A 57,671-nucleotide genomic window follows, 5' to 3' on the forward strand; every position below is an offset into this window, starting at 1 on the left:
GGTCGGGTTGCAGACCTCAGTCCGAACTGGGACCGGCTTTCTTGATTAGAATGACCTTACGGGCATCCGACTTTCTGTACCGGCCATTGTAACACGTGTGTAGCCCCGGACGTAAGGGCCGTGCTGATTTGACGTCATCCCCACCTTCCTCACACCTTACGGTGGCAGTGTCTCCAGAGTGCCCAGCTTGACCTGATGGCAACTGAAGAGAAGGGTTGCGCTCGTTATGGCACTTAAGCCGACACCTCACGGCACGAGCTGACGACAACCATGCAGCACCTTCACAGATGTCCCGAAGGAAGTCACTATCTCTAGATCCGTCATCTGCAATTCAAGCCCGGGTAAGGTTCCTCGCGTATCATCGAATTAAACCACATGTTCCTCCGCTTGTGCGGGCCCCCGTCAATTCCTTTGAGTTTCACCGTTGCCGGCGTACTCCCCAGGTGGGATGCTTAACGCTTTCGCTTAGCCACTCACCCCGAAGGGCAAACAGCGGGCATCCATCGTTTACCGTGCGGACTACCAGGGTATCTAATCCTGTTCGATACCCGCACTTTCGAGCTTTAGCGTCAGTAACACTACAGCGAGCTGCCTTCGCAATTGGAGTTCTTCGTGATATCTAAGCATTTCACCGCTACACCACGAATTCCGCCCGCTTCCTGTGCACTCAAGTCTGACAGTTCGCGCTGCAGTGCCCAGGTTGAGCCCGGACATTTCACAACACGCTTACCAAACGGCCTGCGCTCCCTTTAAACCCAATAAATCCGGATAACGCCCGGACCTTCCGTATTACCGCGGCTGCTGGCACGGAATTAGCCGGTCCTTATTCGTAGGGTACATGCAAATAACCACACGTGGCTAACTTTATTCCCCTAAAAAAGCAGTTTACAACCCATAGGGCCGTCTTCCTGCACGCTACTTGGCTGGTTCAGACTTCCGTCCATTGACCAATATTCCTCACTGCTGCCTCCCGTAGGAGTTTGGACCGTGTCTCAGTTCCAATGTGGGGGACCTTCCTCTCAGAACCCCTACTGATCGTCGGCTAGGTGGGCCGTTACCCCGCCTACTACCTAATCAGACGCATCCCCATCCATAAGCGATAAATCTTTATTCCATCTCAGATGTCTTTAATGGAAACCATAGGGCATTAATCTTACTTTCGCAAGGCTATTCCCTACTTATGGGCAGGTTGGATACGCGATACTCACCCGTGCGCCGGTCGTCATCAAAGAAAGCAAGCTTTCTTCATGTTACCCCTCGACTTGCATGTGTTAAGCCTGTAGCTAGCGTTCATCCTGAGCCAGGATCAAACTCTCCATTGTAAAATATCTTTGAATATCTAATTGAATAGATTATTTGTCTCTGTTTCAAGGATGCTTATCCTTTTATTGAAGTCGGTTTAAAGCCTGGACAAAAACTAAACTTGACGGTTCGTTTTTGTTACCCATTCACACATATCTATAATATGTGAACGCTTCTTGTACTACTTCTCTGTCTATGTAATCTTTTCAAAGAACTCTTTCTTTTAAGCCTCGTAACCAACGTTATTTGGCTGCTCCCGTTTGTTTGAAAGCGAGTGCAAAGGTATACAAAATATCCATAACCTCCAAATGTTTTCAAGAAAAAATTGCAAAAAACTAATATTTTGCGCGTTCTTTGACAATGAAAGCTTGCTCCCGTGGACGTACACATTATAATATAATATAAGGATAAAGGATTAAAGATTAAAATAATATATAAGGATTAAAAAAAAATAAGTATGGCCCTACTTCCGTCACCATCGGCAATAACATGACGAGTATTGGCAGACAGTCTTTCGAAGATTGTAGTGTCTCACCCATATTACCGACCTCAGTCAGACGCCAAATCATCTTTCGGTATGGTGCTTCTCTTCTCCGCTCACATATAGATGAACAAGTAAGTTCCACATTAGCCTAAGACAAGCTATATAACGTGGGATTTGACAGTTCAAAAGTACTATAAATAATGTATTCGCCAAGAATTTCTCTAAAAAATTGCTATTTACGCTGCTATTTAACAAAAGGCGGTGGTAACAATCATTTTCTTGGCAAAAGGTTTGCTTAATCCCAATAATCTATCTATATTTGCAGCAACAGAATCCGCCACGCTTCCCTTAAGACCAGCGAACCAGGGCGGGTCTTTTGCTTTTATGACCACATTGAGATTATATACCAAGCAAGCGTTATCCATCGCTGACCAGATTGCTCTTTTAAAAAACAGAGGGCTTCAGATAGCTGACGAGTCTAAGGCAACAAAGTTCCTTGGCGAGGTCAGTTATTTTCGTTTACGACATGTACAACAAAAGAACCGATTTGAATTTTACGGACAAGAACCCTCATGAGACTTGCGTATTTGAAATTGCGATGTAAGAATGCCTCAAATACGTGAATTTTGAAGAATTTTTATATCTTCCTGAATATCAGCATGTTACACATTTAGCGTTTCTTCGGTTCAAGAAATGGGCGCCAAAACCCCAGCTCCTAGGGGTCGAAAGCTTAGGGTTGACGCGATAAGGTCATAGAGTTTAGCGAACAAAGTCTTAGGTTTCGCCCCCCAGGAGCTGGGGTTTTGGCGGGAGAGAAAATCGAGGGGAAGAAAAAAGACCAAACAGGCTGATCAAAAGTTGAATATTTTGAGCTAGATGACGATTTTTGAAAACACTGTTTTTTGATAAATTATTTGACAGTCAAACCATTACAAGCAGGAAAAAATCAACACTGAGAGTCACATCAACATCGGACAAAATCCATATTGACCAGCCTGGCAAAGACGGAATGTCGTTTCACATACCGACAAAAGAATAATCATAATCTTAAATATCTTACTGCAAAAATAGTCGCACTATTCGACTGTTTTTGCAGTACGAAGGTAATATGTTTTTCTGAACTGAGCAAATAAATAACTGATTTTGTGTTGTTTTTCCTATATGTACCTAATAAACTAGAATTTAGGTATAAGGAAACCTATCCTACAAAAAATGCGCACACTCAACAGGTGTGTGCATTTTTTGAAAAGAATAAATCTAAAATATATTTAAAACCAATTTTATCTTGCGTATTAGTCCCAATTATTATGTAATTTCGCACCCGATTATGGAAAATTCGGATGCAAACTTAATGATAAAAATGCGACGAGTAGGCAAATTTGTTATTGCTTACCAATTCGTTGAGCGAGATGGTGAAAAATGGAAAGTAAAAAACATCGGCTATCCGCTACGCTATAATCGCAAGGGTGAAATCTACAATAACGATCGTCTCATCGGTCATTTCTTCGATCATAAAGTTGCAGACATGAGAGGCAACATTATCGCCTATTGGTCAGATAACGGACAGATTCGCAACGCTTCAGGTACCCTTCTTGCAGTCTACCGAGGTGGTAAAGTATATTTACCAGAAGGTGTACCTGAAGATGAGAAATAAATTCGCACCCTCACAGGAGAACTATGATGCGATTATTTTGTACGATAAATCACACTTCCACTTGCTTGATGAGTAGCCAGTACCAACACTTCAGCGATTTGAACATGCTCAGGAGCGCAAGCTGCATAATAACACACATCCGCAATATCTTCACCCGTTAAAGGCTTAATTCCATCATACACCGCATTCGCACGTTCCACATCACCATGAAATCTAACCTTAGAGAAATTTGTTTCAACCAATCCTGGTTTTATATTTGTTACACGCACTGCAGTATTAGCCAAATCGATACGAAGACCATCAGTAAGCGCTTTTACAGCAGCTTTGGTAGCGCAATAAACATTGCCCCCTGCATAAGCGGCATCACCAGCCACACTACCGATATTAATAACATGCCCATGATTACGCTCCACCATACCAGGCACAACAAGACGAGTCATAGTAAGCAAACCTTTAATATTGGTATCAATCATCTCATCCCAATCCTCAAAGGATCCTTTATATTCAGGTTCCAAACCGCGAGCCATACCTGCATTATTAATTAATACATCAATATCACGCCATTCCTGAGGAAGATAATTATACGCTTTTTTAGAGGCCTCACGATTCTGAACATCAAAAGCTAAACCTAGCACTTCTGCACCCAAATCCTCCAAATCTCGCTTCACTATTTCAAGTTTGTCAGCACTACGTGCTGTAATAATCAAGTTATATCCTCCTTCAGCAAATTTAAAAGCACAAGCACGTCCGATACCCGACGTGGCACCCGTGATAAGAGCAATCTTCTTCATGTTCCTACTATTCTCGTTATTATGTTATTATATTCCAAATCTAGTTTGTTAAGATTCTCCACAAAGGTACACCTTTTCTATGAGATGACCAAGAACAACCTTCAGAAAACCGACCAAGGGAGCTTTACGATTAAAAATGAAAAGTAGGACCTTCAAAAAAATCATCATCCAACTTGATTACCATTGCAGCAGGATTACTAAATAATATACCTGTCAAGGTAGTTGTATGACGAATCGCAATTGCAAAATCAGAACAACTGACAGTACACATATCTGCACCAGAATTAGAATCCTTACAACTAACAGCAAGAGAACCCTCCTTATAATAGACATCAGAAGACTGCGGCAGAGTCTGAATATCTCCCGTAAACACTTCCATGTTATCTGGATCAATAAAAGTCTGAATCTTCAAATGATTTCCACCTTCGTTAAAAATCATCCCTTTTGCCTGAATAGAAGTAGGAGCCGTCTCAATCCCTTGTCCTCTGTACAAGTCAAATTTTGTACTCCGCTGTCTCACATTGATGGTAATATCCACCGGCTGCTCATACACCTGCGTTTCTAAACAAATAGAAGCAACAACCGGAACTAAGGTTACCTCGTCATGAATTTCACCTTCTTTAGAAGAAGAAACACGAAAATCCTTAACGGCATAATACGTTTTCTGACTTAACTTATCAAAAGAAATACATCCTTTATCATCTAAAATACCTGCCGTATAAGTCCCCAGCAGCGCCACCCGATGATTATGTCCCTTCGACATATACAAGGTAATCTCATTCATATTACTTTGATTGAAAGTTGCCTCCGACTCCACGTTACCATCTTTATCAAACACCACAGCATACAAATAATTACAATTTGCCGATGCATCGACAGAAGCCCTCGTCACTTTCCAGCTACATTTGGCCTGGTCACCGACAAAAGGCGTAATTCGCAGAGCGACCATTCCTTCATGAGTCTCATGATTTTCAGTCACATCAGAATCATTATCATCAATATCATCCAACACCATCTTCTCACATGAAGATAAAATAAAGCAAAAAAATACTCCAAATAAAAACCAATATTGTTTAAACGCTTGCATGTTGTAAAAATTTAATACTACACATGCAAAATTATAAACAATTTTCAACACATCAAAACGAAAAAGTATAAATAAGTTAAAATCTGTATATTTTTATTTAATTCTTCTTCGTATGATAGCATAATCATGGACTATCATACAAAAAGGTTGATTATTTTTTATTCATCGGGCGAATACAAAAAAGGGAAGCAATCTGCTTCCCTTTTCTCAATTTTATTTCAACAATGCCGCTATTACCGCAGCTAGTGAAACAACACTCATACTAATACCAAAAATCTGTGCAAATTTCCAACCCTGTCGCTCAGGTTTAGACGGCACAACAATTTCGCATCCCGGTTCAATCTTATCATTGCGTTCACCAATCTTACCATTTTGGTAAACAATAAACGACTTTTTCGCTTTCGCCAAGTTACCATATCCACCAGCCTGCTGAATATAGTAACTCATACCCTTACCTGGCATATAAGCCACAGAGTTAGGATACATCACATCGCCAGAAACACGAACAGTAGGATTATATTGAGGGATAAACAAGCGATCACCCTCACGTAAGACAATATTATCAGCACAAGTACTATCCTGCAAGGCCTTCTCTAAGTCTATACCGACATAATAGCGGTCTTCAGTCATCATCCCACTAGCTTTAATAGAATCCTTACGAGACAAATAGTTCTCTGCAACGCGAGCTACTGCTTTCTCACGCATTTTCTCTTCCTCATTCATGACACGCTGAATACGAGCACCATGAACATAAGCGTCCTTAGTAACTCCACCAGCAGCCTTTACGAGCTCACTCAATTTCATAGCTTTGGTCGTCATGGTATACTGCCCCGGGAATTGAGCCTCACCATCAATCGTTACATGACGCTGGGTTTCAAAGCCCGGACTTCTCCGAACATACACCTCATCATAAGGTTCCAAGAAGAAATTCGCCTGACGATCAATAATCAAACCATTTTTGAGTGTGAAAGAATATGTCTTAGCCAACAATTTAGAAGACTGAAGAGCTGTAGGATCCAATATTCTACGACTAACATCTATCTTCACGGTAGAAGCAGCATCGGTCAAGCCACCAGCCTGAACAATGAAATCCTCAATAGTCTGATGCTCAGCATATTCGTAAGTACCTGGGAACTGTACCTCACCATGTATGGTCAAAGTACGTGCCTTGGTCTTGTCTGCTTCTGTAGGAATGAAAAGCACATCCTCATTCTTCAAAGCCATATCCGGTTCATCACCGTTCATTATAGCCTCCAAATCAAGAGCTATCACAGTCTTGGTACGATCCTCTTTCAGACGATGAATAACAGCATGCTTAGCATATGCATCCTCAGTCAATCCCTGAGCAGACTTCACCAATGAGCGAACACTGTTAATCTCATCACCCAACTGATACAAACCTGGACGGAAGACAGCACCCTTGACCTCAACCATATTTTCATAACGATCAAGAATCTGATCAACAGAAATGGCATCACCATCCATCACGCGGAAGCTATTCATGTCGAATTCATCAACATTGAAAACCTGTTTCTGTTCACCATTTGCACGAAGGATACGAACCTGCTTCTTATAAGCATCATTAGCCCAACCGCCAGCATATTTCAGAATAGTAGCAACACTCTCATTCTTACGCATCTCATAAGTCATCGGGCGCTTCACGCTACCACTAATATCTACCAAACAATCATATGGCGATACGATAATCACATCATTATCTTTCAACTGTACATTACCAGCCAGTCTACCGTTTAAAATAAACTCATAGACATCAACTATCGAAATCTGGTGCCCATTACGCATCACCTTAATATTACGCAGCGTACCAAGGTTATTGATACCACCAGCCATATATAGGGCATGAAAGACAGTAGCATAAGCACTCAAGACATAGGTTCCCGGAACCTTTACTTCACCCATCACATTCACATGAATGCTTCGAGTCTGACTTACACTTGCCTTCACCGTACTACTTTGGAAACGGCTACCCAGCGTCTTGCTCAACTTAGCATTAGCTCCAGCTACAGTCAACCCGCTCAAAAGAATCGGACCATAGCCAGGAACCGTAACCGTACCTTCATTAGATATAGTATAAGTATTCTCACTCTGACTACCACCATAAATATCAATCACCACCTGATCACCAGGTCCCAATACATAATTAGCCGGTGTAGCGATATTCATCGTTGGTTCAAAGCTCAACAGTTTATTATTGAAGACATCCCGACCGAATACCTTCTTGCCAGTAGCGTCAGTCTCAGCCTTTTGGATAGCCGCTTCCACCTCAGCATCACGAACCATCTTTCGATAAGTAATCTGCGACTCATTCGTCAGATTAGCATTACCACTCACCTTACCAGCCGTCAAATCCTGGCCACCCGTTTTACCATTCTTTTGACTCAGTCTATCACCATACTTATCCACAGCCATATCAGCAGTACCCGACAAGCCCCTCTTCGCAATATCCGAAGAATACGCCTGTCGAAGTCGACGAATCTGGTCAATAGTAACTCCCTTCTGAATCAACTGAGCCGTAATCTGTCCTTGCGATTTACCCGAAGCAGCAGCCGACTTGATATATTCAGCCACCTTTTCATCACTCATCTGCGCCGAAGCAGAAAGAGCAAGGCAAAAAACCGTCATTAAACAGAATAAAAATTTCTTCATAAGATATCTATCTAATAGAATCAATTACCATTTCATGAACAACTCTAGTTCAATCCTAACAAAGGTTTGATTTGATCCTCTTTATACAGCGCAATACCCGTTGCCAAGAGTATGCCAACCAACAGGAAGACAGCACAAGTTTTTGCTCTTGAAGGTCCAGCCTTTTTCACCGGAACAGTAGCCGACTGCAACGTTGTGAAAGCCGGAGTAAACTCCTGTACTTTTGCCTGCGCAGCTTCCACAGCCTGATCAAGAGAAGTTAAACTATTATATTTCAACTGCATATCATTCTCCAAATCCTCAAGTTTAGAGCGAACACTCTCTAAAACAATATCCTGGTTAGCATCACTATACGCAATATATTTCTGTCGAACATCAATATACTTACGTTTAGCTTCCTTATAGAGTTTCGTCTGATAAGCCAAGTCACGACGAGCTTTAGCAGTACGATAATCCGTGATGAAGCGTTGCAGACGACCTCGCACACTATCCGCCATACAAGCTGCGATATAAGCATCCTGATCGGTTACCGTAATCGTAATCACACCCGTCTTGGGATCCACATCACAAACCACATTCTCATCAATAGCCTTAGCTATTTTATCCTGCTTTTTGGTCAATTCAAAAGGATTAACAGGCTCCACCTTAATCGTATCCATAGGACCGCCGAACAATTCACCTATCCAACCACGCTTCTGATACTTCAATAAATAGTTGTAATAAGGCATATTATCATTTTTATCCTTATGATGCACATTCACCTCGAAGAGTTTGGTCTTAAAGTCAACAGAGTTAATCAAATCAGGATACAAGTCAGGCAAAATAGCATCCATATCCTGGGCACTAGAAGAACTTCGACCACTAACACCAAAGCGCTTAGCCAAAGAAGCCAAGCCACCCATGCTAGAAGCACCACCCGTACTCGCCTCAGGCGCCAACATCACAGTACTGGTATAATAATTCACCTGATTAAGAGCATAAGCTACACCCAACACACAAAAAATAGGTACAATAATCAGATAAAGTCTTATCTGCTTTTTCAGTGCAGCGAAAATCGCACCGAAATCAATACTACTTTCTTCCTCTTCCTCGTAAGGATTTATATTTCTATTATTATCTTCGTTCATGATTTTGTTCAATTACTTGGTTAATGCTACAATAACAGTGGCGAGAGAGGCAAGACTTGTACCCATACCAACAAGGGCACTGAAATCGATGCCTTTACGATCAGGTCGACTAGGTACGATTACCTCACATCCCGGTTCTATCTTACCCTTACCTTTCACACTTACATGACCATTCTGATAAACGACGAAAGTCTTACCCTTCTTGGCACGGTTGCCATAGCCACCAGCCTGATTAATATAGTAAGCAGTCTTTTTACCTGGTACATAAGAAACCGTATTAGGGAACATTACGTCACCCGAAATATGTACTGTAGGGTTATATTCTGGGATAAACAACTTATCACCAGCACGAAGAATTAAATCCTCAGGACAACCAGGCTTAGCCAAAGCCTTTTCAAGATCAATACCTACATAATAAGTATCACCCAGCACTACATTGTCAACAATTATCGAATCGTGCTTCGTATTCTGATGAGCCATAGCCTTAAGAATAGACTTCATACGCAATTTTTCATCCTCACTCATTTTACGTTCGATACGGGCACCCTTCACATACGCATAAGAAGAGACACCACCTGAAGTTTTAACAAGATCGCTCAAACGCATATCTTTTCGAACCATCGCGTACTCACCAGGGAAAAGAGCCTCACCAGTAATCGTTACATTACGTTGCGCCTCAAACCCCGGACTTCTACGTACATACACCTGATCATAAGGCTGCAAGAAGAATCCAGGCTCTGGATTAATCAACAACCCATTCTGCAAAGTAAAAGTATAAGTCTTAGCGATTTCATTACCAGCTTGAGTAGCACTAGGATTTAAGATACGACGACTCACATCTACCTTAGCCGTAGAAGCAGCATCAGTAAGGCCACCTGCCTGAACGATGAAATCCTCGATAGTCTGATTTTCAGCATATTCATAAGTACCCGGGAATTGCACCTCACCACTGATTGTCAAGGTACGCGCCTTAGTCTTATCTGCCTCTGTAGGGATAAAGATAACATCCTCATTCTTCAATTGAACATCAGGTGCACGACCGTCCAAGATATCCTTGATATTTACAGCAATAACACGCTTAGTACGATCATCCTTCAAACGATGGATAACAGCATGCTCAGGATAAGCATCCTCCGTTAAGCCCTGAGCCATTTTTACCAAAGAACGGATAGAAGTAACCTCCTTACCCAACTCATAAAGACCAGGACGGAACACAGCACCTTTCACCTCTACCATATTACTATAACGATCGAGCATATCATCAACCTTCAAGGCATCACCATCCATCACCTTAAAAGACTTCAGTTCATTCTGACTAATATTAAACACCGTCTTCTCGTCACCATTAGCACGAAGCAAACGAATCTGGCCCTTATAAGCATCATTTGCAAAGCCACCAGCATAGTTCAGAATAGTAGCAACATTATCATTCTTACGCATCTCGTAAGTCATAGGACGCTTTACTGCACCAGCAATATCAACAAGACTCTCATAAGGTCCGACGATAATCACATCGTTATCATGCAGACGTACATTACCAGCCAGGCGACCATTCATGATATATTCATAAACATCGACCACGCTAACCTGACGACCATTACGGAACACCTTAATATTACGAAGAGTACCGATATTATTGATACCACCAGCCTGATATAAGGCATGGAACACAGTAGCATACGCACTCAAAGTATAAGTACCAGGCACGGTGACCTCACCCATCACATTGACGCGGATACTACGGGTACTGCTCACACTCGTACTCATATTACTGCTACGATAACGCTTACCCAGCGTCTTACGCAAACGACTATTAGCCTGAGCAACCGTTAAACCACTCAAGCGGATAGGGCCATAACCTGGAACAGTTACCGTACCTTCATTAGAAATCTGATAAGTATTTTCTTTCTGGCTACCACCATAAATATTTATAACCACTGCGTCACCAGGACCAAGCACATAATTAGCAGGGGTAGCGATATTCATATTCGGTTCAAAACTCAGCAACTTACTATTAAAAATATCATGACCGAAAATTTTACGAGACTTACCTTTGTTCTGGGCAACACTCCGCTTGATGTCTTGATCAATAGCCCTTTCTTCCTGCTGAGCTTTATCCTGCAGTTCTACACTATTTCCCGCTTTGCCTGTGGTAAGCTCTTGTTTCGTCATACCATTGTCCTTTTTCAGCGCAGCATTTCCTTTATCAAGTTTAGCTCCCGCTTGAACCTGGGCATAACCCCCAAGTGTCATCATGGCTAGCATGAAACCGAATAAAATTCTTTTCATTACTTAAAGTTTATATATTTTCTTATTCACAAATTTGAATGCAAAGATAATGCTTTTTCAGCATAATTCATACTTTTTTCATCAAAAAAGACACTTAAAACTTGCGTTTCCTAATTTTTATAATTAAATTTGCATATGAAAAGAAAGTTAGGACCATGAATCAAATTAAGAAAGAATCCGAGGAAAACGAATATGTAAGATTTTCAGTATTATTAGGTGATTTTTTTATATTAAACGTATTATTCCTTTTTACTGTTATTTTTTGTAACTCCTGGATACCACATTATTTTTTATTTGCTACCAAAATAACATTTGTAGTAATGAACTTTTCGATGTTCATTGCTGAGTTTTTCTATAAATCTATTATTCAGCGTCGTCTGATTAAATATTCTGAGGTTTTCCTTAATGTTTCGCGATTAGTAGGTTTACAGATGGTACTTTTCTGTTTCATCATTAAACTGTTGTCATGGGAGGTAGGCTATTTTTCTTTCTACATGTCCTTTACAGTAACACTTTTCATCCTAATTATACTTTCGCGCGCTGCAGAACATAGATTCCTATCCTATCTTCGCTCTATTGGTCGTAATACGCGCTCTGTACTCTTCGTGGGACATGATAAATCACTCCTTAATCTATATAACGATTTCTCATCTACAATATCATCGGGTTACCGCATCAAAGGATACTATGCCGATAAAGAGATGGAGGGAGCACCAGACAAGCTGAAATACCTGGGCAGCATAGATGATCTCAACAAGAAACTTGATAAATGGGACAGTGATCCACTACATGAACTCAATATAGACGAACTCTATTGCAGTATATCACATAACGATTCGGAAGAAATAAACCGCATAGCACGTTCGTGTGATAAAAACGTAGTACGCTTCTTCTATGTACCCCGTGCTTTCGAAGACTATCAATTAAACCTGAAAGCCTGCATGCTAGGCGATCACTTAGTATATAGGAACCGAATAGAACCTCTGAGACGCCCAATAAACCGTATTATTAAACGTAGCTTTGATATTGCTGTATCTTTGGGTGTGTGCATCTTTTTGGTTCCCCTTACTCTTATTATCGGCCTCATCATCAAGATACAAAGTCCTGGTCCAATCTTCTTCCGTCAGGGCAGAACAGGTATAGATGGTAAAACCTTCTATTGCTATAAGTTCCGCTCTATGCACGTCAATAAAGATGCGGATAAGATACAAGCAACCAAAAACGACCCTCGTAAATTTGCTTTCGGCAACTTTATCCGCAAGACCAACTTGGATGAATTTCCACAATTCTTCAATGTTCTCAAGGGTGATATGAGTATAGTCGGCCCTCGCCCACACATGCTTACCCACACAGAGATGTATGGCAAGCTGATTGATAAGTATATGGTCCGCCATTTCTGTAAACCAGGCATTACCGGTTGGGCACAGGTTACCGGTTATCGTGGAGAGACGAAAGAACTCTGGCAGATGGAAGGCCGCATAAAACGGGACATTTGGTATATTGAGAACTGGAGTATATGGCTTGACCTAAAAATTATATGGATGACCGCCAAGAGTATTATCATTCCAGACAAACATGCCTATTAAACAGCATCAAAGGCACAACCCAAAAGACGAAATTCTTATCAAATAAAAGCCCATAGCTATTCCTAACAGAATTATAGCCATGGGCTTTTTTGCGTAATCATATTATCTACCACCTACAGATGCACTGTATATTCTCTCCAGGAATTGCAATGCCCCTCTGTATCCAATATGCGAACGGTTAATAACCAGTGTTTCAGAAGAAGGAGTGGCCACTTCAAAGAACAGAGCCCCCTTCTTATCGGCAAGAGTAAGCTCCCATGAAGAACCGAGGATTAATGGTTTACCAGAAGTAAATTCCACACTTTCTATTTTCTTCTCTACCAAATAGCCGTCTTCCTCAAATTCGACGTCAATGCTTACTCCCTCAGAAATGTTATTCTTGAAATATTCAGTTATCGCTGGTCGATATTTCTCCGGTGTATTATCCGTAATAATCACTTTTTTCGGTATCAAACCGATTTGGTCGGCAAGAAACTTGGAATAAGCCAACGCATAAGCAGCATCTGCCGTTACCACAAACTCGCTCGGCATACCATACCAATACTCTGCAAAAAACTCAGAGAAATGCTCCAAATAATAATAATAAATATCAGCTTCCTGACGGATGAACTGCTCCGATTGCGCCTTGTCAATACCCGCATATTCCACTACTTGACGGATGAACTTCGCTGTAGCTTCTTCACCTACAGGAATTTCAGGAATATGCAAGTATGGCTGATTATATTTCTTCTGCAAATGCTCTGCATTTTTGATACCGACCCATGGAGATACAACAAGATTAAACTGTGCTTGCGGTATTCTCTTCCAAGCCTCAACACCAGGGTTCTCAGCACCAAAGAGAACATTGACTTCAAATCCTGCACCACGTAATATGCGAGCAAGTTCCTGATAATCACCACGCCAGTTATGGTTATAGTATGGCGTTTCAAACCAAAGATTGATAAGTCCCTTTTTCTTTTCCCCCTGGTAGTCGCCCACAAACTGGTCGATGATCGCATCTACCACCACTTCATGTCCATACAGATTATTACCCTTAAAGCCAGCAGTGTTAGCATATACGATAGGATAACCTGCTCGTTGATAATTACTTACAAGATCGGGCACATTATCACCGATAAGCTCACCTACACACCCCGTAAGCACCACAAAGAGATCACCCTCATAGATTTTAAGGGTAGATTTGATGAGTGCATCCAAAGTCTTAATGCCACCAAATACGACATCGTTCTCTGTAGAATTAGCACTTGGCATATTACCACCACCAGCAGCAATACTACCCTGAAACCCATTTTCGAAAGTCAACATAGCCGTTGTCTTCAACTGACATCCCGGACTACAATTCGCTATCGGAACAGCCCCTTTAATGGCCACCACGGTATTCGTCGCGCCAACCGCACAAGCATATCTTACATCGGATATTACCGAAGGTTTCTTCTTTTTTATATCGCTCATTACCTGATCATTTTTGATGTATTCGAAAATATAGATATTTTAGCCTGAAATCTTTACTCTTAACAAGATATACATGCCCCTCTAAAACTTAACCTCTTCTAGTTTCTTCTCAATATCCACAAAGACAGATTTGTCTTTCGTGAGAATGAAAGGATCATCCTGATTGAACCACCAATCATTATATGGCAAGCGTACATGACGCTGAAGCGTCTTATTAAACTTAGTACGAGCTAATACACCTTTGAGAATTTCACCCACACGCAAGATGCCATCATACCCTACAGGGATATGCTCATCACCCAAAGCAAAAGTAGGCACACCAAGATGTCCTGCCACAGAAGCCAATCCTGGGTGACGAATAATTAAGAAATCCGTTTTAGCACGCTTCAGCAGTTGCGGCAACTGGAAAGCACGTGTCTTACTGACCGTATAGTGAGGAATATCGCCATACGTTTCTACTAGTTCCTTCAATGTATCCTGATTCTTACCAGCACCATCATAAATCGGGTCATGGTGGAAAACAAGAGCCGCCTCATTTTTGATACCCAGCTCCGCCAAAACACTTATCAAGCCATGAGCATAAGCCGACCCCGTAAGCACCATACCATACTTACCCTTGAAATACTCACGATACGCTTCTAACTGCGGAGCGATACGCTGATGCTCACTTTCTATAAAAGCCTCAGCCTCTTTCTCCTTACCAACCACTTTGGCAATCGCTCTCAGCCAGGCATCAGTACCCTTAATACCATAAGGTTGCGGAGCATCAATCTGTGGCACACCAAACTGATCTTCAAGCGCCGCACCCATATAGCCACCAAGTGTTTCACAGAACGTCGTGGTAGCAACAGCCTCAGAAGCCTGTCGAATCTCCTCATATGAAGCACAGTCGAGCAGATAATTAACGCGAAGTCCCAGAGGTTTCAATAGATCCGTAAACCAGTCTGTACCCCATAAGGCAACAATATTAATCAAGTCCTTTTGCTTTTTAGTAGGATGTCTCTCCACGATCTGTCTCAGCACACCATGAAAGGCAACATCGAAACCAGTACTCCAATGCTTACTTCGGAAGCCCTCACAATGCAAAGGAATCACAGGAACCCCCACCTCAGGCTCTAACTCCTCAGCCACACTGTCGATATCTTCGCCCGTAATAGCAGTAGCACAAGCCATAGAAATGAAAATGGCCTTAGGATTATAGCGCTCCTTGGCTATACGGATAGCCTGACGGAGTTTGGCACTACCACCAAAAACCATATCCTTCTCCTGAAGATTAGTACTCATATTGAGCGTGTTTTGCTGAGGTTTACCACGACGAGCAAGTCCCACATGCATAGAGAGGTTAAACTTCGCATTCTCACTACTACAGCCAATAGGTGCATGGTCTATCAAGACACAATCCGTAAGATTACCTATCTGGCATTGTACAATAGCATTAGAGCACATCGTCGTCTGATTCAAAGGACTTTGCAATTCACAAAGCCGACACCCCTGTCCTGCCCCAGCACAACCACCATGTTTCTTTACGCTTCGCTCATCGTAAGCCGATTGCTCTATCAACTCTTTCGCAGAGCCGTCCCATCCGATAATCGTACCGAGTCGCAACTCACGATTTTTGACGGTGGTCATATCCAGATTTATTCTATTTGCCATAATCTTGTACCCCATACATTATATACGATAATCGTCATCAGCATTATCCAGCAAGCCATATTCAAGAAGAATCTCCTCGAGACGTTCCTGAGTCATAGGCGTAGGAATAACAAACTTATCATTGTCAATAATCGCCTTAGCCAACTGTCGATATTCATCAGCCTGATCAGAATCCGGTTTATACTCTATCACCGTTTTCTTATTGATTTCAGCTCGTTGGACAATATTATTACGTGGAACGAAATGAATCAACTGAGTACCCAGTTCATGAGCGAAGGCACGAAGCAAATCCAACTCACGATCCACATTTCTTGAGTTACAAATGATACCACCCAAACGAACACCACCAGTACGGGCATAACGCTGGATACCTTTTGCGATATTATTGGCAGCATACAGAGCCATCATCTCACCCGAAGCAACAATATAAATTTCCTTCGCCTTACCCTCACGAATAGGCATTGCAAAACCGCCACAGACCACGTCACCCAAGACATCATAGAAGACATAATCCAAATCATCAGTATAAGCACCTAAGTTTTCCAACATATTAATTGAGGTGATGATACCACGACCAGCACACCCCACTCCAGGCTCAGGACCACCCGACTCCACACAACGTGTACCGCCGAAGCCCGTACGCATAATTCTGTCTAATGAGATGTCCTCACCTTCGTCACGAATGGTATCCAAAACCGTCTTTTGAGCTAAACCGCCCAATAACAAACGGGTAGAATCCGCTTTTGGGTCGCACCCCACAACCATAACTTTTTTACCGTGTTCAACCAATCCTGCTGTAAGATTCTGAGTCGTGGTTGATTTACCGATACCTCCTTTTCCGTAAATTGCAATTTGTCTTAATTCTGCCATTTTAAAGATAATGCTTTTGCAGCCACAAGCGTGGCTATGAAACAACTAAGGTGGTTATCAAAAATTTCCACCCTTAAAATAAATTTTGTATTTCGTTATACGACTGTACTTTTTCTAAAGCCTCAAAAAGATCTCCCGGCAAAGCCATCGCCGTAATGCCCTTTTGCCTCATCAAAGAAATCGCTCCCACACCTATTCGCGAAGCGATAATATACTGGCAATCCTGAAAGAGATTAATTCTCGCCTCCATTTCAGAAGAAGAATGACTTCCACCCAGACATACCGGCTCTACCGAACGCTTTTCCAGGTAATCCCACTCCCCATCAAAAAACTGGTATATGTAAAACTCTGTAGCTCTGCCAAAATGAACATCCACGGTATACCCGTAATCCGTCGAAGCAGCAGCAACACGAAATGCGTTATATTGATGCTCGTTATCCATGTGAGAAAGTTTCTGATACAACAAAGTCCTCTGAATAAACCTCCTTGGAGAAATCATTCACCCCGGGAACACCTACCGCATCGGCACGACAGCGATTACAGTGGCGGAACACATCCATGTATTTCTCAGCTTGCTTTCTCGCCTCCTCTATCTGGAAACAGAAAGGAGCCTTCTCATCCTTGAGTTCATACGTCGGTATCAAAGGGATGATATTATAAATCGAAGCACCCAGCGAAGAAACCGTCTTAGCTATCTGTTCGATGTGATGCCCATTGATTTTAGGCACCAATACCGTATTCACCTTCACAGTGATACCACTCTCCGCCACCTTTCGAATACCATTGAGTTGGTTTTCGATCAAGATCTTAGCCCCCTCCAGTGCATCATACTTTTTGCCATGATACACGACAAACTTATTCAGTTTGGCTTCTATCTCAGGGTCTACAGCATTCACCGTAACCGTCAAAGAGTCTATCTTCGCCTCTATCACTTCATCAGCCTTCTCAGCAAGCAATAATCCGTTAGTACTCATACATTTAAGCAAATGAGGAAACTCCTTATCAATTAAACGGAATGTCTGCAGAGCCGTATCTGTAGCCAAAGTATCACCCGGTCCAGCGATACCAGCCACCTTAATAGCAGGACATATCTTTAATGCCTTTTTAAGAATAGCGATACTCTCCTCAGGAGTGATAACCTTAGCGGTTACACCAGGTCGCTGCTCCGTATCATTCAAGACACGGCTGCAAAATCGACAACCGATGTTACAAGCTGGGCTAACCGGCAGATGAATTCTTCCGAGATTACCAGGTTTCTCAGCAAAGCAAGGGTGATTATTTCGTAATTTCTCTTGAATTTCAGTCATAATTCTATATAGAATTTCACTTATAAATCTTTTTGGATAGACATATATTTATCTTACCGAGAACATTTTTGCTCTCGGTAGACAAGGAAATCGCTCAAAAAAATAGGATTAGTTATTAGAGAATAAAGCTGTAGACAAGTATCTGTCACCAGAATCAGGCAGCAACACGACGATGTTCTTACCTTCATTCTCTGGGCGAGCTGCCAGAATCGACGCAGCCTTTAAAGCTGCACCAGAAGAGATTCCAACAAGAATACCTTCGCTAACCGCAAACTTTTTACCTTCAGCAAAAGCATCTTCGTTTTCGATAGCAATCACTTCGTCATAGATTTTTGTATTCAGTGTATCAGGAATGAATCCGGCTCCGATACCCTGTATCTTATGAGGTCCTGCAATACCTTTGGTCAATACCGGAGACGTAGCAGGCTCTACAGCAACAATCTTCACATTAGCGTTCTTCGACTTCAGATATTCGCCGACACCCGAAAGTGTACCACCAGTGCCGACACCTGCAACAAAGATATCAACATTGCCATCCGTCTGCTCCCAAATCTCAGGACCCGTAGTCTTACGATGAATTTCAGGATTAGCAGGATTAACAAACTGTCCAAGAATCACCGACCCCGGAATACTCCTATTGAGTTCATCAGCCTTAGCAATAGCCCCCTTCATACCCTTGGCACCTTCTGTCAAGACAATCTCAGCACCATAAGCCTTTAACAGATTTCTGCGCTCAACGCTCATCGTATCAGGCAGAGTAAGAATAGCCTTATACCCCTTAGCAGAAGCCACAGCGGCTAAACCGATACCCGTATTACCAGAAGTTGGCTCTATGATAGTAGCGCCAGGCTTCAATAGCCCTTTATTCTCAGCATCCTCTATCATAGCAAGAGCGATACGATCCTTAACCGAACCGGCAGGATTGAGATATTCCAATTTAGCCAAGAGTGTTGCCTGATTAACCCCATCCTTTTTTGAATAATTGTTGAGTTTTAGAAGTGGTGTATTACCAATCAACTCGAGAGAACTTTCAATAATCTTTGCCATAATTATTCCTCCTGTTAGCTATTATATAATTTAATGTTTTTCAATCGAAAGACTACTACTTCAAGTAATCTTATCAAACAATATGTTTTTCTGTGTGCAAAATTAAAGTAAGTCGAGCACATAGGAAATACCATTTATTAGGCATTTTTTATTACTATTGTATGGTATATTGAGTATAAATGTCTGGAAATCAGCAAAATATTTGCTTTAGTGTAACCATACATAAGTTAACAGGCTATCTTAGGTTTACTGTATATCCCCAACAGTGGGAAAGTTATTATTCACTTATGAAAGGTTTAGAAGAATCTGTTTATGATTACAGAGGAAGAAGCATTACGCCATTTTAAGGCTGCCAAGCGAACCAATAAAAATGCTGTAGCAGCTCTTGAAGAGAAAATGAAGCAGGCCTATGAAGAGCGTACAGGTCATAAGGCTGATTACGTAACGACATTATATTGCCAGATACAATCGGAGTAAATACTTGAATGCTGTAGTCTAAAAATAAAAGTCAAAGTGCGATATATTTCAAAACCTTTTCGTATCTTTGCTCAAAAATATAAGAAGGTATGAATTCAGCAGTAGCAACTAAGAAAACAGTCGGGAAAAGCTATCATTCACTTACGAAAGGTTTAGACACTCGTAAGAAAATTATAGCAAATACAATGTCTGTAGACGAATACTTCGATGAACTGATAGATAAGGTTCAAGAGGATTATGAAAATCTATGAAGTACGAATCAGTCATGATGCTCGTTTAGACATGGCAGAATTGCGCAAGTTCCTTAAGACTATGATGACAAAGGAAGGAGCAATACACTATGCTAACAGTATGCGTGAGGAAATAAAGATGTTAGCTCTTTATGCTGACCTCTATGGTAGGTCAACATCCATGACATTACGACAAATACACCCCGAAGCGCGTCGAATGTTATCCCACAATCGTCGCTGGATTTATGTCTATCATATAGAGGAAGATTTTGTAATAGTTGATCGTATTCTTCCTGCTAAGATGAATAAAGGCTAAAAATATCTTCTTTTATTTTTTATAAGTCGATAGATATTCTATAGACAATATACCTACAGAACGCTGTATATGCCCAATGGCTGTTGAGTACTGTAAATTGTTTTTTGGCAATCATAAGGGTGCAGTGGTATCTGTAATATATTCTTCGTTGAAACTTGCAAGCTTGCAAGAGTATCAGTACTGGGGTACTTCAAGATATTCTTTAATGAAGTACGTACTGAAAGAACAGATAATGAAAATTTGTTGCCAGGCACAATCGGAATAAATGCTTGATTGGCCTAGTTAAAAATAAAAATCAAATATTAATTTTTTAGCAAAATATCCGTTATGCAGTGCAATCACTGCCTTTTAGGCATGAATGTATCTGGGCACGGTCGTTTTTTGACTGTTTACTAGTGAACTTTAAAATTCACTCTAATTTCAATATAGAATAACTAAAGCAACATATAACAAGGGACTCAATTTATTGCACAAAATAGATTATGCCCTTATATACATATGAATCAATCAAATATATCAGATATGCACGATTGCTATGGTTGTGGAGTATGCTCTAAATCATGCCCTGTGCATATCATTGACATAAAATTGAATAGGAAAGGTTTTTATGAACCTTATATTACAGATCCAGACAGATGCACTCATTGTGGTCTATGTCGGGATGTTTGCGCTTTTATTAAGGATGATTTAGCTGTATGTAACAAACCATTAGCAAGCTATGCCGTCTGGAGTAAGGATCATCGGGTACAGCGTAAGTGCTCATCCGGTGGTGCAGGTTTGGAAATAGCTCTTTATCTATTAAAGCAGGGCTATAAGACAATTGGAGTACGCTATAATGCAGAGAAAGGAAGAGCAGAACATTTTGTAGCTTCCACTATTGAAGAATTGGTACAGACAGCTGGTAGTAAATATATCCAGAGTTATCCAGTAGATGGCTGGAGAGGTGTTGACCGTAAGAATAAATATCTCGTTACTGGTTCACCTTGTCAGATAGATTCTTTCCGTACCTATATGAAGCGAATGCGTTTGCCGGAGGAGAACTTTATCCTACTTGATTTCTTTTGTCACGGCGTACCATCGATGAATGCCTGGAAGAAATATGTTGACTTCGTAGAAAAGAAGACTGGAAAGATTACTTATGCTTCTTGGCGTAACAAATTTACTGGCTGGCATGACAGTTGGGCAATGGGCATCGACGGAAAAGTACATGGTGAGAAGATTGATTGGCATGACAGTTATAATATGTTAATCAAGGAAAAAAAAAGTTACTATCAGTCTCAAATGTCCAAAGGAGACAAGTTTTATGCGCTCTTCCTAGATGACTGTTGCTTAGGTGACCAGTGCTATCATCACTGCAAATACAAATATGACCACTCTTCAGCGGACATTCGCATCTGCGATCTTTGGGGTAAGACCTATCAGGATAATCAAGATGGTGTAAGCGGAGCAGTAGCCTTCACAGAAAAAGGAAAGGACGTTTTGCAGCGTATAAATTGCCAGCTAACCGAGCAACCTTTTGACGTAGTAGCAGAAGGACAGATGAAAGTTTGTCCACCCTATAAGTTTTGGTATAAGAAGATTGAGGACTCTCTGTCTGATCCTTCTAAAGATATAGATGATGCGATAGATATCATCAACAAGCAAAGACAAAAAGCAAGATGGAATAATCGTTTCCGTCATCCTTTTCGAACCAGCTATCATATGATAAAGAAGCTACTGCTCGTTTTATTTCATCAGTAAATCATCCTTGAAAAATATAATAAATGATTTATAGTTCAATGTAGAAATTTAAGGATTTAAATATTTTTGTAATAAATGTAGTATAATAGTGGCTTGTGTACAAGAAAATAATAAAAGGCTAGCAAAAAATACTTTACTTCTTTACTTTCGTATGTTGCTTACGATGTGTATTAGTATCTATACGTCGCGAGTTGTCCTGCAAGTATTAGGAGAAGTAAATTATGGTATTTACAATGTAGTCGGTGGCTTTGTCTCCATGTTTACAGTTATTAGTGGAGCTATGTCGACTGCTTCTCAGCGCTTTCTCTCTTTCGAAATTGGCAAAGGCAGTAGTGGGAAAGTACACGAGGTTTTTTCTACAGCGATAATAATACATATTGGGCTAGGACTGATTATATTATTATTAGGGGAAACTGTAGGAATATGGTTTATCAATAATTATCTTAATCTTCCACATGAACGCTATTATGCTGCCAATTGGGTATTTCAGTTCTCGCTCCTGACGTTTATTATCAGTGTAATCAGTGTTCCGTATAATGCAGTCTTGATAGCTTATGAGCGAATGAAGGCTTTTGCGTATGTTAGCATATTCGAAGTGACGTTGAAACTTCTTATCGTATATTTCATAGCTATTGCACCATTTGATAAGCTGATATTCTACTCCATCCTCATGGCTTCTACATCTCTGATATTAAGTATTGTTTATGGAGTATACGTTAACAGAAATCTCAAACAATGCCATTTCAATTGGGTTTGGGATAAAAGCAAGGGTATGGAAATGGGATCTTTCGTCAGTTGGAACCTTATAGGATCATTGGCTGGAGTCTTAAAAGAGCAAGGTATCAATGTTGTATTGAATATGTTTTTCGGAGCCGCTATCAATGCAGCTCGTGGTGTAGCATATCAGGTACTTAATGCTGTTGGTGGTTTCGTCAACAACTTCCAGGTAGCTATGAATCCACAGATTGTAAAGCACTATTCTGCAGGAGAAAAATATGAAATGTTCAGATTGGTATTTCGTGGTAGTAAATTTTCCTTTCTTATCATGCTCATGTTTGTACTGCCACTGACTTTGGAAGCTCCTTATATCTTGAAAATATGGCTAGTAAATGTTCCTGCCTACACGGGCATCTTCCTTCGACTAGTTTTGCTTACATCGTTAGTTGACAGTCTCTCAGGTACGCTAATTACATCTATGCATGCTTCTGGTAAAGTGAAAGATTATCAAATTGTGGTGGGTGGATTATCTTTGCTGACATTGCCGTTGGTTTATGTTGCCTTAAAATTGGGCGCTCCACCTTATGCCGCTATGTTTATCGGGCTGTGCATGGCTGTTGCCCTCCATGTAGCTAGAATATTGATGCTAAAAGCAAGTATTCATTTCCCGGTGATGGACTATTTTAGGAAGATTACTCTCCGTGTATTTTTCCTTGGCTTGCTGTCAGCAGTTGTTCCTACTGCTTTATATTTCTTTCTGTCAGTCAACTTCATTAATTTCCTAGTAGTCTGCATAGTCTCTGTTATCTCTGTAATCACGATTAGTTACCGTTTGGGACTATCTATGTATGAACGCCAAAAGGTAAAAGAGAAAGTCGCTTCAATAGTAAATAAATTTATCCACAAATAGTATTGAATAGGATTATGCTATTAGTATGATACGGGAGGAGTGTTGATAGTCCTCGTGTTCTATAAGTTGCCTCTACCATAAAGCTGGGGCATAAACTTTCTCAGAGTTGATACTACGAACCGTATACATTCTTTTGCCAATAATTGACTTATCTTGGTATTGATACTTTTATCTTTATTGAATTATAAAATATGGACTATGCTTCATTATTACTACAAAAGGGAAAATCTTATATATGTTACAAATACGAAATAAGGCGGAACTGCAAGTTTCATGACCAACAATAGCCTTTTTCATCTGCGATTGCCATTATGGATTCCTACAATTGATCTGCATAATATCAGTCGCTTAAAATATCCCTTGCGTTCAATATACCATATTGACTTAAACGACAAAATATATTTATGAAGATAAAGACAATCACATGTCATAACGTGTACAATTATGGCGCATCTCTACAAGCCTATGCCCTACAGCATTATCTAGAAAGTCTGGGAAATGAAGTAGAGATTATAGACTTTATGCCATGGTTCCTTAAAAGACGATATAATCTATGGGAGGCAAATTGTGGAAAGTTCGGAAAGTTGTGTAAAATATTCCCTCCTGTACGTCTCTTTGCACCCATCAGAAATAGGCTGAGATATAAGACATGGGGGCGAAAAGCTAAATTTGATGCTTTTACACAGAGTTATCTCCATCTAACAACACGTTACAACACTTCTATAGAACTGCAAAATAATCCTCCACAAGCAAACTTATATATAGCAGGAAGTGATCAGATATGGAATACAGAACTACCAAATGGAAAGGAACCAGCCTACTTTTTGGATTTTGGTACCGCTAAAAAGATTTCATATGCTGCCAGCTTTGGTATTAACGAGATTGATAAAGAAGATCAGCCTTTTGTAAAGCATGAACTAGGAAATTTCGATTATATCACTGTTCGTGAGAAGACCGGACTTGAAATCCTTAAGTTTTTTGGATTTAATGATGCTGTACAAGTGGTAGATCCAGTATTCTTACTCAATGCTAAGCAATGGATGTATTTAGGATCTAAAGCTATAGACTATAAGCTTCCAAAGAACAAATATATCTTGGTATATGATTTCTATGGTGATGAGCGCATAGCAGAATTTTCTGCTAAAATCAAAGCGAAAACAGGTTATGAAATTGTAAGTCTGAATGACTATAGTCCTCGCACCTATGTAGACTACAATATAAATGATGCAGGACCGCTTGAGTTCATATCTTTAATGGAAAATGCTGGAATTGTAGTGAGCAGCAGCTTTCATGGAAGTGTTTTCAGTCTTATCTTCCACAAGCAGTTTTATGTTTATTCATTGAAAGGTTCAGGCAGTTCATCTCGTATGGCTGATCTTATGTATTCTTTAGGTATTTCCGAACACTATAACGCATCAGAACTGCAAGCTGATATTGATTATTGTATAGTAGATAGAAAATTACTTAATATGATAACAAATTCGAAGATTTTTTTGCAGAATTGTATAAAGAAGTAGTTGATAGTCTTTAAATATATTTTCTTTGTTAGCAAAAGGCACATGGATCCATTTCCTCTATGAATACAATTTCATATTTTATAAGGGAGAAAGCTAATGCCCCATGCACAGATATCCATATAAGTACCTCTGATGGCGCATCAATATGAAACGTGAGGATTATTATCATATGCTTGACCAAGAAGAACGTAAAGGTCATTTGAAGTCAACCAAAGCTACTGGTATTTCAATTAGCTATAGTGATGAAGTATGTGAAATGTCAATCCTGCTGAAAGAAAAAAGAAAGAAACTTCGGCGGATTAAAAAGCAAGTAAAAAAAATAGCCTCATCTGATTCCTGTTTTGAAGTAGAGCAGGAGATAAAGGACTTTCAGGAAAAAATTCTTTTGAAGAAGCATGAGGAGATTGATGCTATAGTAAAAAAGTTAGAGCATGGTTATATCAATATTCAGCTGGAGAAAACTCAGGCAAAAGGAAAAGTAGTTCTTACCTGCAAAGATCTCCCTTCATTTCTAACATGCAAAATAGTATCCATAGAGCTTAGGCGACAATATCATGTATATCCCGAGGATAGAAACAGCATAGTTGACGCATTGGCTGTCCATCTTAAAAGCAAAATACATTTTGGGGTTCTTCGTACAGATATAATCAATTTCTTTGAATCTATTCCTCAAGTTCTTCTTTTAGATAAATTAGAGAAAGACAATAAATTATCCAAATTTGCTATCAAGTGTATTAAGCGTACCTTCTATGGTTAAATAGCAGAAGGGTCATTGTAATCATATGAAACATCTATTCAAGCTAAGTAAGGGAAGATCATTGTTTCTTTATAATGCACATCAAATCTGTTTCAGGAAAAAGACTACCTTTACAACCAATTATAAGGACTCTTTATTTTATGAATTGGAGAACTACGTTAAAAAAGAGAAGTTGGATTTTATTAGAGAATAGTATTAGTTAATATAAATAGAGTATTACGATTATGATCAATATATTATTAAGTACAGATGACAACTATGTGATGCCAACAGGCGTCCTTATGACGTCTATCTGCGAGAATACGAAGTCTGAAGTTACATTCTATATTATGACGAATGCAGACTTTAAAGATGAAAGTAGATCATCGCTGAAGCGTAATATAGCAAAATACAATCAGAATATAGTATTTATTCCTGTTCAGCCAAGTGCAACAAAGGACTTTCCTTTTGGCAGACCAGATCAGCCAACCCATGTTTCTGTAGCTACATATTATCGTCTGTTGATTACCAATCTTCTCCCAAAAAATGTAGATAAGATTATCTACCTGGATGGTGATATGATAGTAATGGATGACATAGCTGATTATTTCAATGAAGATGTTGATGGCTATGCTGTTGGTGCTGTTATCGATCAGGATATGGACGAAAATGTCAAAGATGAACGACTTGAATATCCAAAACAAGATGGATATTTCAACGCTGGATCGCTGTTAATCAATTTGAAGTATTGGCGAGAACATCATGCCTATGAAGAATTTATCAAAGTCATGCATGAAAAATCGAACATTATCATCTTTCATGACCAGGATGTTCTTAATTATGTTTTCCACGATAAGAAAAAATGGTTAAGTCCTAGATACAATATTCAGACTGAATTCTTGGTCGCAAAAAAAGTAGCACGATATGGGAAAGAATTAATTAAAGCTATAAAAAATCCATTGGCTATTCATTTCTGTATGCGAGGCTCAAAGCCATGGATGATACGATGTGATAATCCATTTACAGAGGTGTGGCGTAAATATAAGAGTATATCTGTTTGGGCAAATTCGCCATTGCAAAATAATGTTAGTGGTAATCTCAAAAATAGAATAAGGATGTTCTTAGTAAAATATCATTTATGGAAGGAAACATATTATTTGACGATTCCCAAGATAGAAGAACTGTAATTGCAGAGTATATATGTGCTTGAAAAAAATACAAATCCTTGTCATTCTATTACAACAATGACGTATCCGTAAGACGAAGACGTCTGCTGTTTGTCCAGCTTAAAGAACTCATAGAAAAGACGGAGTCTCTATGCTTACAATAATCGGACTTCGAAATTCCGGCGTAACGGACATGTGATTTGGCTAGTGCAGATTGTAAAGCATAAGTTCCACAGAAATCCTTATAGTGGTAATGTATTTCTCTTTATGGGCAAGAATTGAAAGAAAGTGAAGATGGTTCATTTTGAGAAACATGCCTACTATTTCCATGAGAAGAAGTTCACTAACGGGTATACCTTGATGATGACGTGGCTGGTGTAGAGTACTTGAATTGCCTCGCTTATATAAGAGCCAAGTTTGTTACGTCTTACAGTATTGGTAAAGTCATGGATGCCAAGGCTTTTATAAGACTGATAGGTGATCTCTAAAAACTGGAACGAGAATACAAACGAATAGGCTTGACTCTAGAAGATATAAAGGGAAGACAAAATGACAAGCAGACTCGCAGAATAATACAGATAAGAAACTGTAGGCACATTTGTTGGCTAATAAAATTAACAATGAACTATTCAAGAATGAAACAACAGATGACATTAGTAAATTTTACAAGAGTATCCTTATGTAATCTAGACAGAAATACATGGATAAGGTCTTTAGATTTTCTTGTTGATATCCATAGAAGTTTATTTCGTTTTTGAATTTTTATAAAAAATTACACCATTAGCAACAAGACTCTTATAAAGGCTTTTATTACATCAATTATTATTAAATAATGTCTTATTGAACTATGAATCATGCTTTTATTCTCCAGGCACATATAGAGCCAGAGCTTTTAAAAAGAATTGTGAGTAAGATAGTTGCACCTAATCACTTTTTCTTTATCAATATAGACAAAAAGGTGGACATCGAACCATTCAAGGATGTACTTGATGGAATACCTAACATTTCATTTCTGAATGATGAAGATAGGCTGTCAGTTAACTGGGGTGGTTTTTCTCAGATAGCTTGTACATTACGGTTACTAAAAAAAACTTTGTCTTCACCTGATAATATTGAGTATGTGCATTCTATTAGTGGACAGGACTATCCAATAAAGAGTAATGAAGAATTTGATGCTTTTTTCAATCAGTACAGAGGAGAAAGTTTCATGATGTATGATACTCCTGAAGAGCATGATGAATGGTCTAAGCCCAAGGGAAAGTATGAACAGAGATATATGCGTTATAGCTTTAATGATATCCATCCGACAGTTGGCACTAAATTGGTTCAGAAAGTGGTTCGATTGATAGAGCGCTTCCATTATCTTCGCAAGCCAATACCTAATATTTATGCAGGATGGAGTTGGTTCACATGGCATCGTAGCGTAGTCGAGTTTGTGCTTAAATATCTTGATAAACATCCTGCATACGAAAAACGTTTCCACAATACTTCATGCTGCGATGAACTTATTTTTCATACGATGCTATATCCATATTTGAAGGAACTAAATATTCATCCTGATGAAGCCTTGCGTTATATAGACTGGCACCCAGAAGCATCATATAAAGGAACTTTGCCAAAGATATTAGATGAGAGAGATTACAACAAAATAATTAATGGCAACGCAATGTTTTGTAGGAAAGTGGATATCAAACATTCTGCAGCACTGTTAGATTTATTAGCTATAAGATAAAAATATGAATTATTTAGTAGTACAGGACTGGAAAAATACACATGGAAACCATGCTGGCATGGTGCACATGTGCAAGTTGCTAGAACAACTTCATCCTAATCAATATAAGGTTTTAATTAAAGATCAGCCTAATCTTTTTGTTTCGGAGAAGAGTCCTTGGGGACAAATAAAGCGAATATGGAATCATTTTATAGCAAAGCCTTATTATTTAAAACATACATTCCCAAAGGAATGTATGAATCTCTGTAGTTCAATGTTTAATACCCTTAAGCCTGGTGATAAGGTATTTCTACTCGAATATTTGTCAGAGGCAACACCGCAATTACAGCTTGCTAATTATATAAGAGAAAATTTTCCAGAGATTAAAATTTGTACTCTATCTCACTTGACGGTTGACTATTTTAAAAATTGTCAACATAGTAATAGAGAATATTTTGAAGAGTGGTCAGCTCCGGTAGATAAGATGCTTACACTAGGTTCCTCTCTTTCTTCATATTTCGAAGAACAAGGAATATCAAAAGATAAGATCAGTACAGGATTCCATTATGTAGATGCTGCATATTATCATAAAAATGAATCTATGGAAATTCATCATCCTCTGCGAATCATAGCAATGGGTAGTCTGCAACGAGATTATTCTATGCTCGCAGATATTGTGAAAGGTGTACCTGAGGCTCAGTTTATTATATGTCATGGCAGAACAAATGTGGATAACTTGTTTGATGGGTGCAACAATGTTATACTTAAGGGTTATCTCAGTGAAGATGAACTTAAGCATCAAATGGATATTGCAGATGTGTCAATTAATATTATGATTGATACTGTGGGAAGTAATGTGATAACCACATCCATGGCTATGGGACTGGCAATTTTGGCAAGCAATGTAGGTAGCATTGGCGATTATTGTAAAGATACTAACTCTATCCTTTGTGAGAATACAAAAAATTCTTTCATTAGAGCTATTAAGATACTCTCTAGAGATTCTAATCGTGTGTTGAAGATGCGGGAGTCTTCGATTGAGTTGTCACAAAGACTACATATAGAAAATGTGCATAAGTGGTTTAGCTCATTATAAAATATGGCTTAAGAACCATGTCGCTCCATATAAAAGCATCGACAAATTTATTGATGCTGCTGAGAATAATGATATTTCCAAAATTAAGTAAGATTATTTTTAATGTTTAATTTTGATTTTACCTATGACTTCATCTATCTGTTTCTTTTTGGACTGATGATGATCGTAGGAAATAATGTATCTAAAGGAAAAAACTATTGGCCTTCTTGCTTTTGGATAATTTTGTTTTTTACTTTGATCGAAGGTGTACGATATAGTCGAGGCGTAGACTATTTACACTATATAGATGTATATAACTACGACTTGGAGTCTAAGGAGGTGCTATTCACGACGATTAATAGAGGGCTGAAAAGTTTAGGAGTCACTGCAGAATATGCTTTTATGTTCTATGCATTCCCTTTCATTTGGGGAGCAATGACACTGATGAAACCCATGAAGAAATATGCTAAGTACATGTTCCCTATATTTCTCATGAGTATAATTTTTATACATGAGTCCTTTCCACGTCAGGCATTTTCCCTCTCTTTCGTGTTTTTCTATATGGCAAAACTTAATGATATTATAGAAACTTTTCCACATCGGAAGATTCAAATAATCCAATGGGCAGAACTTGCGACCTATGCCTTGGTTGCCTATTCCATACATTCTGTCGCCATTATTGGAATATTCGTGACTACTTTAGTTATGCTTTTTTTAAAGAGACCATTTCCTTGGGTATTTACTGTTCCGATTATACTAATAGGTAAGTTCGTAATAGCTAAAAGTTTTGATTTTAGCTATATCAATGGCCTGTTGCAATTTTTAGGATCTACAAATGAGAAATTTGGAGGGTATGTGGACAATGCCAACAGATGGTTCTCTGAAGATGCTATAAACAGCTTATACGATAGAAATATTTTGGTTGAGATTTTGGAATCTTTTGGTTGTTGTTCTTTCGCTTATTTAGGATGCAAATTCTTTAATAGATTCTGTGAATATAAAGACAAAATAAAGGAAAATATTCATAAAAACAGAGTTTTGATGTCTCTTGGTACTCATTATAATCTTTATGTGTCATTGTTTAATATATCCATTATAGGTTATATAGTTTTTGAGACCTTTTATAATCTGGAAATTGTACGTCGTGTAGCATATAGTTGGACCATCTTCTGGTTCGTACCTATTTCGCTGATTCTGTACTATCGAAATTGCAGAATATTTAATAAGTTCGATCGCTTATTAATGTTGGGTTTCTTCTTTTGGGCATGGGAATTTATACGTTTCCTTTTTGTATGGGAAAATGTACGAATGTTCATTTGGGACAGGTAGAAAAACCATCATAAAAGATGATTAAAACTTGTATTTTTTCACCGCCCACATGACCAAAAACAAGTAGCAAGAATGATTATACTTGATTATGAGTATTTATATTGGTTGGTACACGAAGTTTGAAAAACTTTGTGACTAATTATTCTGAATTTTGATCAGTTTAGACGCCTATACAACAATCGCTTATCCAAGAGTCCATCTTCTTGCATGGGCAAAACAGAAACTTACAATTCAATAGTATGGGTATCAAGGTCTGTCCTTATTGCGAGCATGAGTATATCGAGATGATTAATCGTGGAGAAACCAACTCTAGACCAATAGGATTTGAGCATTTTTATCCCATGGGAAACGAGCGTTATCCTGGGTTGGCTATGTGTTTTTACAATTTGATTCCAAGTTACCGTAACTGCTATCATACTAAACTAGAACAATCTATTCTACTGTATTCGATTACGATTGTGCTATATCTTTCCATGCTAAAAAATAAGGTGACAAATGAGTTGACGTCTTGTCTTGAACAACGATATTAGACTCTTAGACCGAAAGCTCTCTATCTTTTAATGCCCTCAGGAGAAATAAACTGAGATAAAATTATGGGGATTGACATTATGCCAATAATTAAATTTCTATTAGGCAATTTAAGTAATGTTGCCAAGGGTAAGGAATATCTTACAAAAATGAAGAAAGACACAATTGGAAATTGACGGGTTATTATATAATAATATTTACAAAATGAGCAAATCAAAGGAAAATCCAAAAGTATCTATTATAGTGCCTATATATAATGTAGAGAAGTATCTTGATCGGTGTATGAGTACTTTGGTCAATCAGACGCTTATAGACATAGAGATTATCATGGTGGATGACGGGTCACCTGATAATTGTCCACAGATGTGTGATGAATGGGCAAAAAAAGATTCCCGTATCAAAGTCATTCATAAGAAGAATGAGGGATTGGGATTTGCTCGGAACGCTGGATTAGATGTGGCAATTGGAGAATATGTCGCATTTGTAGACAGTGATGACTTCACGGAAAAGGATGCATATAAATGTCTGTATGAAACTGCAAAGAAACGTGATGCAGATGTGGTTTATGCTGGATATCATTGGCAGAATACCGAAGGTAAAGAGTCTGTGTTTTTTGTTTTGGATAAAGAGTGGAACGGCAGAGAAATAGTTAGATTCTTAGGGGATATGATGTTTGATGATAACCCTCCGGAGAAAAATATCTGCATGTCTATGTGGAATGCAATCTATAGGCGAGATATCTTAGAAAAGAACAATGTCAGATTTCAATCAGAAAGAGAAATCTTATCTGAAGATATCGTATTTCATACACAGTTTTTGCCCCTTTGTAAAAAAATCGTATGTGTACCGAAAGCCTTCTACCACTACTGCTACAATGGTGAATCCTTGACACATACAGATTTTAAAGTTGCTAAAATTGAAGCTAGTCAGAAATTATATGAGACGTTATCTGATTTAATAGAGAAGTACAAACTTCTAGAATTAAGATCTTCTGTTAGTTTATTATTTGAGAATTATGTCAGAGGTATTACTTTGAAAGGCATTCTGTTGTCTTCAATGTCATTTAAAGATAAATATAAATATTGTAACAAAGTCTACAATTATTGTGGATGGAATAAAGTCTTTGCTCCTTTAAAAAATAAGAAGATACCAAAGAAAGAAGCATTTGGAGTATTTCTCATCAAGCATAAAGCATTCTTGTTGAATTATCTGTTTTTTATTTTTTGGTACAAGATATTAGGCAAGTCTAAATTTGATAATATATAGTTTCGCTATCTTTCAACCATCATCAATGCTAAGAAAATAGGTAAGAATTGCAAAATCTTTCAACAAGTCACAATTGGCTATAATGGTTCTGAACAACCAATCTTAGGTGATAATGTGACAGTATGTTGTGGAGCTAAGGTTTTAGGTGATGTACACATTGGTAATAATGTTGTTATAGGAGCAAATGCCGTCGTTGTGAAAGATGTTCCTGATAACGTTGTTGTTGCAGGTGTTCCTGCCAGGATTATTAACGTGTATGATCCAGATAAAGATTATTGATATAAAATTCAAAGAAATATGTCAAATAGAATCAAGGAAGACCATGATGAAATAGCCCCCAAGAATCTAATTCTTGTCGATACGCCTGTAAATAAAAGTTGGGGGGGGTATTACAAGGTCTGGAAGACGTTACTAATGAAGATTGGATTATTGTTTATAAAGAAGGAAGATTAAGTGTTCCAAGATGGAAGCGAATCCTTAATTTTATTATTTTTCCCCTATCAATTATTTTTGTTAATGCTAAAAATGTAATAGCTTGGCAACAATTTTATGGATTCTTGTATTTGACTTACTGTAAACTTTTCAATGTTAGGAAGAATACTAAAGTCATAATATAGACATTCATATATAGGCAAAGGATCGGTTTAAGAGGCTATATTTATAAGCGTTTTGTGCAATCTGTTTTAAATAACCAAAGATTGAAGCGTATCGTCATCTATTCCAAAAATGAAGTTGAATTCTATTCTGATTGCTTTACGCAAGCTAAAACAAAATTTGTCTATTTGCCTTTAGGTATAGAAAAAATTTCGAAAAGTATTAAGGATAGGCCCATAGATGAATCTGATTATATATTTACGGCTGGTGTTAGCAATAGGGATTATGACTTTTTAATATCACTTATAAAGAATACTAATTATAAACTTAAGATAGCCTGTGATGGGTTGAGTGCCCCTCATCATGAAAATGATAGCATCACTTCAGAAGCATCAATACAATAAATTTCTATTAATATTTCTCAAAATATTACATTTATTAAGAAAGGTATTAAGAAAGTAGTATTTAAATTGCAGAGTATGGCAAACAAGCATAATAACATTAAGCGATTGATTCATCGCAGTTGGGAAGAAATACAGGCTTCTGCGGATGTGGCTAAAGTCATATCCCTGAAGGCGGCATTACTCACATTCCGTGCGAAGATTGATATTCAGATAATGAACCGCAATGGTTATAAGGAACCTGAAAGTGTCAAGAACAGACTGATGAAGAAGCATCAGGTGATGATTGACTTCCTCGAGTATAAGTTTAAAGACTTCTGGGCGAAATATAATCCGCTATGGAGGGACAATTATCCCACTTGTGACGAGAAGCTACGCAACAAGATTTGGATTTGTTGGTGGCAAGGAATAGAGAACGCTCCTGAGATCGTCAAAGCCTGTGTCAACTCTATCAAGAGGAATGCAGGCGAATATGGAGTAATAGTAATAACTGATGAGAATTGCAAAGATTATATACAGTTTCCAGATTGGTTAGTGCAGAAGTATAAAACCGGTGTGTTCTCAAGAACACATTTTTCAGATCTGCTCCGCATGAGTATACTCGCCAAATATGGCGGCATTTGGATCGACTCCACTTTCTTCTGTACCGGAAGAAGCTTTGAGGACTACATGAAGCTACCGCTTTGGTCTATCAAACGTCCCGATTATCTACACGCTTCTATTGCGAGCGGCTATTTTGCAGGTTACTCGTTGGGATGTGGATACGAGAACAGATGGATGTTCGCGGTCATTAGAGACTTTCTATTCAATTATTGGAAAGAGTGTGATAAGTTGATTGATTATCTCCTTGTTGATTATGCCGTAGTGGTCGCAGAAATGCACAATAAGGAGATTGCGGATGCCTTTGCCAAGATACAGCCAAACAACACCTATTGTGATGAATTGTTTAAAGTGCTTGGACAACCTTATGACGAGCGAGTCTGGCGCGCTATATGCAAAGACACATTTCTTTATAAGTTGACTTGGAAACAAAGTTTCCCGAAAGAGATCAATGGGAAGCCGACATTCTATGGTATGCTTTTAGAGGATAAGTTGCATTAGCTTGACTGACCTATCGAGATCTACAGATGACTTAACTTTAATATAGAACACCGCTTTGAAAGTATTATTAATCGACGTCTACAATTTCAATAAAGGTGGAGCAGAGACCGTTTGCTTTAATACGGGCAAACTGTTGGAGGAACATGGCCACAAGGTTGTTTATTTCACGCTGAAGTGGCCACAAAACAATCCTTCGCCTTACAGTAAGTATTTCCCGGAATCAAAGGAAACGCGTAAAGGTCCGCTGCGGCAGGTGAAGAATCTGGTTAACTATTTCTACCATTTTAAAGCTGCCAAGAAGATAGAAGAGCTGATAAAGGTTGAAAAGCCTGATATCGCTCATATTCATTTGATGTGGGGGCAGATTACGCCGTCTATTCTCCCTGTATTGAAGAAGTACAATAGCCCTGTATTGTTTACGGTCCACGATTACCGCCTTGTCTGCCCTGCCTATACTTTCCGGGATGGCAAAGGTCGTATCTGTGAGGACTGTAAGGGTAAATATTTTTATAAATGTTTTACCCATACATGCTGTAAGGGCAGTAAGATGATGAGTGCGGTCATGGCTGCTGAGCAATATTTCCGGAATGCGTTCTTCAATCCCGCCAAATACTTCAATGGCTTCATTTATGTCAGTAATTTTGCCCGTGAGATTCAGGAGAAATATATGCCGGCTGTTAAATCGACACCGAACATCACACTGTATAACTTCTCAACCTCTATCAAGGACGCTCCGAAAGTATATCCCTCACAAAAGTATTTCCTTTTCTATGGTCGCCTGTCTTATGAGAAAGGGGTAAAGACTCTTCTTAAAGCGTTCCGTAATGTGCCTGACTGCAAATTAAAGGTAGTCGGTACCGGTCCCAAAGAAAATGAACTGAAGGCTTTTGCAAGGGACAACAATATGCAGAATGTAGAGTTTCTTGGCTACAAACGTGGAAAAGAACTCACAGACCTTGTTTCTAATGCTTATTTCGTGATTGTTCCGTCGGAATGGTATGAGAACAATCCCATGACCATCATCGAGTCGTATTCTGTTGGAACACCAGTTATTGGTGCTCGTATTGGGGGTATCCCTGAAATTGTGGTTAATGGAAAAACGGGATTTCAGTTTGAGAGTGGAAATGTAGAAGATTTGAAATCGAAGATTAATTGTGCGGATCAGTTGACGGCTGAAGCCTATACTAAGTTAAGTCAAGGTACACTTAACTTTGCCCATGACAATTTAAGTTTAGAAAATTATTATCCAAGACTCATTTCTTTCTATAAACGATTTGTAAAAGAATAAATGATAAAGATAGTTGTTACAGGTACACGTGGCATCCCTAATGTGATGGGTGGTGTGGAGACACATTGTGAGGAGCTCTTTCCACGCATTGCGAAGATGGGATTCGACGTGACGGTCATCCGGCGGTCCACTTATGTGCACGACGGACTGACGGAATGGAAGGGTGTGAAGCTCGTGGATGTCGACACACCGAAGAAGAAAGCCTTTGAGGCCATCATCCATACATGGCGCGCCATCTGGAAGGCGAAGCGTCTGCATGCCAGCATTGTACATATCCAGGCCATCGGTCCGGCGATGCTCACACCGTTGGCACGTCTGCTCGGCATGAAAGTGGTGTTCACCCACCATGGTCCTGACTACGACCGTGACAAATGGGGCTTCGCCGCCAAGACGATGCTGAAATTCGGAGAGCGCATGGGCTGCATGTTTGCCAATGATGTGGTGGTGATATCTGACGTCATCCGTAACATCGTCAAGGACAAGTATGGCAGAACGAAGGGTGTGCACCTTATCTATAATGGTGTGCCGGAGCCGGAGATATGCGACTATCCCGAATATTTCGATGAATTAGGCATTGAGAAAGGTAAGTATGTCCTTGGCATGTGCCGCTTTGTGCCAGAGAAACATCTGCACGACTTAGTGCATGCTTTTGTGAAATGGCAGGAGAAGCACCCTGAGCGGAAGGACATCAAACTGGTACTTGCCGGTGATACCGACTTCGAGGATGATTATTCGCGCGGCTTGAAAAAACTGGCGAAGGAGAAAGGTGTCGTGCTGACGGGATTCATCAAAGGTCGCAAACTGCACGCTCTGCTCACCAACTGCCTCTGTTACAGTCTGCCGTCGTCGCACGAGGGTCTGCCGATTTCTCTGTTGGAGGCCATGAGCTATCGTGTACCGGTTATTGTCAGTGACATCCCTGCCAACTTAGAAGTGGGACTGCCAGAGAAAGACTATTTCCCCATGGGGGATGTGGAAGTCCTCACCGCCAAGCTCGATGCTGTCCTCGCTGAGCCCGCCCATCATGTGGAATATGACATGAGCAAATACGACTGGAATAAGATCGCGGAACAGTTTGCAGAGATCTATCGCTCGCTGGAGAAATGATTTTTATGCCACGGACGACACAGACGGCACGGACGAATAATAAATAATTTTTTGATAAAACAGAAGAATATCAAACGTTCCTGTATCAAATCAAAGCAATAGTAGGTCCATTAATTAAAAGGCTCCATGATCTTCTACTTGAGCAAGTTCTACGTAATAGGAAAGGTTAAGTGGCTAAAATGGTTAAACAAAAAATATAACACTTAGTGAATAATAAAACAAAGAACAGATTAATCAATTTTGATATAGCAAAGGCTATATGTATGATTTTAGTTGTAATAGGTCATTACATTCCTGAAAACGCTCCAAGCTGGTATGTGATGAACAAAGAATTCATATATTCATTTCATATGCCTTTGTTTATGTTTGCAAGTGGATTCATCTATATAGCATTCAAGAAAGATGAAGGCTACGGACACTTTCTTAAGAGGAAGGTGAAGCGTTTGATGATACCATATATTGTTACATCACTTATAATTGTAACCATCAAATTGCTAACTGAAAAGACCGCATATGTAGAGAATCCTGTAACAGTATTGTCATATATCAAGGTCTTATACAGTCCAGTGGCAGGTTATTTCTTGTGGTTCATATGGGCACTATGGTGGATGTTTGTCATTGCGCCTATATTCAGATCGAAACGATTACGAATTACGGGCTTCGCCATAGCCTTATTACTTCATTACATGCCTATATCTATTACAACTTTATTCTGCTTGGAACAAGCACGAATAATGATGGTATATTTCTTTCTTGGTATCGTTGCATATGATTATAGAGAAGTGTATATAGGCTACACAAAGAAATTGGCCATACCCGTAATTTTACTATTTGCAGGAGGAGAGTATGTTTTTCTTGAACATCTATCCGTATTGGGGGGGCAATAGAGAACATGATACCATATTTAGGAATTGCAACAGTAATGTATATTTCAACGTTGTTGGAACATCATCAAACATTGGTCTTTAGTAAAGTGCTCTGTTCAATTGCTCCTTCTACTTACATTATTTATCTATTCCATACAACTTTTGAAGGATTTACCAAAGCAGTTATTCATAAGATACCTGCATTTTGTGAAACTTCAAGCGAGGTAATGTTTACTTTAGGAGCAGTTGTTGTTGTTTTTATCGGTATAGTCGGTCCTATCGCCTTACATAAATATGTTTTATCTCGATTCAAAATCACACGATTCATGTTTGGGCTAAAATGATACTAATTTTGTATCTAAAGAATCAAAGAGGTTATTAATTAATAAAATGAACCTTGTTTTTTTGTCTGATAACACAAAATCCTTACCTTTGTAGAGAAATAATAAGAAAAGAAGATGAGTGAGTCTATCCAGATACGTAATTTCGGTCCAATCATATCAGCAGATTTGCAAGATATTAAGAAGTTCACGATTATTATAGGTTCTTCTGGATCGAGTAAGAGCACAATCATTAAGTTACTCTCATTATTTCGTTGGCTATATAAAAGACTCAATATCCGTGCATATCATACGTTCCATTATTAAGAATAGACATTAAGGAACAGAAATGACATACGAAGAAATCTGGCAGAAGTTAAAGAGGATGGGGCAGCGTAACCGTAAACTGCTGGCTTATGAGATGTCGCTCAAGGGTCTCAACGTGGGATATGTTCATCCCCACTACTACTTTGATGCCAAAGGCGTACATACTATTCTTTTTTATCCCAAGGGCAGCCAGTATGAGACAGATGATAAGGACGGAAAGTATTTCAGCGCATTGAAGGAGATTATCGAGAACGACAAAGAGATACATGTGCGTGTCAATAGATATGCATGGTTGCCACGGATTGTCAACGATTGGCGTGAAGGTGAAATCGTAAAGTCTTATATTTGTTCCCGTTATAATGGTGTGTGGGTTAACAGATGGTATAGGATACTGCCCGGCAAGAGCCTTGCGGGTGAACGCCCCCGCTCTCTGTTTTTGTCGAGTCAGAATGGATATCAGCTTGTATACAAGATGACGGCTTGCCACACGGATAATAATGTGCAGGAGATGACGTTCTTAAAGATGGAGACCGGCAAATAATCTCCAAAATCTCTGGCAAACAGTACAGATATTGCTCTGCCATTCGGGTTACACAATAATAGCCTATGGCATCCATGGTGCAGATGCCCCCCCGGCACCGGCAAGACCCATATTATTGCTGTTATCGCCAGATTATCAACTTCTTGATTTTCTAAATGTAGTGGAACAAAATCCTATAATCGGTCAAGATGCTATATTTAATTATAAAACAATATAAGAAGATAAATCCATATAAAAGGATAGGTTTGTAATTGGAGACCTTGACTGAATAGATCCAAAACATCTCTTTCGAATATTAAATATTTTCTCTGCACATACCTATAATATCAGTGGCGTCAATGAATGGAAGAATATCGATATTATCAAGGTGGTCATCAACACAGTAGATAGATTGCTCGGTCGCAAGGGAGGCGAAGAATTGGATTTGATTACCTATGTAACCGATAAAGCAGGTCATGATCTCCGCTATGCCATTTACTCATGTAAGCTACAGGCTGAACTCGGATGGGAACCAAGTTTGCAGTTCGAAGAAGGTATCGAAAAAAACGGTGAAGAGGTACCTCGAAAATCAAGAGTGGATGGATCATATTACTTCTGGCGAGTATGAGAAGTATTATGAGAATATGTATAAGAATAGATAAGACAAAAAGGTATAAGCAGGTACACAGGTGGAACGGAAGTTTATGGTTCGATACCATTACCTGCTACAAAGTATCTTCCGCTTAACGATAAAGAGTAACAGTGATAATTTCCGTCAGAGTGCTATCCAGGGCATCATGAAGCGTGTGAAGGCCAAAGGTGCTAGTTATCATCTATGAGCCAACACTGGAGGATGGATCTTTATTCTTTGGCAGTAAGGTGGTGAATAACTTAGAAGAGTTTAAGGCACAAAGTAATGCTATTATCGCTAACCGATATGATGCTTGCTTGGATGATACAAAAGAAAAGGTGTATACCAGGGACTTGTTTCATGAAAACTAGAAAAGTTATGACGGCACTATGATGTCATTGGTCTGCCTGTATAGGAGCAACCAGATTTCTTTCGAGCAGTTCTCGAAACTCTCTGAGTCTGAAATTCTGAATATTATAGAGAAGTCTAAAGACCTTCCTATCAGCAAGGAATGCTTATTTGCTCTTATGGAATTATTCTAAGTCTAATTAAGATAGGCTGTCGTAAACTACAAAAGATGACAAGCCAAGGGTAATGAATCTTGCATTATGCTTGCTATTTAATACTATTTTGTCCGCTAAAACTTTTTGAACCGTAGAAAAAAAAGGTCGGTATCCTCGTTTGGATTCCGACCTTTTTTTGTATTCGCCCGACATGGGCATAATCTAATGGAGGAAGTCCTGAGTGCGATCTGATAGCGACAGGGAAGGACTGAATCCATTAGATTATGCTCTTAATCGGGGAGGTCTCACGGACGTGGTAGCGACCGAATATAACTCAAAGACGTGGAGTAACACTTTTTGATTGAGGGGGGCTTATTTTTTCAAAAAAAGTCCGCAATACCTGTTTATCGGCATTGCGAACAATATGATTTATCGCTTTTCAGATTTTAGCGGACAGCAATAATTATAATACGCTTTTCTGGTCATTGTATTACGCTTGTTCGTATCTATTTAAATAATCACGTAATCTCATAGCCTGTTGCTGAGTAATATTTACAAAACTAACATATTGCTTTAAGGTATTTACACCATCTTCGTCTATAATACGCCCAATTGATACATTTAGCAAAATAGAAGGTAACGATGTAACACCCTCCATATCAATAGATAGCTTATCATTTTTTTGGATAGCTTCTTTAATAGAACTATAGAGAACTTCACCTGCAGCAGGAAGATTCTGCCTAGATTCTAAAATATCAATCATTTTTATCATACACATAAGCACTTTTTTTACCAATCAAATTCTTCTATTATCACTTCATCCTCAGATTTACTCAAATCTACTTCGAAGTAAATCAAAGTTCCAGGATAATTAATGTCGGTATCATAAAACTGAATACCGGTATTTTCTTCTTTTAGCAATGAAGCCATACCACTAAATATTCTAGCGGTATCTGCTCCATTCAAAATATTAGCTAAACCAAATCCCCTATTTCTTAGTGTTGAGCCAACCGTAAATTTATCTTTAACGGCTATCTTTAAGGCTTCTTTATCATTTTTGATAGAAGGTAAGAATGATCTAACTGATTTTGTAATGCCAATTCCGAAATCGGAAATGGCCACATGCAGTTTATTGTCTTCTTCAATATACTTTATGATTGAAAATGCATTATTACCAGCTTTAGCATGATCAAAGACATTATAAAAAGCCTCTGTCATTATTGTACTTATAAAACTTAAATCCTTCTTTTTGAAGTATGTATTTCTAAAGTAATCTTCTACTTTTTTTGCATAAAGATCCATCTCATTTTCTACAATTCTCCATAGATTAAAAATATCTTTAGAAGTCTTAGCTTCTACGTGATTTTTTCCACCTTTCCAATACTCAGAGAAATTAAGGTCCTTGTAAATATATTCATAAACAGGAAGGTTTTGAGCTTTATTAATATAAGTCAAATACCCGTTAGTCGATAAATAATGTATGAGATTTGCTAATGTTACAAGATGAAAAGGTAAAATGTTTTCAACATTAATAGAATTAGCAAAAAAGAATGTTACTTTTGTACCATTACCATTTTTGCTTAACTGTCCATAATAAGTACAGATTTCATGACGCCAATAGCTTTCATCTGTATTATTAAATTCTATTTTTATTTCTTTTGACATTCTATAACCTATAGATATAAAATATAGTTTGCAAATTTAATGCTATTTTTTTAATTTAAGTCATTAATAATCTTGTTTTTTAACTCATATATCAAAATTGAGACATTTTTATATGACCATTCTTGCAAAGCACTATTACTCCATCTTAATAAAGCCCTTAAAGTCTTCGGCAGCAGCGATAGCTCTATCTTGAGCCTGCAGACCGAGATATTTCCTGAAATTCCTTTCGGAGCTATGGCCCGTTACGGTCATAATCGAACTAATCGGAATACCTGCTGTGTAAGAATTTGTCGCAAAACTCCTTCGGGCGGTATGCGATGATAACATATCACAAAATCGTATTGGTGTTTTTTTAGAAGTCTTCGTACAGGGCTGATGATCAAAATGCGGATACCAGGTCCAGCCCATTATTTCGCCTAGTTTCCGCAGATTTTTATTGAAAGTTATTTTACTTGTTTGAGGTAAACTGCCACCATATTTATCCAATATCGCCTTCACTCGCATATCAAGAGGTATATAGACGATAGTTCCTGTTTTCACTTGTCTGAGCTTGATAAAATTATGCCCATTCAGATTAAATATCATATCACGGCTGATGCGCATAAAGTCGGATATACGTTGACCTGTCAAGCACCCTACAATGAAGACATCCCGAGTTTGCTCTAAACTTGTATGACTCCGTTCGCTCGAAGAGTCAATAGAATTTAAGTCTACCATTCGAAGATTTTCTATCTGTTCCGGAGTCAGAAAGATTTTATCCACCTCCTCTTGAGCCGGGATAAAATCAGGATGTTGCCAATCTATCTTTTTCGTTTTCTTATCGAAATAAGCTGATTTCATGATGACATGAAGTGAAGCCATTCTCGTGCTAATCGTGTTAGGCTTAAGACCTCTATCCTGGAGATATTTCACAAAGTTGCGTTGAAAAGTCATATCTACCTGTTCTATCGTAACTTTATGATGAAAGAGGTGTTGATAATCGTACAGACACTTTAATGTGGCCTGCATATTATCGATATACCCCTGAGATACAGGTACGGCCCGATGTCGCTTAAGTCGCTTACCCGATTTCAAATCAGCAATATACTCTTGCATATACTGCATGAGCAAGGTTTGCTTACGATAATGTATACCCAGGCTTTTCGCCTTCTCTTCACCAAGGATAGAAATCTTAATTTCTTGTATCTTGTTAGCAGCCGTATTTGCATCGAAATGCTGTTCTAATTCTATTTTTATCAGAGAGAGAATCGTCGAGAACTGGCCATAAGTGATGCCGATACTAGACATAAAAGCCGAGGAAGAATAGTTGAGTTGTCGAATATTCTCCCATTCAGTAACCTTAATCTTGAAACCTAAAGCATATTTCCGGTTAACTCCAGGCTCTCGTACATGTGCGTAAATGCTACCACAGTCTTCAAATCCACGCTTTTGCGATTTAACAAAGATATAGTCCAAATCCAGATTTTATTTAGAAATAGTTGAATGTGGTGAAAAGTTATGTTTTTCATCTACTATTAGTGCAAATATAACAAAAAAATCCGAATAGGAAGTATTCCTTAGGCTATCTAAAATAATTATTTAGCAGGCTTCATCTATTACTGGCTATATCTAAGCAGCTATGTTCTATGATAAATGTAGACAAATCTTTTCTAGGTGCAATATATTTATCAAATGCTTCTTGCGCATAAGGAGCTATCCAACTCTGGCTGCCATCGGGCGGATTAATGCCGCAGTCTATACTATCTTCTAAATCTCTAATCGTTAATTGGGATTGACGATAACAGCAAATACGGGTCAGGCATATCCCTGACCCGTATTTTATTTTACCCATTATTGTAAAAAAATTTCTTCAGAACTACTTCGTCTGCAGTATATGGATTTTGAATTAGATATTCAATAGTCTCACGAAGAATCGTCATTTCCTTAGCATCTCTCAACTTTTTAAATAGTTTAGTAAGATCCTTATTATTTAAAGAATCCTTATGCTTTGTAATCTTCATCAATCCTTCTTGTGTATCAGGAAATCCTTCTCCTTTTAAATCAAAGCCAATTTGCTCAGCACAATGAAGAATAAAATTCTCCATAATATTATTTATTTTAAGAAAATAATGAGGTTTATCTGGATATTTGCACAGCGTTAATTCCTCCGATTGAGCGATAATCTGGCTTTTCTGTGCATAGGTCGGCTGGCGTTTAAATTTATCTGCATCTATAATACCTACAGCAAAGTTATCAGAAAATTTAACCATCATCTCTTTGGCGACTTGTGAGCATGTAGATTGATGATTCACACCTTCAACCCGTAATAAGGTTTGTATGAGATTTGTGTCAACGTAGCATTCTGGGATGATGTTAGTATAATTCCTAGCCATTATGTTATTAGAATTTATTTAAGTTTTCAATATTAAAGAATGCATCAACACCATCATCGTATATGGCCTGTAAATCATCCTCTGTAGCAGTACAAACCTCTGCATATTTGCCTTTTTCCAATGTAAAGAAAAGGGCGAACTCATCGATGTTTCTTTCTAGAAAATGATTCAATACATATGGACTGTGTGTGGCAATCATCAAAGAATTACTACGGCCATTCAAAGTCTTTTCAATCAACCAATCTGACACTTGTGCTTGAGTTGGTGGAAATAAATTATTTTCAGGTTCCTCTAAATATACAACATTATGGTCTGTAAGCAGGTAATGGCCATAAATATCATCAAATTCATTTGCTGTCTTCTTGTCATCAAATTTTAATAAGTTACCAGCAACAACCTTGTTATATGGTAATCTGACTGTAATCTTAGACTTTTCACTCTCATCTGTAAATGAGGTTTCTCGTCCTATTGTACGTCCTTTCTCTTTAAATAATTTTTTATAAATGTTTTTAAGGAGATCAACATCTTCCCAATCGCCAGCTATACGTTTTGCTTTTTCAGATTCATATTGAGTAGTATATTCATAATTAAGCAAAACGAAAAGAGGAATAAGCGACTGAAGACCACTTGAAGTATTAGTAAAATCCATAGGCAACCCTTCTTTACCAACTATTACCTCATCTTTCTTCTTATCAGGATTAAAACGATAAGAAACGCTTAAATTAAGAATTTGAAGATCTGCAATGGAACTTTTGCGTGCATTCTCCCAATCTGTCATAAAATTACGGATATTATTACGTTCCATACTTACTTCAAACCAATTAGGAATTGCACCTACAAGGTTGCGTTCGGAAGGAATGTAACTAATCTTTGGGCGACGATATTCCCATTGTTTTTTACCCCATGAAAAATCAAATTTATTAGAATTAAAATCATATGAAAACTTCATAAACTCCGATTCATACGAAATGTAGGCATCCTTACGAAGATATCCTTGCATTTTATGAAAAACTATCAAGTCATTTACGAAATGATCGTCAGAAGAGAAATAAGAAGAAGACTGGGTAAGTTCTATTCGCTTTTCAACCCATGAACAGTAACTCGCAATCTTCAGAAGAGTACTTTTTCCCTGAGACTGTGGACCAATAATTACATTAATGCGCTTTAAATGTACATCTGCATTAGATAATGGACCTATATTTTTAATTAAAAGATGAATCATTGGGATAATTGTTTTGTTTATGCAAAGATAGCAAAAAAAGTACTAAGTTAGTCGCTATTATATTAAAAATGATACATAACTAGCTTAAGCACCCAAGAAACTTCATACAAACTATAAAAGTATGGTGCAAATCTACCATAAAGTAATAAAACTTATCTTGATAACTAATCATGAGGTCATATCCTTGTACAGCAAAATCATAAAACGAGGTTTCCTCCTTGTCTGTCTTGTATCCATGATGAGCATCTCCATTATACTTATATTCAGGAGGATACACGCCATTGTAGCGATTTCCGTAAATGTCGGTCATAAAAAGCAAAGGCCATCTGAAAAATCAGACGACCTCGTAACTCTTTCAACATCTTGGTTGATGAGCGAAACAAAGGAATATCTCCAAAATACCCACTTACCGCCAGGTAAAATCCAAAATTACTCGGCGGTAAGTGGGTATTTTTGATTAAACCTTCCCCCTCCTCAAATAAAAGCCCACTAAAAATTAACACTTTTCCGCCTAAAATCGCCCTTTTTTCTTTTGAAAGTGTTAATATAAGACTTCTATTTTTATTAGCCCCCCTGAACATTCTGGTCTCTTTATCTTTGCACAAAATTTGATTAAACATTGTTTTTAATATGAAAACAGAAACGATTTTGATGAGCCGCGAAGATCTCCAGGAGATGATGTGCGGCATAGTGAAGAATGGGTTCATAGCAGTGAAAATGAGGTTGCATCTTGCCAGTTTCCAGGGCATGTCTATGGTGATCGATAAAATAATGGTCCAATTCGTGAGCTAAGGTAAAACGCGCCTTAGAACTATTCTCCCGATTACCTCGTGCAATGTTTATATGAATAAAGAATTGATCTTGGTCTGGCTCATACCAGGTCATACCGTCAAAAGTGTTCCGTCCATAGTCATCATAAATAACACGCAATCCCTCTTCTTCTGCTATTTTATTCAGAGGAAGAGGGATTGTATACTGAGAGGCTATGACATCAACAATACTATGAATAGAGTTAATCTTCATCATCCTTTGGTTTATGTTGCTTTTTCATCTTATCTAAGATATCTTTCGGCAACTTACTATAATTACGTGCAGCCATTGAATAATGAGAATCATCTTCAGCAACCATAGTACTCATTTCATCAGAATATCCGATATCATAACTAAAGTCAGATTCAATACGGCATGTTCCATTAATAATAGAATCTACATCGACATGCCTATTCTCTAAATGAGACTTGTAGTCTTCATACATCTGGTTGAAGAACATTAACTCATCTTCACACCGTGGTGGAAGATAACCTGTAGAGCACAGCATTACTTCCAATTCTTCGATAGACAGATCTTTCATGCTTCTAATAATGTTAAATCGTTAAGAGCTTCGCACGCTTCTTTCTTATATACCCTAACCGTTACCTGTGTGATTCCAAGGCGTTTACGTAATTTCCCAAGTACTTTACGAGGTAGTTTTTTGCCACAAATATGGTAAGCCTTGTAAGTAAGGTATATAATGCGATGTTTCTCATCAAGAATCGATAATTTATTTTCTAATGCCTGGACAAGTTCTAGCTTTCTATGAGGATCATAGTCTGAAATATGATAATCGATAAAATCGCTAGCATTCTCGATTACTGACAAATCCTCCTCTTTCGTTATATGTGCACATACACCTTTTCTAGAATAATCATACATCTGAGACACTGCGATTCTAATCAGCCAATTAATGATAGCATTTTCTTCATTTTTACAATGCGACTTTCTCATCTCGAAAGTCGGATAATTCCAAACCTTATTAAAGGCGCACAGGATTGCTTCAAATGCAACATTCTCATCATAACCATTCTTGCTGGCAATTATTTCAACCGGTTTAAATAGTTTCTTCTCAAAATATGAAGTAAATAGACTTAGAGCATTTTCAGCTTCGTTTCGGTCCTTATCCTTATTTGCAATGAGTTGCAGGAGATGAACACCATCAAAGGCATTTCCTATATTTGTTTCCATTTTCTTGGTTTAACTAACGGTTTTGGTATATAGGTGAACATTCAATAAAGGATGTTCATTAAATTTTTAAGAGATGATTACAAGAGTAAAAAATGTAAACGGTTCCAGCCGTTTTGCGAATCCTGTAGGATATGATTCCTGGCTGGACTACTGGGAAGACAAGAGCGGCAAGACCGCAAAGAGATGTTCAGCAACAGACTGTCATTTACTTGGCAGAAGCAACCTTGTCGGTGCTCATGTGCAAAAGGTAAATAGCTATGACAACAACTGGTACATTGTACCTCTTTGTCGTGGCTGCAACAACCGAACAGATGAGTTTTATGTTGAAGAGACTTTGGTACCAATACCAAGTAATCTCTAGTAACTAACAATTTAAAAGCAGAAAGGAGGTGTTTAAGATGGCCCAGACAGAAGAAGGAAAGAAGAAAGTGTATGTTCACGAGCATACCAAAGAAGATGGTACAAAGGTGAGAACCCACTACAGGTCAACGCCCAATACCAGCACAGGCAAAAAATAATTGCCACTTTAAACTAGGATGTGCCTCAAGGATTAAATTCCTTGGGGCTTTTTCGGTATGTGAGACTGCTAAAAATGCACAAAAGGTGCGTGCATATCCTGCACACACCTTGTAACCAAACACCAAGCGATGTTCAGCGAGAGGATTGATAATGGTAAGTATAGAAGTATCTACCTTATCTTCCTTTATACATATTTTCGTAGTCATCTTACCTACTACCATGATTTATTATAACCTGCTAAAGCATTTTCTAATCTTCATTAATCAATATATGGAGCCCACTGTATTTCAAGCATATTATCCGAGATACGAATATCTTCTGCATCACATCGGGGTAACAGATCAAGAAATCGACAACCTGGTTCTGATGGCCTCGTTACAAGAACTAACTTACATCTTGTCTCATTTCAATAAACTGTTTTGGAAATTCAGGAGTAGACAGGGGCCAGAAACGACTTCCGATACCACCTGCCATAATTACGATATGATTCATATCTATATATCTTCGATTTAAAGATTCAATGTTTTCTTAATTGCCTCAATACGTTCGCCAGCTACCTTCATACAGCGTTCGTAATCAGCAGCACCTGTAAAGCTACTATCCTTAATTTCAAGATAGAACTTAATCTTTGGTTCAGTACCTGAAGGACGAACACTAACCTTAGTACCGTCTTCACAGAACCACTGGAGTACATTACTGGTTTCTGGCATTTCTAGTTTTTCAACAGTTCCATCTGCATGAGTAGCTTCCAAACTCAAGAAGTCCTTGCTTAATACAACAGGACTACCTGCCAGTTCCTTAGGAGGGTTAGCACGGAAATCTGTCATCATCTGCTTGATTTCATCAGCACCGCTCTTACCAGGTCGAACCACATTGACCAATACTTCACGTGAGAAACCATACTCAGCATATATGTTCATCAACAGATCGTAAAGAGTCATGCCATTATCCTTAGCCCAAGCTGCAATTTCACAGATTAAGCAAATAGAAGCAGGAGAGTCCTTATCACGAACTTTGTCGAATGGTAAGAAACCGAAACTTTCTTCACCACCGCCGATGTACTTTTTGACACCTTCGCTGAGAGCAATTTCACGGGCAATCCATTTGAAACCGGTGTAGCAGTCACGAAGTTCAATCTCATTCTTATCAGCAATCTTCTTGATAACTTCAGTGGTAACAATAGTTTTTACCAAGAATTCATTACCCTTCAGCTGATTGAGTTTCTTTTTGTTAGAAATGATATACCAAAAGAACATCATACTGGTCTGGTTACCATTCAAGATTTCCCATTCGTCCTTGGCATTACGACAAACGATAGCCAATCGGTCGGCATCTGGATCAGAAGCAATAACGAGGTCAGCATTCAACTTGGTACCCAATTTCATACCGAGTGTCATAGCCTCTGAGTTCTCCGGATTAGGCGAAACGACAGTAGGGAAGTTACCATCTATCACCATCTGTTCTGGTACGACATGGATATTCTGGAAGCCCCATGAACGAAGAGCCTCTGGAATAATCACACGACCAGTACCATGAAGCGGGGTATAAACGATATTGAGATCCTTATGGCGATTGATCACTTCCTGGTCTACCATAGCCTCTTTGACAGCCTGAAGATAATCCCAGTCCATTTCACCACCTATGATTTCTATTAAGTCCTTGTTGCCTTCAAACTTGACTTCTGAGATATTAACCTTATTAACTTCTTCGATAATACCCTTGTCATGTGGAGCCAATACCTGTGCACCATCACTCCAATAAGCTTTATAACCATTATATTCTTTAGGATTATGAGATGCTGTGACATTCACACCAGCTACACAATGCAACTGACGAATGGCAAAAGAAATCTCAGGAGTAGGACGAAGGCTCTCAAAAAGATAAACCTTGATACCATTAGCAGAGAAGATATTAGCAACCGTCTCTGCGAATTGTCGACCATTGTTACGGCAATCGTGACCTACAACAACAGCGAGATCATTGCGATTAGGAAATGCCTTGTTAATATAATTAGCAAACCCCTGAGTAGCCATACCAACAACATATATATTCATACGGTTGGTACCAGCACCCATAATACCACGAAGACCACCTGTACCGAATTCGAGATTACGGTAGAAGGCATCTATCAATTCTGATTTATCTTCATTATCCAGCATAGCCTGAACTTCTTGACGAGTCTTATCGTCAAACGCAGGAGCCAACCATGCTTTTGCACTAGCTTCACACTGAGCTATTAATTGTTCGTTAGTATTCATAAATATATTTTAGTCGATTGTACTTCTATACCATTGGTATAATTTCTCTACTCCGTCTTCGATTTCGACTTTGTGAGTCCATCCGAGTGAATGAAGTTTGCTCACATCAATGAGTTTACGTGGGGTTCCATTTGGTTTGGTAGCATCCCAGCAGAGTTCGCCTTCAAAGCCTACGGTCTTAACGACTAATTCTGCCAATTCTTTGATATGCAATTCTTTGCCTGTACCTACATTGATATGACAGTTACGAATCTCACCAAGCGATGGGATAGCTCCACCACGACCTTCTGAATTGTTGCGGTCTACAGCTCCATCGGTCTTCACACCATAGTGCACGGATGAGTATTTCTCGATGCCAATAATATCCTTGAAATCGACATTCAAGAGTACATGAACGGAGGCATCGGCCATATCTTCTGACCAAAGGAACTCACGCAATGGACTACCGTCGCCCCAAAGGGTTACCTTATTATTCTCGATACCATAGAAAGCCAAAGCCTGAAGGATACGCTCCTTAGGTTCGTTGCCATCCACATTTTTCTCGCCGATAGCCTCAGCAAGTTTAGAAGGAGGATTAATAGGGCGCTTGTTCATATCTTTCTGGATAGCATCCCAATTATCATCGTGAATCAACTTAGCGAGATAAATCTTACGCATCATCGCAGGCAATACATGACTGTTCTCGAGATGGAAGTTATCATTCGGACCATAAAGGTTGGTTGGCATCACAGCGATATAATTGGTACCGTACTGCAGATTATAGCTTTCGCACATCTTCAGTCCGGCTATCTTGGCAATCGCATATTCCTCATTCGTATATTCCAATGGAGAAGTAAGCAGACAATCTTCTTTCATTGGCTGTGGAGCATTCTTCGGATAGATACAGGTACTACCGAGGAAAAGCAACTTCTTTACGCCATGAAGATACGCCTGTTCGATAACATTGCACTGCATCTTCATATTCTGCATGATGAAGTCAGCGCGATAGAGCGAATTCGCCATAATACCACCTACAAAGGCTGCAGCCAAAACTACCGCATCAGGTCTTTCTTCATCAAAGAATTTAGTAACAGCAGCCTGATTAGTCAAATCCAATTCTTTATGAGATTTACCAATCAAATTGTTATAACCTCTAGCCTTGAGGTTATTCCAAATAGCGGAGCCCACAAGTCCGTGGTGTCCCGCTACAAATATTTTAGAATTCTTATCTAAACTCATAATCTTTAAATATCAACCATATCCCTGTAATAATAGTGTTGACAGGAATATAGCAGGATTGTACATCCTCCCTGCAGGGAGGAACGAGGTGGGTCTTACTTAACGATACCTTTTTCAAGGTATTCAGCAAGGTTCATACGTACCTTTGCAGCTGCACCTTCTGAAGCAACTTTAGCCATATCATGGTCAACCATTATTTTAACCAATTCTTCAAAAGATGTAGTATTAGGATTCCAACCAAGTTTTGCTTTGGCCTTTGTAGGATCACCCCACAAGTTAACAACATCAGTTGGACGATAGAAGTCTTTAGATACCTCAACGAGTACCTTACCCTTCAATTCTTCTGGACCTTCGGCGCAGATACCCTTTTCATTTTCGTTCTTGCCTTCCCACTTTAAGGTAATACCTGCAGCCTGGAATGCAGCCTGAGCAAATTCACGAACAGTATGCTGCACACCTGTAGCAATAACGAAATCTTCAGGTTTGTCATTCTGAAGTATCAACCACATGCACTCTACATAATCCTTGGCATATCCCCAATCGCGGAGAGAATCAAGGTTACCTAAGTAAAGCTTATCCTGCAAGCCTTGAGCAATACGAGCAGCAGCCAACGTAATCTTACGAGTTACGAAAGTCTCGCCACGGCGCTCTGACTCGTGATTAAAGAGAATACCTGAACAGCAGAACATATTGTATGCCTCACGATACTCCTTCACAATCCAGAAACCATACAACTTCGCTACAGCATAAGGACTGTATGGGTGGAAAGGTGTATTCTCATTCTGTGGAACCTCCTCCACCTTACCATAAAGCTCTGAAGTAGAAGCCTGATAGATACGGCATGTCTGCTCCAGATGATTGGCACGAACAGCCTCGAGGACACGGAGTACACCTGTTGCGTCAACATCTGCTGTAAATTCTGGGCTATCAAAAGAAACCTGTACGTGGCTCTGTGCCGCCAAGTTATAGATTTCTGTAGGGCGAACCATATCTACAATCTTCACCAATGACATAGAATCCCCCAAGTCACCAAAATGAAGGTGAAAATGTGGATGACCTTCAAGATGTGCGATACGTTCACGGTAATCAACTGATGAACGACGGATAATACCGTGTACATCGTAACCTTTCTCTAATAATAACTCTGACAGGTAAGAACCATCCTGACCTGTAATACCCGTGATTAGGGCAACTTTTCTTTTGTTAGTCATAATATATTAATTATATATCTTATTTATGTACTAATTTAACTATATTATATTTCCATCGCCAAATAGCGTGATAAAACCGAAACCACGGCTCCCACAGGCATTCACTCGGGTAATAGACCACCATGCGGGCATCACGCACCAGCCGTTGGAGGTTCGCTCCCAGCTTCGATCGGGAGGTACCGCTGAGCAAGCGCTCGTCATACTTTCCGAAGTTGCCATTGTTATTTGGCGAATGGATCTTTGTAAACACCTAACAGTTGTTTCCCGAAATACCAGAAGAACTGCATATCATCCACGAAATATCGCTTGAAGAGGCGCTTTGGCTCCTTCATGCAACGATACAACCATTCCATGCCGATTTTCTGCCAAATCTTAGGCGCACGTTTCAATGTTCCAGCTTCGAAGTCAATGGTAGCACCCAGAGCCATGAATACCTTTACTCCAGGCATCTTATCACGATACTTCATAATCCACTTCTCCTGCTTAGGCGCACCCACACCAACGAGCAGAACATTTGCACCACTCTTGTTCACGATGCGAACCAGCTCCTCACATTCATCCTCATGATTCTCGAAGCCAAAGGAAGGAGAATGAGCACCAACCACCATCTGGCGCCCCACCTTCTCATTGATACGTTCCATAGCCTTGGCAGCAATACCCTCCTTAGCACCAAGCAGGAAAATTTTGCAGTCAGCATCATCCTTATGATACATATAATAAGAAGTAAAGAAGCTGGAACCCGGAATCGCTTCCTTGATTGGGGTCTTCAACAACTTGCCGAACAGGTAGAGGATCTTACTGTCACATACCACCCATTCCGACTTCTGATATACGTCATAAAACTCCTTGTCCTTCTGAAGCTTAATCAAATGATCAAGATTAGGAGTAACAAGAACACCCTCCTTCAGGTTTTCCAAGAGTTCCAAACGAGTAATGTTCTGAATATCTATATTTAATACTTTTACAGTTTCCATTGTTTTTTCAAAATATCATCATACAAAATCTTTGTTTGATTATCAATCACTACACAAATCAGAAAGGCAATTCTTCATTTTGATCACCATATACAACTCCCTTCGAAAAGTTGTCATGCCTAACAGTTGTTTTTGGAAATGCAGGCTGACTTTTTATATCATCAATATTGAAGATCGCGTTTAAAGATATCGAATCATCATCAACTATAGAGACTATATCACGATAGTTATTCGAATTTAAATAAGAGCGTACACTATTGACAGGTCTATCGCACAAATTAATCATCTCATGATTTTGAATCAACACAACCCCATCAAAATATTCTAAGACACAGCCTTTACAAACGAAACAACTCGAAAGAGGCTTACCAGCAAATTTTTTCTGTTCTCCAAACGGCTTAACCCTTTGCGAGATATAGAAAGGCTCATCAATCTTTCCTTCTTTAATTTTAGCATTTACTATACTTCCATCATTCATCACGAAGAAACTTTTATCCGAGCTATTAAAACTATACATTATGTCTGATTTATCAATTTTTGTCCTTGAGAATAAATCTTCCATCCCGTACACAGCCTTTGCGAATTGGCTGATTACTTTTTTCTCCCTTATCTTTGTTGTAGTATAGAAGTTTTTATTATCATTTTTCACTCTATCTACACATTCATTATATATGTAATCAAAATTGCTAGCATTATTATAATTTACTACATCAGATGTCATCCATCCTGTACGCAAAGAACGTTTTGCATATGACTTTCCTTCATCAATTCTAAAATTAGTATCGAAATCTAAGACCTCTCCTTTTAACAAGCCATCCCAATCAGCCGAAACGACAACAGTACTATTTCTGGCATTCAACCCAATAACTTTACCATCAAAACATTTGGAAAAAAGAGAAGGATTAATTTGATAGCTACCATCCATATTCAGTTTTGACTCGAACAGCCCATTCTGACATCCAAGAAATAGTCTTCCACCATAAGCACGCAAATCCAAAGGCATTGATTGACATTCATCTATCGTGTTGCAATTTTCCTCTATATCAGAAAAATTGAGTTCAAAATCGATTTCTTCCGAAGCCTTTTGCCACACTTGCCTAAAAGACTCTTTTATCTCTTCTATTCCAAATAGGATTCTCGCAGCTTCGCTTTTAGAATATTCATTATGAAGGAAAACAAGCTCTATCAAATTTGCATATTTTGGATACTGCGCTTTCAGACAATTTATAATCTGGCGATAAGACACATTGACCACCCTACCATCATTCAGTACAATAAACAGATAACCACCATACAGATAGCAATCCAATGCGTTAACCTTTATAGAAAAATGAATAATCGGATTCATAGTTTATGCTTTAATAATTTACGACATACAGATATATCTATAACACCAATACTAAACCAATGATTAATTAATTTGTCTCCCAAATTCGTACTATCAGTAGGATAACCATGCCAAGATTCATCTTCATTTCGTGGCTGAGGGAAAAATGCTAACCGTTCCCCTGATTTTCCCAATATGCATCCATTTTCTTTAATAGCATAAAGACCTTTATTGTCGTCATTAACCCATCTTAAATTCCTAATAAGTGGTTCATCTCTCAATACCCTTTCATCGTGTTCATCTGCCAAATTAAAAATATCATATTCAAATTTAGCATTTGCTATCCAACGAGTCTTGTCATTTAGCTTCTTAGCTTTATAGCTATGATAAGGAGCAGGCTGATAATAATGCCCCACTTTATTTGGCCCCAGTTTCATATTCATCCAATTTAAGCTTCAATTTATCCAGTTCTATCTTTCGATTTTTAAGACGTTCTTTCAATATATATAAAGTAAATGTAGTAAATCCCAAGATAAACATCAACGCAGAAATTATTAAGAAAAAGCCTTGCTTATAAACTTCTACATTTTCTACATTCTTCTCTTTCGAAGCAAGAACAATTTCCAGTACCGCGATAAAGCTTAAAAGAGACAGCATCATACTTATATAAAGATTTCGTTCACTCTTCCTCTTATGGACATCATTAGATGGAGTCTGTTTCGGCTCATCTTTCATAGTCATCAAAAGATTGCAATATTCATTCTTCTGGCTTGAGTTCAAAAACGAATTGCTCAAGATTTCAAGAACAAGAATACATACCAACTGCTTTATTCCAATGACGTCAGAAACCTTTACACCATATTTTACTGCTATAGCACTTCGCAATGCAGCTAAAATATCATTAGCAGGAATCGCCTTATCTATTACTATCGGGCGAACAGCATAAACCACCTCATTAGTTGCCAATCTAACTTTTTGCTCATATTCCTTATTCTCCTTTTTACTCAAAAAGAACTTAGTTATAAAGAACACAATAAGTGAACTTATAACACCTCCACCTATTCCAACAATCCAAGGATTTGAAATTAAATCATTCATATACATGATTATTTCAATACAAAAAGATAAAACGCCTTACTCTCCTACATTACATGCAGTACCATCGGTACATACAGTCTTCACATTCTTATCTTCCTCATCACCCACTTTTCCAATGGATAGACCACATAGCATGCTATCGACAACATCACAAACATTTCGTTCCATAGCCTATAAATAGATTACTATCAGGAATGCGGCTATCCAGCCAACAATACAGAGCTGTACAAATCTATCTTTCATCAGCACCTTTGTAGGGCTTCCACTCTTCACATCAACGATTGTTATCTGCAAATATCTTAGAATGCCAGTTAATACAAAGACTGTAGTCAGATAAATATACTGTGAACCAAATCTATCCGTCACCTCATCAGATACCGTATACATTACATAAGCCACCAAGGTAACAGCTGAAACGATGGTCAATGCCTGATTCATGAAATCAAGATTATAGCGATTAACATTCTTCCTAGGCAGTATCCCCGTTTCTTGATACAGCACAACATCATCTCTTCTTTTGGCAAAAGCCAAGAATAAGGCAAGTAAGAAAGTCATCAATACTATCCAATGAGAAAGAATGATATCATTGACAATACCTCCTAAAATAACACGAAGGACAAAACCAATTGCAATGATAAAAACATCTACTAAGGCTATTTGCTTAAGCTTTACACAATAGGCTATATTCATCAGATAATAGAAGCAAATAACACCAATCACCTGCATACTGGAATTTCCAAGAGTCCAAAACGCAAGATTTAAAGAAAGAAATAGCATCAATGCCATTAATCCATAAGCTTGAGGAATACTAACAGCCCCAGAAGCTATAGGACGTTTACATTTCTTAGGATGCTTTCTATCAGCGGCTACATCATATATATCATTAAAGCAATATATACTACTAGCCGCAAAGCTATAACAGAAAAATGCTATAACTGCATTTATCAACATCTGAACATTTGTCAAGTCCCCATGAAAAAACAAAGGCAAAAAGATAAATGTATTCTTTACCCATTGTTGAGGACGAAGAAGCTATATTAAGTTTTTCATTTCAGAACTCCTTTTTAGTCAAAAATAAAAGTTTTTTGTCTTTAAATGACATTAGCCCTATAGT

At 38.7% G+C, this 57,671-nt stretch carries 58 protein-coding genes, 1 rRNA gene and 3 pseudogenes (2 of these 62 running past the window's edge); 28 read left to right on the forward strand and 34 right to left on the reverse strand.

Annotated features, from left to right (window positions below):
- A 16S ribosomal RNA gene (locus L6471_RS03700) occupies positions 1-1,322 on the reverse strand (it extends 208 nt beyond the left edge of the window).
- Positions 1,323-2,034: 712 nt separating this feature from the next.
- Entirely contained in the window at positions 2,035-2,211 is a 177-nt protein-coding gene (locus tag L6471_RS03705) for a hypothetical protein (RefSeq protein WP_196801603.1), read from the reverse strand.
- Between the two features lie 902 nt (positions 2,212-3,113).
- Here L6471_RS03705 and L6471_RS03710 point away from each other — a divergent pair.
- Entirely contained in the window at positions 3,114-3,440 is a 327-nt protein-coding gene (locus L6471_RS03710; RefSeq protein WP_039869803.1) for a hypothetical protein, read from the forward strand.
- 32 nt (positions 3,441-3,472) lie between these two features.
- Here the strand turns inward: L6471_RS03710 and L6471_RS03715 are convergent, their stop codons facing one another.
- The 5 genes from L6471_RS03715 to L6471_RS03735 form a co-directional block, all read right to left on the reverse strand.
- The gene (locus tag L6471_RS03715) at positions 3,473-4,231 is read right to left on the reverse strand and encodes an SDR family NAD(P)-dependent oxidoreductase (RefSeq protein ID WP_237796869.1); all 759 of its coding nucleotides are present in this window, start codon (positions 4,229-4,231) and stop codon (positions 3,473-3,475) included.
- 130 nt (positions 4,232-4,361) lie between these two features.
- A complete protein-coding gene (locus L6471_RS03720; RefSeq protein WP_237796870.1) occupies positions 4,362-5,246 on the reverse strand; it encodes a hypothetical protein in 885 nt (294 codons plus the stop codon).
- Between the two features lie 285 nt (positions 5,247-5,531).
- On the reverse strand, positions 5,532-7,985 hold the full coding sequence (locus L6471_RS03725; RefSeq protein WP_237796871.1) for an SLBB domain-containing protein: 2,454 nt from the start codon (positions 7,983-7,985) through the stop codon (positions 5,532-5,534).
- A 44-nt stretch (positions 7,986-8,029) separates the two neighbouring features.
- On the reverse strand, positions 8,030-9,112 hold the full coding sequence (locus tag L6471_RS03730; protein ID WP_237796872.1) for a Wzz/FepE/Etk N-terminal domain-containing protein: 1,083 nt from the start codon (positions 9,110-9,112) through the stop codon (positions 8,030-8,032).
- 12 nt (positions 9,113-9,124) lie between these two features.
- Positions 9,125-11,401 carry an SLBB domain-containing protein gene (locus L6471_RS03735; protein WP_237796873.1) on the reverse strand — a complete coding sequence of 759 codons (2,277 nt, stop codon included), beginning with the start codon at positions 11,399-11,401 and terminating at the stop codon, positions 9,125-9,127.
- Between the two features lie 155 nt (positions 11,402-11,556).
- On the opposite strand from L6471_RS03735, the gene L6471_RS03740 reads away from it, so the two are divergent.
- A complete protein-coding gene (locus L6471_RS03740; RefSeq protein ID WP_237796874.1) occupies positions 11,557-12,987 on the forward strand; it encodes an undecaprenyl-phosphate glucose phosphotransferase in 1,431 nt (476 codons plus the stop codon).
- A gap of 102 nt (positions 12,988-13,089) precedes the next feature.
- On the opposite strand, the gene L6471_RS03745 is transcribed toward L6471_RS03740, so the two are convergent.
- The 6 genes from L6471_RS03745 to cysK all read right to left on the reverse strand — a co-directional run bounded on the left by L6471_RS03745 (position 13,090) and on the right by cysK (position 19,316).
- A complete protein-coding gene (locus L6471_RS03745; RefSeq protein ID WP_237796875.1) occupies positions 13,090-14,439 on the reverse strand; it encodes a nitrogenase component 1 in 1,350 nt (449 codons plus the stop codon).
- 81 nt (positions 14,440-14,520) lie between these two features.
- A complete protein-coding gene (locus L6471_RS03750; RefSeq protein ID WP_006281724.1) occupies positions 14,521-16,092 on the reverse strand; it encodes a nitrogenase component 1 in 1,572 nt (523 codons plus the stop codon).
- Positions 16,093-16,110: 18 nt separating this feature from the next.
- Positions 16,111-16,962 carry a nitrogenase iron protein gene (nifH, locus tag L6471_RS03755; protein WP_006281725.1) on the reverse strand — a complete coding sequence of 284 codons (852 nt, stop codon included), beginning with the start codon at positions 16,960-16,962 and terminating at the stop codon, positions 16,111-16,113.
- A gap of 73 nt (positions 16,963-17,035) precedes the next feature.
- Entirely contained in the window at positions 17,036-17,404 is a 369-nt protein-coding gene (locus tag L6471_RS03760; RefSeq protein WP_237796876.1) for a NifB/NifX family molybdenum-iron cluster-binding protein, read from the reverse strand.
- On the reverse strand, positions 17,397-18,269 hold the full coding sequence (locus L6471_RS03765) for a radical SAM protein (protein WP_039869820.1): 873 nt from the start codon (positions 18,267-18,269) through the stop codon (positions 17,397-17,399). The genes L6471_RS03760 and L6471_RS03765 overlap by 8 nt, the downstream gene beginning before the upstream one ends.
- A 108-nt stretch (positions 18,270-18,377) precedes the next feature.
- Positions 18,378-19,316, reverse strand: coding sequence for a cysteine synthase A (gene cysK / locus L6471_RS03770; RefSeq protein ID WP_237796877.1), 939 nt, complete (start codon positions 19,314-19,316; stop codon positions 18,378-18,380).
- A gap of 312 nt (positions 19,317-19,628) precedes the next feature.
- Between cysK and L6471_RS03775 the strand changes: the two genes are divergently transcribed.
- The 25 genes and pseudogenes from L6471_RS03775 to L6471_RS03895 all read left to right on the forward strand — a co-directional run.
- Positions 19,629-19,793, forward strand: coding sequence for a hypothetical protein (locus L6471_RS03775; protein ID WP_237796878.1), 165 nt, complete (start codon positions 19,629-19,631; stop codon positions 19,791-19,793).
- An 89-nt stretch (positions 19,794-19,882) separates the two neighbouring features.
- Positions 19,883-20,044 carry a hypothetical protein gene (locus tag L6471_RS03780; RefSeq protein WP_179226431.1) on the forward strand — a complete coding sequence of 54 codons (162 nt, stop codon included), beginning with the start codon at positions 19,883-19,885 and terminating at the stop codon, positions 20,042-20,044.
- The gene (locus L6471_RS03785) at positions 20,031-20,339 is read left to right on the forward strand and encodes a hypothetical protein (RefSeq protein WP_094447987.1); all 309 of its coding nucleotides are present in this window, start codon (positions 20,031-20,033) and stop codon (positions 20,337-20,339) included. The genes L6471_RS03780 and L6471_RS03785 overlap by 14 nt, the downstream gene beginning before the upstream one ends.
- 498 nt (positions 20,340-20,837) lie before the next feature.
- Entirely contained in the window at positions 20,838-22,079 is a 1,242-nt protein-coding gene (locus L6471_RS03790; protein ID WP_237796879.1) for a Coenzyme F420 hydrogenase/dehydrogenase, beta subunit C-terminal domain, read from the forward strand.
- Between the two features lie 163 nt (positions 22,080-22,242).
- Positions 22,243-23,706 carry an MATE family efflux transporter gene (locus tag L6471_RS03795; protein ID WP_237796880.1) on the forward strand — a complete coding sequence of 488 codons (1,464 nt, stop codon included), beginning with the start codon at positions 22,243-22,245 and terminating at the stop codon, positions 23,704-23,706.
- Positions 23,707-24,110: 404 nt separating this feature from the next.
- Positions 24,111-25,223, forward strand: coding sequence for a polysaccharide pyruvyl transferase family protein (locus L6471_RS03800; RefSeq protein WP_237796881.1), 1,113 nt, complete (start codon positions 24,111-24,113; stop codon positions 25,221-25,223).
- Between the two features lie 145 nt (positions 25,224-25,368).
- Positions 25,369-25,980: a hypothetical protein gene (locus L6471_RS03805; RefSeq protein WP_237796882.1), complete on the forward strand. Its 612-nt coding sequence runs from the start codon at positions 25,369-25,371 to the stop codon at positions 25,978-25,980.
- 224 nt (positions 25,981-26,204) lie between these two features.
- A complete protein-coding gene (locus L6471_RS03810; RefSeq protein ID WP_237796883.1) occupies positions 26,205-27,146 on the forward strand; it encodes a glycosyltransferase family 8 protein in 942 nt (313 codons plus the stop codon).
- 883 nt (positions 27,147-28,029) lie between these two features.
- Positions 28,030-28,857, forward strand: a complete 828-nt coding sequence (locus L6471_RS03815; RefSeq protein WP_237796884.1) for a beta-1,6-N-acetylglucosaminyltransferase — start codon at positions 28,030-28,032, stop codon at positions 28,855-28,857.
- Between the two features lie 4 nt (positions 28,858-28,861).
- Positions 28,862-29,932, forward strand: a complete 1,071-nt coding sequence (locus L6471_RS03820) for a glycosyltransferase (RefSeq protein ID WP_237796885.1) — start codon at positions 28,862-28,864, stop codon at positions 29,930-29,932.
- A 102-nt stretch (positions 29,933-30,034) separates the two neighbouring features.
- Positions 30,035-31,240 carry an EpsG family protein gene (locus tag L6471_RS03825; protein ID WP_237796886.1) on the forward strand — a complete coding sequence of 402 codons (1,206 nt, stop codon included), beginning with the start codon at positions 30,035-30,037 and terminating at the stop codon, positions 31,238-31,240.
- A gap of 239 nt (positions 31,241-31,479) precedes the next feature.
- The gene (locus L6471_RS03830; RefSeq protein ID WP_237796887.1) at positions 31,480-31,770 is read left to right on the forward strand and encodes a hypothetical protein; all 291 of its coding nucleotides are present in this window, start codon (positions 31,480-31,482) and stop codon (positions 31,768-31,770) included.
- A 202-nt stretch (positions 31,771-31,972) separates the two neighbouring features.
- Positions 31,973-33,034 (forward strand): glycosyltransferase, encoded by a 1,062-nt coding sequence (locus L6471_RS03835; RefSeq protein ID WP_237796888.1) that lies wholly within the window; start codon positions 31,973-31,975, stop codon positions 33,032-33,034.
- 114 nt (positions 33,035-33,148) lie between these two features.
- On the forward strand, positions 33,149-33,313 hold the full coding sequence (locus tag L6471_RS03840) for a serine acetyltransferase (RefSeq protein WP_237796889.1): 165 nt from the start codon (positions 33,149-33,151) through the stop codon (positions 33,311-33,313).
- Between the two features lie 18 nt (positions 33,314-33,331).
- Positions 33,332-33,487 carry a hypothetical protein gene (locus L6471_RS03845; RefSeq protein ID WP_237796890.1) on the forward strand — a complete coding sequence of 52 codons (156 nt, stop codon included), beginning with the start codon at positions 33,332-33,334 and terminating at the stop codon, positions 33,485-33,487.
- Between the two features lie 245 nt (positions 33,488-33,732).
- A complete protein-coding gene (locus L6471_RS03850) occupies positions 33,733-34,032 on the forward strand; it encodes a hypothetical protein (RefSeq protein WP_237796891.1) in 300 nt (99 codons plus the stop codon).
- A 75-nt stretch (positions 34,033-34,107) separates the two neighbouring features.
- The gene (locus tag L6471_RS03855) at positions 34,108-35,130 is read left to right on the forward strand and encodes a capsular polysaccharide synthesis protein (RefSeq protein WP_237796892.1); all 1,023 of its coding nucleotides are present in this window, start codon (positions 34,108-34,110) and stop codon (positions 35,128-35,130) included.
- Between the two features lie 55 nt (positions 35,131-35,185).
- Complete coding sequence (locus L6471_RS03860; protein WP_237796893.1) at positions 35,186-36,418, forward strand: glycosyltransferase family 4 protein; 1,233 nt, start codon at positions 35,186-35,188, stop codon at positions 36,416-36,418.
- A 3-nt stretch (positions 36,419-36,421) separates the two neighbouring features.
- Positions 36,422-37,525, forward strand: coding sequence for a glycosyltransferase family 4 protein (locus L6471_RS03865; protein WP_237797183.1), 1,104 nt, complete (start codon positions 36,422-36,424; stop codon positions 37,523-37,525).
- Positions 37,526-37,788: 263 nt separating this feature from the next.
- Complete coding sequence (locus L6471_RS03870) at positions 37,789-38,412, forward strand: acyltransferase family protein (RefSeq protein ID WP_237796894.1); 624 nt, start codon at positions 37,789-37,791, stop codon at positions 38,410-38,412.
- 5 nt (positions 38,413-38,417) lie between these two features.
- Positions 38,418-38,735 (forward strand): hypothetical protein, encoded by a 318-nt coding sequence (locus L6471_RS03875; RefSeq protein WP_237796895.1) that lies wholly within the window; start codon positions 38,418-38,420, stop codon positions 38,733-38,735.
- A 114-nt stretch (positions 38,736-38,849) separates the two neighbouring features.
- A complete protein-coding gene (locus L6471_RS03880; protein WP_094447956.1) occupies positions 38,850-39,038 on the forward strand; it encodes a hypothetical protein in 189 nt (62 codons plus the stop codon).
- A 22-nt stretch (positions 39,039-39,060) separates the two neighbouring features.
- On the forward strand, positions 39,061-39,579 hold the full coding sequence (locus tag L6471_RS03885; RefSeq protein WP_237796896.1) for a hypothetical protein: 519 nt from the start codon (positions 39,061-39,063) through the stop codon (positions 39,577-39,579).
- Between the two features lie 310 nt (positions 39,580-39,889).
- A pseudogene (locus tag L6471_RS03890) lies at positions 39,890-40,220 on the forward strand (GDP-mannose 4,6-dehydratase); the annotation flags it as partial.
- A gap of 72 nt (positions 40,221-40,292) precedes the next feature.
- Positions 40,293-40,560 (forward strand): annotated as a pseudogene (locus L6471_RS03895) (UDP binding domain-containing protein); the annotation flags it as partial.
- 622 nt (positions 40,561-41,182) lie between these two features.
- On the opposite strand, the gene L6471_RS03900 reads toward L6471_RS03895, so the two are convergent.
- The 9 genes from L6471_RS03900 to L6471_RS03940 all read right to left on the reverse strand — a co-directional run bounded on the left by L6471_RS03900 (position 41,183) and on the right by L6471_RS03940 (position 47,952).
- The gene (locus L6471_RS03900) at positions 41,183-41,464 is read right to left on the reverse strand and encodes an STAS-like domain-containing protein (RefSeq protein WP_223918733.1); all 282 of its coding nucleotides are present in this window, start codon (positions 41,462-41,464) and stop codon (positions 41,183-41,185) included.
- Positions 41,465-41,481: 17 nt separating this feature from the next.
- On the reverse strand, positions 41,482-42,357 hold the full coding sequence (locus L6471_RS03905) for an ATP-binding protein (RefSeq protein WP_094447958.1): 876 nt from the start codon (positions 42,355-42,357) through the stop codon (positions 41,482-41,484).
- Positions 42,358-42,492: 135 nt separating this feature from the next.
- Positions 42,493-43,812: a site-specific integrase gene (locus L6471_RS03910; RefSeq protein ID WP_237796897.1), complete on the reverse strand. Its 1,320-nt coding sequence runs from the start codon at positions 43,810-43,812 to the stop codon at positions 42,493-42,495.
- A 368-nt stretch (positions 43,813-44,180) separates the two neighbouring features.
- On the reverse strand, positions 44,181-44,729 hold the full coding sequence (locus L6471_RS03915) for a hypothetical protein (protein ID WP_237796898.1): 549 nt from the start codon (positions 44,727-44,729) through the stop codon (positions 44,181-44,183).
- Between the two features lie 7 nt (positions 44,730-44,736).
- The gene (locus L6471_RS03920; RefSeq protein WP_027453894.1) at positions 44,737-45,951 is read right to left on the reverse strand and encodes an ATP-binding protein; all 1,215 of its coding nucleotides are present in this window, start codon (positions 45,949-45,951) and stop codon (positions 44,737-44,739) included.
- A gap of 263 nt (positions 45,952-46,214) precedes the next feature.
- The gene (locus tag L6471_RS03925; protein WP_237796899.1) at positions 46,215-46,571 is read right to left on the reverse strand and encodes a hypothetical protein; all 357 of its coding nucleotides are present in this window, start codon (positions 46,569-46,571) and stop codon (positions 46,215-46,217) included.
- On the reverse strand, positions 46,564-46,977 hold the full coding sequence (locus L6471_RS03930) for a hypothetical protein (protein WP_237796900.1): 414 nt from the start codon (positions 46,975-46,977) through the stop codon (positions 46,564-46,566). Before L6471_RS03930 ends, L6471_RS03925 begins: the two co-directional genes overlap by 8 nt.
- Positions 46,964-47,302 (reverse strand): hypothetical protein, encoded by a 339-nt coding sequence (locus L6471_RS03935; protein ID WP_237796901.1) that lies wholly within the window; start codon positions 47,300-47,302, stop codon positions 46,964-46,966. The genes L6471_RS03930 and L6471_RS03935 overlap by 14 nt, the downstream gene beginning before the upstream one ends.
- A complete protein-coding gene (locus L6471_RS03940; RefSeq protein ID WP_237796902.1) occupies positions 47,299-47,952 on the reverse strand; it encodes a sigma-70 RNA polymerase sigma factor region 4 domain-containing protein in 654 nt (217 codons plus the stop codon). Before L6471_RS03940 ends, L6471_RS03935 begins: the two co-directional genes overlap by 4 nt.
- A 73-nt stretch (positions 47,953-48,025) precedes the next feature.
- Between L6471_RS03940 and L6471_RS03945 the strand changes: the two genes are divergently transcribed.
- Positions 48,026-48,313, forward strand: coding sequence for a hypothetical protein (locus L6471_RS03945; protein WP_051214707.1), 288 nt, complete (start codon positions 48,026-48,028; stop codon positions 48,311-48,313).
- Positions 48,314-48,437: 124 nt separating this feature from the next.
- On the opposite strand, the gene L6471_RS03950 is transcribed toward L6471_RS03945, so the two are convergent.
- From L6471_RS03950 to L6471_RS03995, 12 genes and pseudogenes are all read right to left on the reverse strand, one after another.
- Positions 48,438-48,692, reverse strand: a complete 255-nt coding sequence (locus tag L6471_RS03950) for a hypothetical protein (protein ID WP_237796903.1) — start codon at positions 48,690-48,692, stop codon at positions 48,438-48,440.
- A gap of 181 nt (positions 48,693-48,873) precedes the next feature.
- A pseudogene (locus L6471_RS14120) lies at positions 48,874-48,963 on the reverse strand (sugar phosphate nucleotidyltransferase); the annotation flags it as partial.
- 17 nt (positions 48,964-48,980) lie between these two features.
- A complete protein-coding gene (locus tag L6471_RS03955; protein ID WP_237796904.1) occupies positions 48,981-50,729 on the reverse strand; it encodes a phospho-sugar mutase in 1,749 nt (582 codons plus the stop codon).
- 9 nt (positions 50,730-50,738) lie between these two features.
- Positions 50,739-51,947: a GDP-L-fucose synthase family protein gene (locus tag L6471_RS03960; protein ID WP_237796905.1), complete on the reverse strand. Its 1,209-nt coding sequence runs from the start codon at positions 51,945-51,947 to the stop codon at positions 50,739-50,741.
- Positions 51,948-52,042: 95 nt separating this feature from the next.
- Positions 52,043-53,158, reverse strand: a complete 1,116-nt coding sequence (gene gmd / locus L6471_RS03965; RefSeq protein WP_237796906.1) for a GDP-mannose 4,6-dehydratase — start codon at positions 53,156-53,158, stop codon at positions 52,043-52,045.
- Positions 53,159-53,379: 221 nt separating this feature from the next.
- The gene (locus L6471_RS03970) at positions 53,380-54,132 is read right to left on the reverse strand and encodes a WecB/TagA/CpsF family glycosyltransferase (RefSeq protein ID WP_237796907.1); all 753 of its coding nucleotides are present in this window, start codon (positions 54,130-54,132) and stop codon (positions 53,380-53,382) included.
- A 58-nt stretch (positions 54,133-54,190) separates the two neighbouring features.
- The gene (locus L6471_RS03975) at positions 54,191-55,480 is read right to left on the reverse strand and encodes a hypothetical protein (protein ID WP_237796908.1); all 1,290 of its coding nucleotides are present in this window, start codon (positions 55,478-55,480) and stop codon (positions 54,191-54,193) included.
- Positions 55,477-55,896, reverse strand: a complete 420-nt coding sequence (locus L6471_RS03980; protein ID WP_237796909.1) for a hypothetical protein — start codon at positions 55,894-55,896, stop codon at positions 55,477-55,479. Before L6471_RS03980 ends, L6471_RS03975 begins: the two co-directional genes overlap by 4 nt.
- Positions 55,877-56,557, reverse strand: a complete 681-nt coding sequence (locus tag L6471_RS03985; RefSeq protein ID WP_237796910.1) for a hypothetical protein — start codon at positions 56,555-56,557, stop codon at positions 55,877-55,879. Before L6471_RS03985 ends, L6471_RS03980 begins: the two co-directional genes overlap by 20 nt.
- A 36-nt stretch (positions 56,558-56,593) precedes the next feature.
- A complete protein-coding gene (locus L6471_RS14125; RefSeq protein ID WP_262914072.1) occupies positions 56,594-56,725 on the reverse strand; it encodes a hypothetical protein in 132 nt (43 codons plus the stop codon).
- 3 nt (positions 56,726-56,728) lie between these two features.
- Entirely contained in the window at positions 56,729-57,553 is an 825-nt protein-coding gene (locus tag L6471_RS03990; RefSeq protein WP_237797184.1) for a UbiA prenyltransferase family protein, read from the reverse strand.
- Positions 57,554-57,608: 55 nt separating this feature from the next.
- On the reverse strand, positions 57,609-57,671 hold the 3' end of the coding sequence (locus tag L6471_RS03995; protein ID WP_237796911.1) for a hypothetical protein. 465 nt of this gene lie beyond the right edge of the window; only the last 63 of its 528 coding nucleotides appear in the window; the start codon falls outside the window, past its right edge; it ends in the stop codon at positions 57,609-57,611.

The sequence above is a fragment of the Segatella bryantii genome (genome assembly GCF_022024215.1).
GTDB lineage: Bacteria > Bacteroidota > Bacteroidia > Bacteroidales > Bacteroidaceae > Prevotella > Prevotella bryantii.

Bases quoted from the DNA above. Each gene is read 5' to 3' on its own strand.
- L6471_RS03705 (WP_196801603.1), bottom strand. From the start codon at position 2,211: ATGGATAACGCTTGCTTGGTATATAATCTCAATGTGGTCATAAAAGCA.
- L6471_RS03710 (WP_039869803.1), top strand. From the start codon at position 3,114: ATGGAAAATTCGGATGCAAACTTAATGATAAAAATGCGACGAGTAGGC.
- L6471_RS03715 (WP_237796869.1), bottom strand. From the start codon at position 4,231: ATGAAGAAGATTGCTCTTATCACGGGTGCCACGTCGGGTATCGGACGT.
- L6471_RS03720 (WP_237796870.1), bottom strand. From the start codon at position 5,246: ATGGTGTTGGATGATATTGATGATAATGATTCTGATGTGACTGAAAAT.
- L6471_RS03725 (WP_237796871.1), bottom strand. From the start codon at position 7,985: ATGAAGAAATTTTTATTCTGTTTAATGACGGTTTTTTGCCTTGCTCTT.
- L6471_RS03730 (WP_237796872.1), bottom strand. From the start codon at position 9,112: ATGAACGAAGATAATAATAGAAATATAAATCCTTACGAGGAAGAGGAA.
- L6471_RS03735 (WP_237796873.1), bottom strand. From the start codon at position 11,401: ATGAAAAGAATTTTATTCGGTTTCATGCTAGCCATGATGACACTTGGG.
- L6471_RS03740 (WP_237796874.1), top strand. From the start codon at position 11,557: ATGAATCAAATTAAGAAAGAATCCGAGGAAAACGAATATGTAAGATTT.
- L6471_RS03745 (WP_237796875.1), bottom strand. From the start codon at position 14,439: ATGAGCGATATAAAAAAGAAGAAACCTTCGGTAATATCCGATGTAAGA.
- L6471_RS03750 (WP_006281724.1), bottom strand. From the start codon at position 16,092: ATGGCAAATAGAATAAATCTGGATATGACCACCGTCAAAAATCGTGAG.
- nifH (WP_006281725.1), bottom strand. From the start codon at position 16,962: ATGGCAGAATTAAGACAAATTGCAATTTACGGAAAAGGAGGTATCGGT.
- L6471_RS03760 (WP_237796876.1), bottom strand. From the start codon at position 17,404: ATGGATAACGAGCATCAATATAACGCATTTCGTGTTGCTGCTGCTTCG.
- L6471_RS03765 (WP_039869820.1), bottom strand. From the start codon at position 18,269: ATGACTGAAATTCAAGAGAAATTACGAAATAATCACCCTTGCTTTGCT.
- cysK (WP_237796877.1), bottom strand. From the start codon at position 19,316: ATGGCAAAGATTATTGAAAGTTCTCTCGAGTTGATTGGTAATACACCA.
- L6471_RS03775 (WP_237796878.1), top strand. From the start codon at position 19,629: ATGATTACAGAGGAAGAAGCATTACGCCATTTTAAGGCTGCCAAGCGA.
- L6471_RS03780 (WP_179226431.1), top strand. From the start codon at position 19,883: ATGAATTCAGCAGTAGCAACTAAGAAAACAGTCGGGAAAAGCTATCAT.
- L6471_RS03785 (WP_094447987.1), top strand. From the start codon at position 20,031: ATGAAAATCTATGAAGTACGAATCAGTCATGATGCTCGTTTAGACATG.
- L6471_RS03790 (WP_237796879.1), top strand. From the start codon at position 20,838: ATGAATCAATCAAATATATCAGATATGCACGATTGCTATGGTTGTGGA.
- L6471_RS03795 (WP_237796880.1), top strand. From the start codon at position 22,243: ATGTGTATTAGTATCTATACGTCGCGAGTTGTCCTGCAAGTATTAGGA.
- L6471_RS03800 (WP_237796881.1), top strand. From the start codon at position 24,111: ATGAAGATAAAGACAATCACATGTCATAACGTGTACAATTATGGCGCA.
- L6471_RS03805 (WP_237796882.1), top strand. From the start codon at position 25,369: ATGAAACGTGAGGATTATTATCATATGCTTGACCAAGAAGAACGTAAA.
- L6471_RS03810 (WP_237796883.1), top strand. From the start codon at position 26,205: ATGATCAATATATTATTAAGTACAGATGACAACTATGTGATGCCAACA.
- L6471_RS03820 (WP_237796885.1), top strand. From the start codon at position 28,862: ATGAATTATTTAGTAGTACAGGACTGGAAAAATACACATGGAAACCAT.
- L6471_RS03825 (WP_237796886.1), top strand. From the start codon at position 30,035: ATGTTTAATTTTGATTTTACCTATGACTTCATCTATCTGTTTCTTTTT.
- L6471_RS03830 (WP_237796887.1), top strand. From the start codon at position 31,480: ATGGGTATCAAGGTCTGTCCTTATTGCGAGCATGAGTATATCGAGATG.
- L6471_RS03835 (WP_237796888.1), top strand. From the start codon at position 31,973: ATGAGCAAATCAAAGGAAAATCCAAAAGTATCTATTATAGTGCCTATA.
- L6471_RS03845 (WP_237796890.1), top strand. From the start codon at position 33,332: ATGTCAAATAGAATCAAGGAAGACCATGATGAAATAGCCCCCAAGAAT.
- L6471_RS03855 (WP_237796892.1), top strand. From the start codon at position 34,108: ATGGCAAACAAGCATAATAACATTAAGCGATTGATTCATCGCAGTTGG.
- L6471_RS03870 (WP_237796894.1), top strand. From the start codon at position 37,789: ATGATTTTAGTTGTAATAGGTCATTACATTCCTGAAAACGCTCCAAGC.
- L6471_RS03875 (WP_237796895.1), top strand. From the start codon at position 38,418: ATGATACCATATTTAGGAATTGCAACAGTAATGTATATTTCAACGTTG.
- L6471_RS03880 (WP_094447956.1), top strand. From the start codon at position 38,850: ATGAGTGAGTCTATCCAGATACGTAATTTCGGTCCAATCATATCAGCA.
- L6471_RS03885 (WP_237796896.1), top strand. From the start codon at position 39,061: ATGACATACGAAGAAATCTGGCAGAAGTTAAAGAGGATGGGGCAGCGT.
- L6471_RS03900 (WP_223918733.1), bottom strand. From the start codon at position 41,464: ATGATAAAAATGATTGATATTTTAGAATCTAGGCAGAATCTTCCTGCT.
- L6471_RS03905 (WP_094447958.1), bottom strand. From the start codon at position 42,357: ATGTCAAAAGAAATAAAAATAGAATTTAATAATACAGATGAAAGCTAT.
- L6471_RS03915 (WP_237796898.1), bottom strand. From the start codon at position 44,729: ATGGCTAGGAATTATACTAACATCATCCCAGAATGCTACGTTGACACA.
- L6471_RS03920 (WP_027453894.1), bottom strand. From the start codon at position 45,951: ATGATTCATCTTTTAATTAAAAATATAGGTCCATTATCTAATGCAGAT.
- L6471_RS03925 (WP_237796899.1), bottom strand. From the start codon at position 46,571: ATGTTTAATCAAATTTTGTGCAAAGATAAAGAGACCAGAATGTTCAGG.
- L6471_RS03930 (WP_237796900.1), bottom strand. From the start codon at position 46,977: ATGATGAAGATTAACTCTATTCATAGTATTGTTGATGTCATAGCCTCT.
- L6471_RS03935 (WP_237796901.1), bottom strand. From the start codon at position 47,302: ATGAAAGATCTGTCTATCGAAGAATTGGAAGTAATGCTGTGCTCTACA.
- L6471_RS03940 (WP_237796902.1), bottom strand. From the start codon at position 47,952: ATGGAAACAAATATAGGAAATGCCTTTGATGGTGTTCATCTCCTGCAA.
- L6471_RS03945 (WP_051214707.1), top strand. From the start codon at position 48,026: ATGATTACAAGAGTAAAAAATGTAAACGGTTCCAGCCGTTTTGCGAAT.
- L6471_RS03950 (WP_237796903.1), bottom strand. From the start codon at position 48,692: ATGGTAGTAGGTAAGATGACTACGAAAATATGTATAAAGGAAGATAAG.
- L6471_RS03955 (WP_237796904.1), bottom strand. From the start codon at position 50,729: ATGAATACTAACGAACAATTAATAGCTCAGTGTGAAGCTAGTGCAAAA.
- L6471_RS03960 (WP_237796905.1), bottom strand. From the start codon at position 51,947: ATGAGTTTAGATAAGAATTCTAAAATATTTGTAGCGGGACACCACGGA.
- gmd (WP_237796906.1), bottom strand. From the start codon at position 53,158: ATGACTAACAAAAGAAAAGTTGCCCTAATCACGGGTATTACAGGTCAG.
- L6471_RS03970 (WP_237796907.1), bottom strand. From the start codon at position 54,132: ATGGAAACTGTAAAAGTATTAAATATAGATATTCAGAACATTACTCGT.
- L6471_RS03975 (WP_237796908.1), bottom strand. From the start codon at position 55,480: ATGAATCCGATTATTCATTTTTCTATAAAGGTTAACGCATTGGATTGC.
- L6471_RS03980 (WP_237796909.1), bottom strand. From the start codon at position 55,896: ATGAAACTGGGGCCAAATAAAGTGGGGCATTATTATCAGCCTGCTCCT.
- L6471_RS03985 (WP_237796910.1), bottom strand. From the start codon at position 56,557: ATGAATGATTTAATTTCAAATCCTTGGATTGTTGGAATAGGTGGAGGT.
- L6471_RS14125 (WP_262914072.1), bottom strand. From the start codon at position 56,725: ATGGAACGAAATGTTTGTGATGTTGTCGATAGCATGCTATGTGGTCTA.